This is a genomic window from Shewanella olleyana, assembly GCF_023283825.1.
GTDB lineage: Bacteria > Pseudomonadota > Gammaproteobacteria > Enterobacterales > Shewanellaceae > Shewanella > Shewanella olleyana.
Genome location: NZ_JAKILD010000015.1, coordinates 1 through 57,671 on the forward strand (window position 1 = coordinate 1; position 57,671 = coordinate 57,671).

At 40.9% G+C, this 57,671-nt stretch carries 45 protein-coding genes and 4 tRNA genes (1 of these 49 running past the window's edge); 16 read left to right on the top strand and 33 right to left on the bottom strand.

The features are described from left to right. Positions 1-545 (top strand): IS630 family transposase (locus L2735_RS11810; RefSeq protein WP_248984908.1); only part of this gene is annotated, 545 nt, incomplete at its 5' end. Positions 546-621: 76 nt separating this feature from the next. Here L2735_RS11810 and L2735_RS11815 read toward each other — a convergent pair. From L2735_RS11815 to L2735_RS11830, 4 genes are all read right to left on the bottom strand, one after another. Next, positions 622-698, bottom strand: a tRNA-Pro gene (locus L2735_RS11815). A 162-nt stretch (positions 699-860) separates the two neighbouring features. Continuing rightward, positions 861-937 (bottom strand) — tRNA-Pro (locus L2735_RS11820). A 30-nt stretch (positions 938-967) separates the two neighbouring features. Beyond that, a tRNA-His gene (locus L2735_RS11825) sits at positions 968-1,043 on the bottom strand. A 36-nt stretch (positions 1,044-1,079) separates the two neighbouring features. After that, positions 1,080-1,156: transfer RNA gene (locus L2735_RS11830), tRNA-Arg, on the bottom strand. Positions 1,157-1,363: 207 nt separating this feature from the next. Here L2735_RS11830 and L2735_RS11835 point away from each other — a divergent pair. After that, positions 1,364-4,015 carry a sensor domain-containing phosphodiesterase gene (locus tag L2735_RS11835; RefSeq protein WP_248984909.1) on the top strand — a complete coding sequence of 884 codons (2,652 nt, stop codon included), beginning with the start codon at positions 1,364-1,366 and terminating at the stop codon, positions 4,013-4,015. A gap of 19 nt (positions 4,016-4,034) precedes the next feature. Here the strand turns inward: L2735_RS11835 and rep are convergent, their stop codons facing one another. Then, complete coding sequence (gene rep / locus L2735_RS11840) at positions 4,035-6,047, bottom strand: DNA helicase Rep (RefSeq protein WP_248984910.1); 2,013 nt, start codon at positions 6,045-6,047, stop codon at positions 4,035-4,037. A 253-nt stretch (positions 6,048-6,300) separates the two neighbouring features. On the opposite strand from rep, the gene ubiK reads away from it, so the two are divergent. Beyond that, entirely contained in the window at positions 6,301-6,564 is a 264-nt protein-coding gene (gene ubiK / locus L2735_RS11845) for a ubiquinone biosynthesis accessory factor UbiK (protein ID WP_153916339.1), read from the top strand. A gap of 90 nt (positions 6,565-6,654) precedes the next feature. On the opposite strand, the gene L2735_RS11850 is transcribed toward ubiK, so the two are convergent. The 7 genes from L2735_RS11850 to ilvC form a co-directional block, all read right to left on the bottom strand. Further along, the gene (locus L2735_RS11850) at positions 6,655-7,809 is read right to left on the bottom strand and encodes a pyridoxal-phosphate-dependent aminotransferase family protein (protein ID WP_248984911.1); all 1,155 of its coding nucleotides are present in this window, start codon (positions 7,807-7,809) and stop codon (positions 6,655-6,657) included. Positions 7,810-8,088: 279 nt separating this feature from the next. Then, positions 8,089-9,627: a threonine ammonia-lyase, biosynthetic gene (gene ilvA, locus L2735_RS11855; protein ID WP_248984912.1), complete on the bottom strand. Its 1,539-nt coding sequence runs from the start codon at positions 9,625-9,627 to the stop codon at positions 8,089-8,091. Positions 9,628-9,693: 66 nt separating this feature from the next. Further along, positions 9,694-11,553: a dihydroxy-acid dehydratase gene (gene ilvD / locus L2735_RS11860; RefSeq protein WP_248984913.1), complete on the bottom strand. Its 1,860-nt coding sequence runs from the start codon at positions 11,551-11,553 to the stop codon at positions 9,694-9,696. A 117-nt stretch (positions 11,554-11,670) separates the two neighbouring features. After that, on the bottom strand, positions 11,671-12,606 hold the full coding sequence (locus tag L2735_RS11865) for a branched-chain amino acid transaminase (RefSeq protein ID WP_248984914.1): 936 nt from the start codon (positions 12,604-12,606) through the stop codon (positions 11,671-11,673). A gap of 30 nt (positions 12,607-12,636) precedes the next feature. Further along, positions 12,637-12,912: an acetolactate synthase 2 small subunit gene (gene ilvM / locus L2735_RS11870; protein ID WP_248984915.1), complete on the bottom strand. Its 276-nt coding sequence runs from the start codon at positions 12,910-12,912 to the stop codon at positions 12,637-12,639. Further along, positions 12,909-14,597, bottom strand: coding sequence for an acetolactate synthase 2 catalytic subunit (gene ilvG, locus L2735_RS11875; RefSeq protein WP_248984999.1), 1,689 nt, complete (start codon positions 14,595-14,597; stop codon positions 12,909-12,911). The genes ilvM and ilvG overlap by 4 nt, the downstream gene beginning before the upstream one ends. Positions 14,598-15,202: 605 nt before the next feature. Continuing rightward, the gene (gene ilvC, locus L2735_RS11880; protein ID WP_248984916.1) at positions 15,203-16,684 is read right to left on the bottom strand and encodes a ketol-acid reductoisomerase; all 1,482 of its coding nucleotides are present in this window, start codon (positions 16,682-16,684) and stop codon (positions 15,203-15,205) included. A 201-nt stretch (positions 16,685-16,885) separates the two neighbouring features. On the opposite strand from ilvC, the gene ilvY reads away from it, so the two are divergent. The 5 genes from ilvY to L2735_RS11910 all read left to right on the top strand — a co-directional run bounded on the left by ilvY (position 16,886) and on the right by L2735_RS11910 (position 26,807). Beyond that, entirely contained in the window at positions 16,886-17,758 is an 873-nt protein-coding gene (ilvY, locus tag L2735_RS11885; protein WP_248984917.1) for an HTH-type transcriptional activator IlvY, read from the top strand. 357 nt (positions 17,759-18,115) lie between these two features. Next, complete coding sequence (locus L2735_RS11890; RefSeq protein WP_248984918.1) at positions 18,116-19,636, top strand: YifB family Mg chelatase-like AAA ATPase; 1,521 nt, start codon at positions 18,116-18,118, stop codon at positions 19,634-19,636. A gap of 187 nt (positions 19,637-19,823) precedes the next feature. Then, complete coding sequence (gene yihG / locus L2735_RS11895; protein ID WP_248984919.1) at positions 19,824-20,711, top strand: 1-acylglycerol-3-phosphate O-acyltransferase, YihG family; 888 nt, start codon at positions 19,824-19,826, stop codon at positions 20,709-20,711. Positions 20,712-20,725: 14 nt separating this feature from the next. After that, positions 20,726-21,658 carry a 1-acylglycerol-3-phosphate O-acyltransferase, YihG family gene (gene yihG / locus L2735_RS11900; RefSeq protein WP_248984920.1) on the top strand — a complete coding sequence of 311 codons (933 nt, stop codon included), beginning with the start codon at positions 20,726-20,728 and terminating at the stop codon, positions 21,656-21,658. Between the two features lie 652 nt (positions 21,659-22,310). Further along, the gene (locus L2735_RS11910) at positions 22,311-26,807 is read left to right on the top strand and encodes an EAL domain-containing protein (RefSeq protein ID WP_248984921.1); all 4,497 of its coding nucleotides are present in this window, start codon (positions 22,311-22,313) and stop codon (positions 26,805-26,807) included. A gap of 137 nt (positions 26,808-26,944) precedes the next feature. Here the strand turns inward: L2735_RS11910 and L2735_RS11915 are convergent, their stop codons facing one another. Further along, entirely contained in the window at positions 26,945-28,030 is a 1,086-nt protein-coding gene (locus L2735_RS11915) for a branched-chain amino acid aminotransferase (RefSeq protein WP_248984922.1), read from the bottom strand. Between the two features lie 360 nt (positions 28,031-28,390). On the opposite strand from L2735_RS11915, the gene zapB reads away from it, so the two are divergent. Continuing rightward, positions 28,391-28,591: a cell division protein ZapB gene (zapB, locus tag L2735_RS11920; protein WP_144211472.1), complete on the top strand. Its 201-nt coding sequence runs from the start codon at positions 28,391-28,393 to the stop codon at positions 28,589-28,591. Here zapB and L2735_RS11925 read toward each other — a convergent pair. From L2735_RS11925 to L2735_RS11955, 7 genes are all read right to left on the bottom strand, one after another. Then, positions 28,588-28,800, bottom strand: a complete 213-nt coding sequence (locus L2735_RS11925; RefSeq protein ID WP_153916356.1) for a DUF1107 family protein — start codon at positions 28,798-28,800, stop codon at positions 28,588-28,590. The two genes, zapB and L2735_RS11925, sit on opposite strands and share 4 nt — an antisense overlap. 392 nt (positions 28,801-29,192) lie before the next feature. Continuing rightward, positions 29,193-29,807, bottom strand: a complete 615-nt coding sequence (locus L2735_RS11930; protein ID WP_248984923.1) for a thiol:disulfide interchange protein DsbA/DsbL — start codon at positions 29,805-29,807, stop codon at positions 29,193-29,195. 187 nt (positions 29,808-29,994) lie between these two features. Continuing rightward, positions 29,995-31,035 (bottom strand): serine/threonine protein kinase, encoded by a 1,041-nt coding sequence (locus L2735_RS11935; RefSeq protein WP_248984924.1) that lies wholly within the window; start codon positions 31,033-31,035, stop codon positions 29,995-29,997. Further along, positions 31,028-31,381 (bottom strand): DUF3630 family protein, encoded by a 354-nt coding sequence (locus L2735_RS11940; RefSeq protein ID WP_248984925.1) that lies wholly within the window; start codon positions 31,379-31,381, stop codon positions 31,028-31,030. Before L2735_RS11940 ends, L2735_RS11935 begins: the two co-directional genes overlap by 8 nt. Before the next feature lie 30 nt (positions 31,382-31,411). Next, positions 31,412-32,875: a protein adenylyltransferase SelO gene (locus tag L2735_RS11945; RefSeq protein ID WP_248984926.1), complete on the bottom strand. Its 1,464-nt coding sequence runs from the start codon at positions 32,873-32,875 to the stop codon at positions 31,412-31,414. A gap of 20 nt (positions 32,876-32,895) precedes the next feature. Beyond that, the gene (locus tag L2735_RS11950; RefSeq protein WP_248984927.1) at positions 32,896-33,234 is read right to left on the bottom strand and encodes a hypothetical protein; all 339 of its coding nucleotides are present in this window, start codon (positions 33,232-33,234) and stop codon (positions 32,896-32,898) included. Positions 33,235-33,506: 272 nt separating this feature from the next. Next, on the bottom strand, positions 33,507-34,322 hold the full coding sequence (locus L2735_RS11955) for a hypothetical protein (RefSeq protein WP_248984928.1): 816 nt from the start codon (positions 34,320-34,322) through the stop codon (positions 33,507-33,509). Positions 34,323-34,630: 308 nt separating this feature from the next. Between L2735_RS11955 and L2735_RS11960 the strand changes: the two genes are divergently transcribed. The 3 genes from L2735_RS11960 to L2735_RS11970 all read left to right on the top strand — a co-directional run bounded on the left by L2735_RS11960 (position 34,631) and on the right by L2735_RS11970 (position 37,053). After that, on the top strand, positions 34,631-35,023 hold the full coding sequence (locus L2735_RS11960; protein ID WP_248984929.1) for a nitrous oxide-stimulated promoter family protein: 393 nt from the start codon (positions 34,631-34,633) through the stop codon (positions 35,021-35,023). Between the two features lie 72 nt (positions 35,024-35,095). Continuing rightward, on the top strand, positions 35,096-35,992 hold the full coding sequence (locus tag L2735_RS11965) for a hypothetical protein (RefSeq protein WP_248984930.1): 897 nt from the start codon (positions 35,096-35,098) through the stop codon (positions 35,990-35,992). A gap of 488 nt (positions 35,993-36,480) precedes the next feature. Continuing rightward, the gene (locus L2735_RS11970; RefSeq protein WP_248984931.1) at positions 36,481-37,053 is read left to right on the top strand and encodes a YSC84-related protein; all 573 of its coding nucleotides are present in this window, start codon (positions 36,481-36,483) and stop codon (positions 37,051-37,053) included. A 321-nt stretch (positions 37,054-37,374) separates the two neighbouring features. Here the strand turns inward: L2735_RS11970 and L2735_RS11975 are convergent, their stop codons facing one another. Next, positions 37,375-37,884, bottom strand: a complete 510-nt coding sequence (locus L2735_RS11975) for a hypothetical protein (protein WP_248984932.1) — start codon at positions 37,882-37,884, stop codon at positions 37,375-37,377. Positions 37,885-37,918: 34 nt separating this feature from the next. After that, on the bottom strand, positions 37,919-38,155 hold the full coding sequence (locus L2735_RS11980; RefSeq protein WP_248984933.1) for a hypothetical protein: 237 nt from the start codon (positions 38,153-38,155) through the stop codon (positions 37,919-37,921). A 531-nt stretch (positions 38,156-38,686) separates the two neighbouring features. Between L2735_RS11980 and L2735_RS11985 the strand changes: the two genes are divergently transcribed. Continuing rightward, positions 38,687-39,103, top strand: coding sequence for a hypothetical protein (locus L2735_RS11985; RefSeq protein WP_248984934.1), 417 nt, complete (start codon positions 38,687-38,689; stop codon positions 39,101-39,103). A gap of 155 nt (positions 39,104-39,258) precedes the next feature. On the opposite strand, the gene L2735_RS11990 is transcribed toward L2735_RS11985, so the two are convergent. The 6 genes from L2735_RS11990 to L2735_RS12015 all read right to left on the bottom strand — a co-directional run bounded on the left by L2735_RS11990 (position 39,259) and on the right by L2735_RS12015 (position 43,392). Beyond that, positions 39,259-40,173 (bottom strand): mechanosensitive ion channel family protein, encoded by a 915-nt coding sequence (locus tag L2735_RS11990; RefSeq protein ID WP_248984935.1) that lies wholly within the window; start codon positions 40,171-40,173, stop codon positions 39,259-39,261. 39 nt (positions 40,174-40,212) lie between these two features. Further along, positions 40,213-41,826, bottom strand: a complete 1,614-nt coding sequence (locus L2735_RS11995; protein WP_248984936.1) for a diacylglycerol kinase family protein — start codon at positions 41,824-41,826, stop codon at positions 40,213-40,215. Positions 41,827-41,923: 97 nt separating this feature from the next. Continuing rightward, the gene (locus tag L2735_RS12000; RefSeq protein WP_248984937.1) at positions 41,924-42,352 is read right to left on the bottom strand and encodes a hemerythrin domain-containing protein; all 429 of its coding nucleotides are present in this window, start codon (positions 42,350-42,352) and stop codon (positions 41,924-41,926) included. Between the two features lie 71 nt (positions 42,353-42,423). Beyond that, a complete protein-coding gene (locus L2735_RS12005; protein ID WP_248984938.1) occupies positions 42,424-42,621 on the bottom strand; it encodes a hypothetical protein in 198 nt (65 codons plus the stop codon). A gap of 8 nt (positions 42,622-42,629) precedes the next feature. Then, on the bottom strand, positions 42,630-42,800 hold the full coding sequence (locus L2735_RS12010; protein ID WP_248984939.1) for a DUF1328 domain-containing protein: 171 nt from the start codon (positions 42,798-42,800) through the stop codon (positions 42,630-42,632). A gap of 43 nt (positions 42,801-42,843) precedes the next feature. Then, the gene (locus tag L2735_RS12015) at positions 42,844-43,392 is read right to left on the bottom strand and encodes a BON domain-containing protein (protein WP_248984940.1); all 549 of its coding nucleotides are present in this window, start codon (positions 43,390-43,392) and stop codon (positions 42,844-42,846) included. A gap of 477 nt (positions 43,393-43,869) precedes the next feature. Between L2735_RS12015 and L2735_RS12020 the strand changes: the two genes are divergently transcribed. Then, positions 43,870-45,210: a sigma-54 interaction domain-containing protein gene (locus tag L2735_RS12020; protein ID WP_248984941.1), complete on the top strand. Its 1,341-nt coding sequence runs from the start codon at positions 43,870-43,872 to the stop codon at positions 45,208-45,210. Between the two features lie 456 nt (positions 45,211-45,666). Here the strand turns inward: L2735_RS12020 and L2735_RS12025 are convergent, their stop codons facing one another. The 3 genes from L2735_RS12025 to L2735_RS12035 all read right to left on the bottom strand — a co-directional run bounded on the left by L2735_RS12025 (position 45,667) and on the right by L2735_RS12035 (position 49,954). After that, on the bottom strand, positions 45,667-46,215 hold the full coding sequence (locus L2735_RS12025) for a hypothetical protein (protein WP_248985000.1): 549 nt from the start codon (positions 46,213-46,215) through the stop codon (positions 45,667-45,669). A 756-nt stretch (positions 46,216-46,971) separates the two neighbouring features. Further along, complete coding sequence (locus tag L2735_RS12030) at positions 46,972-49,344, bottom strand: YgiQ family radical SAM protein (protein ID WP_248984942.1); 2,373 nt, start codon at positions 49,342-49,344, stop codon at positions 46,972-46,974. Between the two features lie 214 nt (positions 49,345-49,558). Beyond that, positions 49,559-49,954, bottom strand: a complete 396-nt coding sequence (locus L2735_RS12035) for an MAPEG family protein (protein ID WP_248984943.1) — start codon at positions 49,952-49,954, stop codon at positions 49,559-49,561. A gap of 206 nt (positions 49,955-50,160) precedes the next feature. On the opposite strand from L2735_RS12035, the gene L2735_RS12040 reads away from it, so the two are divergent. Then, positions 50,161-51,384 (top strand): threonine/serine exporter family protein, encoded by a 1,224-nt coding sequence (locus tag L2735_RS12040; RefSeq protein ID WP_248984944.1) that lies wholly within the window; start codon positions 50,161-50,163, stop codon positions 51,382-51,384. Positions 51,385-51,654: 270 nt separating this feature from the next. Next, positions 51,655-53,340 (top strand): ShlB/FhaC/HecB family hemolysin secretion/activation protein, encoded by a 1,686-nt coding sequence (locus tag L2735_RS12045; protein WP_428848310.1) that lies wholly within the window; start codon positions 51,655-51,657, stop codon positions 53,338-53,340. Positions 53,341-53,374: 34 nt separating this feature from the next. Here the strand turns inward: L2735_RS12045 and L2735_RS12050 are convergent, their stop codons facing one another. Together L2735_RS12050 and L2735_RS12055 are read right to left on the bottom strand one after the other, a co-directional pair. Then, entirely contained in the window at positions 53,375-53,806 is a 432-nt protein-coding gene (locus tag L2735_RS12050) for a DUF6491 family protein (protein ID WP_248984945.1), read from the bottom strand. A 222-nt stretch (positions 53,807-54,028) separates the two neighbouring features. Further along, a protein-coding gene (locus L2735_RS12055; protein WP_248984946.1) for a S8 family serine peptidase crosses the window boundary here: on the bottom strand, positions 54,029-57,671 show its 3' portion. It continues 275 nt past the right edge of the window; 3,643 of the gene's 3,918 nt are visible here — the last part of the coding sequence; its start codon lies off the right edge, out of view — the gene reads right to left on this strand; its stop codon occupies positions 54,029-54,031.

The following is a 57,671-nucleotide window of genomic DNA, read 5'->3' on the forward strand; positions in this document are numbered from 1 at the left end:
CAGTGTATATCCCTTTAGACACTGTCGATATTTGGTTTCAAGATGAAGCTCGATTTGGACAACAAAATACAACAACCAAACTTTGGGCTCCAAAAGGCTCTCGACCCAGAGCCGTAAAACAACAGCAATTTGAATATGCTTATTTGTTTGGTGCTGTCTGCCCCGCAACTGGGGCAACAGAAGCCTTGGTCACCCCTTTTGTTAATAGGGAAGCTATGTGGCAACACTTGAATCAAATTTCAGAAGCAACGCACTCAGATAGATATGCTCTTGTTATTATGGATGGCGCAGGGTGGCATACGGATGATATAGCCAAAGACTTTAATAATTTATCAGTCCTCAAATTGCCACCTTATTCTCCAGAGCTAAACCCAATAGAGCAAGTATGGCAATGGTTAAGACAGCACTGTTTGGCAAATCGGTGTTTTGAAGGCTATAACGATATTGTTGAGCAGTGTTGTAAAGCCTGGAATATATTTATTCAGTGCAAAGATAGGGTAAAAAGTTTATGTACACGAGACTGGGCTAATATGGGCAAAGTCTAATGCGGATTGGTATTAAATAGAAATGATAAATTTCAGACACAAAAAAGCCACTCATTGAGTGGCTTTTTTGTTTATGTGGTCGGTGATAGAGGATTCGAACCTCTGACCCTCTCGTCCCAAACGAGATGCGCTACCGGGCTGCGCTAATCACCGAAAATCTATTTTGATATATGAGTCTTAAGAGGAAAACCTCAGCTCCACTCTTAAAGAGTGAGTGAAACGTTATCAAACGACGTTATTCACTAAATGTAACTTTTTATACGGTAGGCCAATTTGATAGGATCAAAATAAATCACTAATTGGAATACTAAAATTTGGTCGGTGATAGAGGATTCGAACCTCTGACCCTCTCGTCCCAAACGAGATGCGCTACCGGGCTGCGCTAATCACCGAGATATTCTATAAATAGAATCTAGATTGAATGGGGTGACTGATGGGGCTCGAACCCACGACAACCGGAATCACAATCCGGGGCTCTACCAACTGAGCTACAATCACCACTGACTTTCAATCTTGCTAACAAACGTTACCGAATGGTGCGCCCAGAAGGATTCGAACCTTCGGCCTTACCCTCCGGAGGGGTACGCTCTATCCAGCTGAGCTATGGGCGCTCGCCTTGGTTAGCGACGCACATAATAGGGATAAATCACCTTCACGTCCACCTTTGTTTATAACTTTTTTGTTCGTTTGCTCAAGTTTTGATTAATTTGTGATATTTTTAAGCATTTTTGATTTTAAACTGTTGATAGTTCCATTTATCAGCAAACTTTCATATACTCAAAGATGGATATTTACCTCAAAGGGATTAAGGGAGCGTCATGGAAAAGGGAAAACTCCCTTCTAATAGTTCTAATAATATCGAGCACCTTCAAAGAAGGGTATCGAGACTTAGGCGATTAGCGACAAAATATAAGCGCGCTGAAATAATCCAGAATGCTTTATTAGAAATTTCCAACATAGCTACTCATGCGATTTCACTCGATGTCTTCTATAAAGGTGTTCACACACACCTACAAAGCCTGATCCACGCTGACAACTTTTTCATTGCCTCAATCGATAACCAAACCGGTAACATTACACTGCCCTTTTTTGCAGATGAAAAAGACACTCACCCATCAGAACTCTACCCAGATGAAGAAATATCCTCTTTACTTGAGCGCGGTATTACCGGTTACGTACTAAAAACAGGTGAGCCACTATTTTGTGACACCAAGCGATTTGAAGAACTTGTGGCATTAGGCGAAATTGATGACCTTGGTTCTCCATGCCTGCAATGGCTTGGCGTTCCGATTAAACATAATAATGCCGTCTCTGGCGTATTAGTGGTTCAAACCTACAGTGACGATATTAGTTACGGAGAATTAGAGCTCGAACTGATGGGCTTTATTTGCCACCATATTTCTGGGGTAATGGAAAGGCTTCGTCACAATGAAGAGTTAGAAATCGCCATCGTTCAGCGCACCAAAGAGTTAAGCCAAGCCTACGATAAGCTTAAGCTTGAAGTCGCTGAGCGAGTAAAAGCCGAAGAATTGCAAAAATCATTATTCCAAATTGCCGATTTATCAGCTTCCGATGTTAGCGAAGCTGATTTTTATCCTAAGATTCATCAGGTCATCAGCCAGTTGCTGCCTGCCGAGAACTGTTTTATTTCATTAGTGCATAAAGCGTCGAACACATTATCATTTCCATTTTACGTATCACAAATGGGTGGTGAGCGCCCCAAGCCACGTTCAATGCAAGATGGCTTAACAGAGTTTATTCTCAAACATCAACAACCTATACTACTAAGCCAACAAGACATTCAGGATATGGTTAAAGCCGGTGAAATTTATGGCACCAACCCAACCCTTAACCATACCCAAACCATGAAACAATGGATTGGCATTCCTTTATTTATTCACGGGGAAATTGCAGGCGGTTTAACGATATATAGCCTTACCGATCAAAATTCATATGAAGCTAAAGATTTAGAACTACTGACTTTTGTTTCACAACACATTGCTAACGCCATTGAACGTAAGTTCGCCGTTGAGGAATTAAGACGAAGTCACGAGTTACTGGAAGATAAAGTAGAAAAGCGCACCAAAGCAATCGCAGAAATGAATGACAATTTGCAACGTCAAATTATGCAGCGAAAAAAAATGGAAGCGCAGCTAGTTTATGATGCAAAACACGACAACCTGACAGGTTTACCGAATCGCAGCTTTTTTATGGAGCGATTATCGCAAGCGATAAAACATATTCGCCGTCACCCTAATGAGCAGTTTTCATTACTATTTATCGATTTGGATGGTTTTAAACAAATCAATGACACATTAGGCCATTTAGAAGGTGACCGATTTTTAATTGAAACCTCAACTCGGCTTAAGCTGTGTATTCGAGAAAACGATACCTTAGCCCGCTTAGGTGGTGATGAGTTTGTCATTTTATTAGACTCAATACACCAACACAAAGATGCAGAAGATGTTTGTGAGCGCATATTACAAACGATTTCAGAACCCTACACGTTAGCTCAGCAGCAAGTTATTTCAGGTGCCAGTATTGGTGTCGCATTCAGTTGTGCGAACTCTTCTGACAATAGTGAGTCTATTTTAAGAAATGCCGATACTGCTATGTATCAAGCCAAATCAAAAGGCAAAGGCTGCTACGTTATTTTTGATAGACAAACTGAATACCACTTTAATCAACGGATTGAATTAGAACAGGACTTTTTAAATGCTTTAGAGCTAGGCGACATAGTGGTTGAGTTAACCCCTGTCGTCTCTTTTAATGATACAGATATTTTAGCTTACGAACCCACCAGTTATTGGCAGCATCCTTCTCAAGGCCTCATAGATAATGAGCAGTTAACCTCACTCGCTCACCAAACTCAAACTATGACGATGTTAGATGATTATATTTTCAAATATATCGATCAACATTATCAGGCTCTCGCCAACGGGATGGGAGAAAATATTCAAATTCATATCCCACTTTCAAGCCAGCATATAAAACACAAATATGGTCTACGTAGCTTAAGAAACACCATTAAGCGCAGCAAAATGTGTGCTTCAAAGTTATGGGTATTTTTTCATGAAAAATCGTTTGTTAAAGACAGCACCCATCATATTAGTGCATTTGAATCACTCTCAGAACTGGGAATTAACATTGGTATAAATGGCTTTGGAACAGGATATAGCTCGCTAAGCAGTTTAAGCTTTTTACCGATAAAAGCCCTGAAGCTAGACGCCGATGTCAGTCAGCACTTACTCAATGAAAAACAGCTACAACTAGCAAAAGCCTATCAGCTGATTGCAACGACACTAGGGTTTGAAATTTACGCAGAAGGTGTGAATACTCTCGAGCAAAAGAAAACGCTAGCATCGCTAGGCTATTATCAAGGACAAGGGCAAGCATTTTCACTGGCGAACCTCGTCTTAACCCAGCATGTCGAACAAATCGACATGCATGAGTTAAAGCTAACGAGCTAAATTGTATTAATAATGGACATTACTTCTTAAACATATCGCGGATATTAGCGATGTTAGCCTTCGCTGACTGAACTTTTTCTTGTTCTGTTTGTTTAGGCTTACGGTTTTCCCAAATCAAATCATCTTGTGGTAATTCCATCAAGAAACGACTTGGCTCACAGCGCATGGTTTCGCCAAACTGACGTCGCTCACGACACATAGTAAACCACAACTCTTTTTGCGCACGAGTAATGCCTACATATGCAAGCCTGCGTTCTTCATCGACGTTGTCTTCATCAATGCTCGACTGATGGGGTAATATACGTTCCTCAGTCCCCACCATAAACACGTAAGGGTACTCTAAGCCTTTTGATGCATGTAGGGTCATCAGTTGCACCTGATCGCCACCTTCATCTTCTTGGTTACGCTCCATCATGTCACGGAGCGTTAAACGGGTAACGACCTCTGGCAGCGTCATAGGCTCATCTAGCTCATCACCCTCAAGCATTTCCGTCACCCAGCGATATAACTCTGAAATATTCTTCATTCGCATCTCAGCAGCTTTCGCGCTGGTGCTGGTTTCATAAAGGTAATCTTCGTAATTAATTTTACGAATAAGCTGCTTAATCGCATCTACAGGTTCACCGCGTGTCGCAATCTCACCAGTATCGACAATAAACTTGCCAAACTGATACAAAGACGCCATCGCAGCGGGTGCTAAATGATGATTAAGCTCTGCTTGGAATATCGCTTCAAACATCGAGATATGCTTTTGATTAGCATAATTGCCTAACCGCTCTAACGTCGCAGGGCCAATGCCACGCTTAGGCAAGTTCACCACACGTAAAAAGGCATTATCATCATCAGGATTAACCACTAAGCGCAAGTAGGCCATGATGTCTTTGATTTCAGCTCGAGCGAAGAAAGAGGTTCCACCAGACAACTTATAAGGAATTCGGTTGGTCATCAAAGCACGTTCTAATAGCCTTGATTGATGGTTACCTCGATACAAGATGGCATAATCACCAAATTTGGTTTTACCGACAAACTTATGTCTGACGATTTCAGCTACGACTCTTTCAGCTTCTTGCTCTTCATTGGCAGCAAAAAGTACTCTCAATGGCTCGCCATAAGCCAACTCGCTAAATAGCCTTTTATCGTAAACATGGGGGTTGTTAGCAATCAAAATATTGGCTGCGCGAAGAATACGTTGGCTAGAACGATAATTCTGCTCTAATTTGATGAGTTTTAATTTAGGAAAGTCTTTACCCAGTAAGACTAAGTTTTGTGGTTTTGCGCCACGCCATGAATAAATTGATTGGTCATCATCACCTACCACCGTAAATCGAGCACGGTCACCAACCAAGAGTTTCACTAACTCATATTGGCTGGTATTGGTATCTTGATATTCATCCACCAACAAGTATTGAAAGCGAGTCTGCCAGCGCGTTCTTACCTCTTCGTTATTACGAAGTAGTAGAGTGGGCAATAAAATCAGATCATCAAAGTCTAGCGCATTATAGGCTTTCATATGCTGTGCGTAGCGCTGATATAATTTGGCAAACAACTGAGTTTGCTCGTCGCCTCCACGCTTTAACGCTTGATCAGGAATGACCAAATCACCTTTCCAATTCGATATCGCACTGGCAAGGGCTTTAATTAAATCTTTATCTTCTTCAAGCTCATCTTCTGTCAGCTCTTTTAACAGCGCAAAAGTGTCTTGATCGTCAAACAGTGAAAAGCCGGCTTTTAAGCCAACCACTTTATGCTCGCGTTTGATAATTTCTAAGCCAAGAGTATGGAAAGTCGAGATCCATAAACCGCGGGCTTCTTTGCGGCCCATAGACTGCGAAACACGCTCTTTCATTTCACGCGCTGCTTTATTGGTAAAGGTTACCGCGGCAATATTGCGCGCCTTATAACCACACTTTTCAACCAAGTATGCAATTTTGTTAATAATTACCCGAGTTTTACCACTGCCTGCCCCTGCTAATACTAAACAAGGTCCAGAAACATAGTGAACTGCATCATTTTGCCCAGGATTTAACTTCATGCTGCGACTTTACCAATATCGAAAATAAACGGATCGCGATCATACCAGAAAGCAGCGATCGACAATGATTAAATTCAAGCTAATCTAGTTTCGATCGAAAGTGGCATTCTTATCGTATTCATATATCAGCTCCTACTTACAAGGATATCAACGTTAGCAACTGCACACACCTAGATGATAATTTTGGACATGTTAGTTTGCTCAGGTACAATTAACTCATATATTAGACACCTAATTGAATATGGAATTGACGATGATTAATCCAAAGAAACTTGAAGAAGTTGCTAAGCAACTGAGCGAAAACCTACCAAGTGGCGTTAAGCAATTTGCAGGTGAATTTGAAGAGCGTTCAAAGCAAGTACTGCAAAGCCAATTAATGAAATTAGATGTGGTTTCTCGCGAAGAATTTGAAGTACAGCAACACGTGTTATTAAAAACTCGTGAAAAACTTGAAGCATTACAAGCTCAAGTCGATGAACTAGAAAAGAAGTTTTCATCTGAAGATTGCTGTAAATAGTTAATCATTCTGACAGCAAAAAATAAAACAAAAATGGCATCATAGGATGCCATTTTTTATTAAACAAATTCACAGAAATAGCGGCTAGTTCTAGTTAAGTACTTCATCTAAGGCGCGCAAACATAGAGCCACGTTTTCACGGCGAGCTGCATATCCCATCAAACCAATACGCCACGCTTTACCTGCCAATGCACCAAGACCTGCTCCAATTTCAAGGTTGTAGCTTTCCAGTAATTGCTTTCTGACTAGTGCATCATCTGCACCTTCAGGAATATAAACCGCATTCAGTTGTGGTAAACGACATGATTCATCAACCACAAAGTTCAAACCGAGCTGTTCAAGCCCGCTGCGAAGCAGCTGATGCATATCAGCATGACGCTGCCATGCATTTTCTAATCCTTCATTTGCCAGTATTCTTAAAGACTCGTGCAATGCATACAAGGCATTCACTGGCGCAGTATGATGGTAACTACGCTTAGCACCGCTATCTTTACTGCCCCAATAGCCCATCACTAAGGTTTGATCTAAAAACCAACTTTGAACAGGTGTCGTGCGTGATTTGATCTTCTCAACGGCTTTGGCTGAAAATGACACTGGTGATATACCAGGCACACATGACAAACATTTTTGACTGCCTGAGTAAATTGCATCAATCCCCCACTCGTCAACGCGCAGCTCTACACCACCCAGTGACGTGACAGCATCAACAATAGATAAACAGTCGTGCTGCTGAGCTAAGGCGCATAAACGTTTAGCATCAGATAAAGCACCTGTTGAGGTTTCAGCATGTACAAAGGCTAAGAATTTGGCATCAGGGTTAGCGTTTAAAGCAGCTTCAACCGCCTCAACAGAAACGGGCTCGCCCCACTCATTGTCAACCACTACAGCGGTAGCACCAACGCGCTCGACATTTTGACGCATACGTTCGCCAAATACGCCATTACGACACACGATAACTTTTTCACCCGCTTCAACCAAATTAACAAAACAAGTTTCCATACCCGCGCTTCCGGGAGCAGACACGGCTAAGGTCATTTCATTTTCAGTTTGAAACGCATATTGAATTAGGGATTTTAGCTCATCCATCATGGCGACAAATAATGGATCTAAATGACCGATGGTCGGTTTAGCTTGTGCAGCAAGTACTTCTGGATAAACATCAGAAGGACCAGGTCCCATTAGCGTTCGGCGTGGTGGGTTAAAAGCAGTAATACTTGGTGCTGAAATTGTTGGTACAGATAACATCAAAGTCTCCTTGGCTCGAGGTCAGTGTGTAATAGCTCAATGAAACCTACATTTTTAATTTTATTTATCGCCACCGAATATTATTTCGTTTGTGGCTATCTCACCTCTGTGGGCTGAAATGACAATAACACACAGACAAGCTAAAAGGCGCTATCTGTATGAAATTTATTAGCTAAAACCTCAATTTTTTATAAGGTAATGCCGTGTAACGCTGAAACAAAAATAGCTTCCTTAGGAAGCTATTTGCTATCACGTTTGATTAGTTTACCGCACGATTAACTATTTCGAACCCGAGCTCAAAAACAACTGATAAGCCGGGCTTTGAGTTTCTTCTTGATATACAAAACCTAAATCCGTTAAGAACTGCCCAAAAGCCGCTTCATCAGTCGCTGGCACTTCAAAACCTGCCAGCACCCTGCCAAAAGCTGCGCCATGGTTTCGGTAATGAAACAAACTAATATTCCACTGACTTTGCAAAGTCGTTAAAAACTTAAGCAGCGCACCTGGATGCTCAGGAAACTCAAAGCTATAAAGACGTTCATCTAATGGCTCAGGCGGCCTACCACCGACCATATAACGCACATGCAGTTTTGCTGTTTCATCTTCGGATAAATCTTGTACTTGAAAATCTTCAGCTTCCAAATTAGCAATAATTTCATCTAACTCAGCTTGGCCTTGGCTAATGCGAATGCCCGCAAATACCACTGCGCTATCACGGCTGCTAAAACGGTAGTTAAATTCTGTCATGGCGCGCTTATTTAAGAGCTGGCAAAAACGTAAAAAGCTACCTGGTTTTTCAGGCACTTTAACCGCTAATACCGCTTCTTTTTGCTCGCCTAATTCACAGCGCTCTGACACATAACGTAGGCTATGAAAGTTGACATTAGCGCCACTTAAAATAGCTGCCACTCTCTCACCTTTACCCGCTTCTTTTGGATGCTGTTGAATGTACTTTTTAAGTCCAGCCACTGACAAGGCACCTGCAGGTTCTGAAATCGCTCGCGTATCTTCAAAAATATCTTTTACCGCAGCGCAAATCTCATCGGAAGTCACCGTGACGACTTCATCAACGTAATCTTTTGCTACACGAAATGGCTCCTCACCAATACACTTCACTGCAACTCCATCTGCAAATAAGCCCACTTGCGATAATGTCACTGGCTCGCCAGCTTCCATTGCCGCTTTTAAGCAAGCCGCATCTTCGGGTTCGACTCCAACAATCTTCACTTGTGGCATCACAGCTTTGTAATAAGCGGCTATTCCAGCAATCAACCCACCGCCGCCAACAGGCACAAACACAGTGTCGATATCGCGTTGTTGCTGCAGCATTTCTTGAGCAATCGTCCCTTGACCCGCAATGACCGCTTCGTCATCAAAAGGAGCGATGTAAGTACGATTGTCCGTTTTAGCTAACTGCTTTGCATGTTCGTTCGCTTGATCGAAAGCTTCGCCGAACAACACCACATTGCCACCAAGACGTTTAACCGCATCGATTTTAATTTCCGGTGTGGTACCAGGCATTACAATAACAGCATCAATTCCACGACTAGCAGCTGACATCGCCACACCTTGGGCATGGTTACCCGCAGATGCGCACACGACACCGTCTTTACATTGCTGTGGTGTCAGCTGCGCCATGCGGTTATAGGCACCGCGTAATTTAAACGAATGCACCGGCTGCATGTCTTCACGCTTTAAATAAACCTGACAGCCTAAACGGGCAGACAGTTTATTTAAGCTCGACAACGGGGTTACTTTTGCCACGTCGTACACTGATGACAGCAGGGTTTTCTGTAAATACTCTTGTGCTATCGACATATGCTAAATTCCATCAGTATCTTTACTTCTTAAATGCTTATCGTCATTTATAAATTGAAAATAAACTTAACCTTCTAACTTACTGCGATCGCGAATTGCGCCTTTATCGGCACTTGTCGCAAGCAAAGCGTATGCTTTTAGCGCTAACGAAACATAACGTTCACGAGCCACTGGTTTCCAAGCTTGTAACCCTTTGGCTTCCATTGCTGCTTTACGCGCTTCAAGTTCTTCATCAGAAATGGCTAACTTGATGCTACGAGAAGGAATATCAATTTCAATTTGATCGCCATTTTCAACTAAAGCAATGGTGCCACCAGCTGCCGCTTCAGGAGAAATATGACCGATAGATAACCCAGATGTACCACCAGAGAAACGTCCATCTGTAATGAGCGCACAGGCTTTACCTAAGCCGCGAGATTTAAGGTAAGTGGTTGGATACAACATCTCTTGCATCCCTGGGCCGCCTTTAGGGCCTTCATAACGAATAACCACCACATCACCAGCAACGACTTCGCCACCTAAAATACCGTCAACGGCATCATCTTGGCTTTCGTATATACGGGCACTACCCGTAAAGGTTAGGTTTTCTTCATCAACACCGGCGGTTTTCACGATACAACCATTGGTAGCCACATTGCCCGATAACACAGCTAAACCGCCTTCTTGGCTAAAGGCATTTTCGCGAGTACGAATACAGCCTTCTTGGCGATCATCATCGACACTGTCCCAGTAGCAATCTTGGCTAAAGGCTGTTTGGGTAGGAATACCTGCTGGCCCCGCACTATAAAAACGACGTACGCTTTCATCTTGGGTTTGTGCGATATCGTATTTAGCGAGAACCGACTTTAAATTACCGCCATTGTCTGCTGCCACATGTGGCACATCAGTATGCAACAACCCAGCTCTATCAAGCTCACCTAAAATCCCCATCACGCCACCAGCACGATGCACGTCTTCCATATGGTATTTAGGTGTAGAAGGTGCCACTTTACATAAATGCGGCACTAGGCGTGACATTCTATCGATGTCATCCATAGTGAAGTCGACTTCACCTTCTTGAGCTGCGGCAATTAAATGTAAAACCGTATTTGATGAACCGCCCATAGCGATATCAAGTGCCATGGCGTTTTCGAATGACTTAAATGAAGCAACATTACGTGGAAGTACACTGTCATCATCATCACGATAATAACGGGTAGTGATATCCATAATGCGGCGACCGGCTTCTAAAAACAGGTTACGACGTGCAGCATGGGTTGCGAGTAACGAGCCATTACCAGGCAGTGATAAACCTAATGCTTCTGTTAAACAGTTCATCGAGTTCGCGGTGAACATGCCTGAACACGAACCACATGTTGGACATGCACTGCGTTCAATTTGCTTACTGTCTTCATCACTGACATTGGTATCAGCACCAGCCACCATCGCATCGACTAAATCAAGTTTAATGATCTTATCTGAAAGCTTAGTTTTACCCGCTTCCATTGGCCCGCCAGAAACAAATATCACTGGGATATTAAGGCGCAGCGCCGCCATCAACATGCCCGGCGTAATTTTGTCACAGTTAGAGATACACACTAATGCATCAGCACAATGGGCATTGACCATGTACTCAACACTGTCCGCAATCAGTTCACGTGATGGTAAGCTGTAAAGCATACCGCCATGACCCATTGCGATACCATCGTCCACTGCGATGGTGTTGAATTCTTTCGCGATACCGCCTGCTTCTTCAATAGCGCCTGCCACTAATTGGCCCATGTCTTTTAAATGCACATGGCCTGGAACAAACTGAGTAAACGAGTTTGAAACCGCGATAATTGGCTTACCAAAATCCTTTTCTTTTACACCAGTTGCACGCCATAGAGCACGGGCACCCGCCATATTGCGACCTTCAGTACTGGTTGCTGAGCGTAATTTAGGCATTGTCTTTTCCTTCCTTAATCATTCCATTCATCAGTAATGGAATAGGCAAATAGGGTTAATTTATTTGAGTCATTTCTTCCGACTCACAAAAATTTTGATTATTATTTTCAGCCAGTTTTAACCTGACTTTTTTAGCGGCTCTAGCCAGCCCCATTTATCTTCGGTTTCACCGTTAAACAGGCCAAAAAAGCTGCTTTGAACTTGTTTAGTCACTGGGCCACGCTTACCTGCGCCAACCTCGATGCGATCGACGCTTCTTACAGGCACAATTTCAGCAGCGGTGCCTGTCATAAAGATTTCATCTGCAACATATAAAAATTCGCGCGCCATGGCTTCTTCTATTACTTCGTAGCCTAGGTCTTTCGCAAGTACCATGATGGTATCGCGAGTGATCCCCTTTAAAATTGCGGCCGTAGCTGGCGGGGTATAAATCTTATTGTTTTTCACCACAAATAAGTTGGCGCCAGCGCCTTCACTCACTAAGCCATTAGTATCCAGTGCAATACCTTCATCAAAACCATTGCGCTTTGCTTCTGTGGATATTTGTAATGAAGATAAGTAATTACCACCTGCTTTGGCGCCTGTTGGAATGGTGTTTGGAGCAAGACGTTGCCAAGAGGTTACAGCCACATCAACACCAGCATCCATACTGTCTTCACCAAGGTACGCGCCCCAAGCAAAAGCAGCTACGACCATATCACATTGTGCGTCAATTGGCGGGGTGATCCCCATGCCAACATCCCCTAAAAATATTAACGGACGGATATAGGCGCTAGGTAAGTTGTTACTCATCACTGAGTCATTACACGCTTGCATAACTTGCTCAAAACTATAAGGCACATTCATTCGGTAAATTTTGGCTGAATCAAATAAACGTTGTACATGATCGGTTAACCGGAAACCTGCAGGGCCAAGATGGGTATCGTAAATACGAATACCTTCAAATACTGAGGTGCCGTAATGCATCGCGTGTGTCATTACGTGTACTTTGGCGTTCTGCCAAGGCATGATTTCACCATTAAACCATATGAGTTCTGATTGTGTTGCAGCCATAGTCTTTCCCTCTTGAAATTGATGAATTTATTAAGCACTTGCCATGGCCGATATTTCGGCCTCTGCTTGCGCTGCAGAGCTTGTAATCACTTGGCAATCAAGCACATCAAATAATTTAGTTAATTGATGGGTTAATAGCTCAATCACTCGCTCACTTTGGACATCAAAATTCACTTTCAATGTACTGTCTTGACTTACGGTCATGGTTAACTCCGTGATAGTAAAACCACGATGACGGGTGACGCGTAATACCCGCTCTAGCACTTCAGGTTGCTGCTTTAGGGTTAATTCAACTGAATGCATCATGTTTGCTTCTCCATTTGATCCATCATGTCACTATTACACGCCCCTGGTGGGACTAACGGCCATACATTAAATGCATCATCGATGGCGACATGAAGCATAAAGGGACCAGGTGTTGATAACATTTCATCTAGCGCAGCTTCCACCTCTTCAGCGCGATGAATAGTGCGACCAGGAATATCAAACGCTGACGCCATTAAAACAAAGTCTGGGTTATCTGATAAATCGGTTTCACTGTATCTTTGCTCAAAAAACAATTGCTGCCACTGCTTTACCATGCCTAATTTTTGATTATCGATAAGCAAAATTTTAACGGGTAATTTGCGACGTTTGATGGTGGTAAGCTCTTGCACGTTCATCATGAATGAACCATCACCCGACACTGTCACGACAGTTGCGTCAGGACGCGCAACTTGAGCACCAATTGCCGCAGGTAAACCAAAGCCCATAGTGCCTAAGCCCGCACTCGATAAGTGATCTTCAGGGCGACGGAACCACATATGTTGCGCCACCCACATTTGGTGCTGGCCAACATCACAGCTGACAACACTGTCTTCAGGCAATTTGTTGGCTAATCGACGTAACATCGCAGGGGCATAAATCAGATCCCCAGGGTGTTGGTAGTCCCATTGATGCTCACGATATAACTCTTCTACTTCCAGTTGCCACTGCCCTAATTCAAGTGATTTAGACTCAAGTGAAGCTGACAAGGCTGGTAACACTTGACGTAGATCCGCTGAAATCGCAACGTCGGCTTGGCGTAATTTATTGATCTCAGCAATATCGATATCAAGGTGTAACACCTTGGCATTTCCTGCAAATGTCGCTAAACGCCCTGTCACCCGATCATCAAAACGTGCGCCAACAACAATCAATAAATCACAGGCTTGTACCGCCAAGTTTGCCGCTTTACCACCGTGCATGCCTAACATGCCCAAGTAGCCTTTAGTGCCGTGCTCAATAGCTCCTAAGCCTTTTAATGTGGCTACCGAAGGCATGCCGGTTTTATCAATAAACTGGCGTAAATGATCGACCGCGCCAGCCATACCTACACCACCACCCACATACAGGATTGGTTTTTTAGCTTGCTGTAATAATTCACCAGCAGCTTCAATCGCACTGACTTCTGGCTCTGGTTCTTCATTTACTGTAAGTAGCGGCGTTTTATATTCAAGTTCTGCAATTTGTATGTCTTTGGGAATATCGACTAATACTGGGCCTGGACGCCCTGACGCTGCAATTTCAAACGCTTTATAAAGCGTAGGAATTAACTCATTAATATCGGTCACCATGAAGCTGTGTTTGGTACACGACAACGACATACCTAATACATCTATCTCTTGGAATGCATCTGTGCCAATCACTGCTGTCGACACTTGGCCAGTAATAGCCACCACAGGAACTGAATCTAGCAGCGCATCAGACAATGACGTAATAAGGTTAGTTGCGCCTGGACCTGAAGTCGCAAAACATACTCCAGTTTTACCACTGGCTCTGGCATAACCAACAGCTGCAAATGCAGCGCCTTGCTCATGGCGACTTAAAAGATGCTCAACGGGATGACCATACAAAGCATCATATATCGGCATAATTGCACCGCCAGGGTAACCAAAAACAGTCGTGACCCCATGTGCGGCCAATACTTTGATTACTGCGTCTGCGCCTCGCATTTTCTGCCCTGTTTCCATAGTCATATTCTCGTCATTCGTCAGCAATTACTGGTTTTAAAAAAGTGTTCTGTGATAAATCATTATTGAAGCGTTAGATTAATTAGGCCTAGAAAACAAAAAACCCCCGGTCCTTTCGGAGCGGGGGTTTTTGCAAATTCTGACTATTAACTCAGTCTCGTTGCCAAACGCCACCCCCGCGGTGACTTAATAATCACGACGGTAATAATCACAATAATGAGTTGGGCAGCTTGGTTTAACATGTCTATCTGAGTCCTAAAAAATATTTGTTAAGTCTTCTGTCAAATCCGGCTCCTTGCCAGACTTGTTTATAATTTATTCTCTATAGGAATACCATAAAGTGATTTATAAACACAACAAAAAATCCTGTGTTGCAAAAAAATTCAGCTTCCCTGCCGAGACAATGCAAACAACAACAAAATCTAAAGCTATAATGAGAAAGATTAGTCCTGAGTATTAGCATGAGTATTAACACGTAATATTCTGGCTTACTTTTCCACCCTAAAATTCTATAGATTGTTTCTACTCTCCCATCTAGAAAAGTAGATTTGATGCCTGCTCGATAGCCTAGCTGAACAGGTACTTCACAACACAATCAACAAATATTAGCTAGCTTCAACAATACCTTTCATATCAGTCATGTAACCGCGTAATTCTGCTCCGATAAACTCAACATCCGTATGACGAATCGCTTCATTCACTTCAATTAAACGCTTGTTATCAACACTGTTTGAACCTTCTTTAAGGCCAGCACCCAATAACTCTGGTGACATAGCTTTAACGTAATCAGTGAGTAATGGCACTGCAGCGTGGTTGAATAAGTAACAACCGTATTCAGCAGTATCAGAAATTACGACGTTCATTTCATATAAACGCTTACGTGCAATGGTGTTGGCAATTAATGGCGTTTCATGTAAAGACTCATAGTACGCAGACTCTTCGATGATGCCCGCTGCAACCATAGTATCGAACGCAAGCTCAACACCTGCTTTGATCATGGCCACTAAGAAAATGCCTTTATCAAAGTAAGTTTGCTCATCAATATGTTCATCAGAAACTGGTGAGTTTTCAAAAGCAGTTTCGTTAGTTTCTGCTCTCCAACGAAGTAGATTTGCATCATCATTAGCCCAATCAGCCATCATAGTGCGAGAGAACTCACCACTGATAATGTCATCCATGTGCTTTTCAAATAGTGGCTTAAGAATCACTTTTAATTCTTCAGCAACTTCAAATGCTTTTACTTTTCCAGGGTTTGATAAACGGTCCATCATGTTAGTGATGCCGCCATGTTTAAGCGCCTCAGTAACCGTTTCCCAACCTTGTTGAATTAACTTACCTGCGTAACCTGGCTCAACACCGTCAGCGACCATTTTCTCGTAACCTAAGATGGCGCCAGTTTGCAACATGCCGCAAAGAATCGTTTGCTCGCCCATTAAGTCAGACTTAACTTCAGCCACAAAAGATGACAATAAAACACCTGCTCTGTCGCCACCTGTTGCACTTGCATAAGCTTTAGCAATGGCAAGACCGTCACCTTTAGGGTCGTTCTCAGGGTGAACAGCGATCAGAGTTGGTACACCAAAACCACGCTTATATTCTTCACGTACTTCGGTACCTGGACACTTTGGAGCAACCATCACAACTGTGATATCTGAGCGAACCTGCATGCCTTCTTCAACAATGTTAAAACCGTGAGAGTAAGACAAGGTAGACCCTTGCTTCATCAATGGCATAACAGCATTAACCACGTTTGAATGTTGCTTATCAGGAGTAAGGTTTAATACTAAATCTGCGTCAGGAATAAGTTCTTCAAACGTTCCTACTTTGAAACCATTGTCGGTAGCTTGCTTCCAAGAAGCGCGCTTTTCAGCAATAGCTTGAGGACGTAGTGCAAAAGAAATATTTAAACCTGAGTCACGCATATTCAGACCTTGGTTTAGGCCTTGTGCCCCACAACCTAAGATCACGATGTTCCAATCTTTAATAAAATTACAACCGTCACTAAACTCAGTACGGTCCATAAAGCGGCATTGTGCCAATTGAGCTAATTGTTGACGTAAATTCAGAGAGTTAAAATAGTTAGCCATCTGAGATACCACCTTTAATTCAGAAATTTGAGACACAACATTTTGGCAGTCTGATTGCTCAAAAGTTGTGATTGAAATCACTATAGCGCAAGCTAGTCATTGCTTAAAATGATATATTCGGGATGTTATGTTTCATTTTATGCAATAATAAGGGTTCGCTAAAATAGACTTAAATACAGCTGATTTAAATAAGGTAAGAACATGGACATTCGTGCGTTAAAACTCTATTTACACCTATGTGATAGTCTGCATTTTGGTAAAACAGCAGAACAAACTCACGTGAGCCCATCGACCTTGAGTAGAGCTTTGCAGCGACTTGAAGAAGAAGTGGGTTGTAAATTATTTGAGCGTGATAACCGCAGTGTCAGCATCACTCATGCAGGCAACGAGTTTAAACGCTTTGCTGAGCAAACTTTATCTGAATGGCTTAACTTAAAAGGTCGCATTGACCCCGATCAGCCCTTACTTCACGGACGTATCAATTTATATTGCTCAGTGACCGCGGCCTATAGCCACTTACCGGCGTTACTTGACCGCTTTAGGCGTGAGCACCCCATGGTAGAAATCACCCTGAACACTGGCGACGCCGCCAATGCTGTTGATGAAATTCAGCACAATCGGGCCGACTTTGCCATTATTGCTCTGCCTGATGCGCTGCCATCTAGTCTTCACTTTGAAGAGATTGATCAAGTCCCTCTTCATGTTTACGCGCCAACAATACATTGCATCGCCCAGCAGATGACCTCAGAAACACCCATCAACTGGGCAAAACTGCCTTATATCGTGCCCGATCATGGTCCAGGGCGCCGCCGTGCGGATAACTGGTTCAAAGCAATGGGATTTAAACCCAATATTTATGCACAAGTATCAGGACAAGAAGCAATAACCTCGATGGTCGCATTAGGATGTGGCGTGAGCATCAGCCCAGAAGTTGTTGTAGAAAATAGCCCTGTAAGAGGTCGACTAAAAAAACTTGAGTCCCCCCAAGCTATTTCTCCTTTCAAACTAGGTTGCTGCTGTAAAGAAAAGCGCATACAAGAACCTATTTTAAAAGCTTTTTTAGATGTAATTTAATGCGCTTTTACTAGGTTCTATTTATCTTTCAAGGTTGTTTTTGCAGCGAATGATTGGCGATTTATACAAGGCAGAGACTTTGCGGTGCAGTTATTCTACTTAGAGAGTCGATAACGCTGTAAAAATAGCCAACAAACGTTGCCCGAAGGGTTCGATTAAAACGCCTTTAACTCGAATAAAATTTAACCAACAAAGAACATCAGCCACTAATTGTAGAACTTGTAGAACTTGTAGAACAATTATTAATTTAATCTTTTGGTTTTATCGTCAATTCCTGTGCCTTCTTATTAAGCTGCTACACTTAATCCCAATTAATGGATTGCTTTAGTTAACATTAGCAAACAAAAGGATTTGTTTATGGCAATAGCCTGCGTAATGACCCGCGCCTGTTGTGGTGTGGAAGCCCCCAAAGTCACTGTTGAAGTGCATTTAAGTAACGGACTACCTGCCTTTAATCTTGTTGGTTTACCCGAAACCTCTGTCAAAGAAGCCCGTGAGCGAGTCAGAAGTGCGTTAATTAATGCCGGTTTTGAATTTCCTATGCAGCGAATAACGGTGAATCTCGCCCCTGCAGATCTGCCTAAGCAAGGTGGTCGATATGACCTTCCAATCGCTATCGGAATTTTAGCCGCTTCTGGTCAAGTACCGATAGATAAACTCCCCCACAGTGAGTTTATCGGTGAGCTCGCTCTGTCTGGTGAAGTTCGCCCCTGCATTGGCATTTTACCGGCCATTATTGCCGCTAAAAATCAGCAGCATCAGCTATTCATTCCCCTTGATAATCGTCATGAAGCTGAGCTCGTTGGTTTTGAAAAAACTCATTTTGTTGCGCATTTGCAGCACCTTGCGGCTTTTATGCACGGGCAAGCTCAACTACCACTAGTGGATCAACAGCCGCAATGGTTTGAAGAGATAACCACTGGACCTGAATTGTGTTTAAGTGAAGTCATTGGTCAATATCAAGCTAAACAAGGATTGGAAATCGCTGCAGCAGGTGGCCACAACACTCTATTTTTAGGGCCTCCAGGCACCGGCAAGAGTATGCTGGCCAACCGTATTATCCCTTTACTACCTAAGCTCAGTTATGAAGAAGCTATTGATGTCGCTGCGATTCATTCTGTAGCAGGGCTAAATATCAAGCCAAATGCATTTCTTGAACGCCCTTTTCGCGCGCCGCATCATACTTGCTCTTCGATTTCTCTAGTGGGTGGAGGCAGTATTCCAAAACCTGGAGAAATTTCACTGGCTCATCGTGGAGTATTGTTTTTAGATGAAATAGCCGAGTTTCCGCGTAAAGTGCTGGATTGCCTACGAGAACCGATGGAGTCTGGTGAAGTCGTCATTTCCCGCGCAGCAGCTAAGGTAAAATTTTCTAGTCGTTTCCAATTGATTGCAGCAATGAACCCTAGCCCTTGTGGAGATATTGATAATACCCGCTCAACACCCGATCAAATCCAGCGATATTTATCACGACTGTCAGGACCATTTCTCGATAGGTTTGATCTCACTATTGAAGTCCCTAAATTACCCGCTGGTACACTTACTCAACCACAAAAAGTAGCTGAAAGTAGTGACAGCATTGCTAAACGAGTCAATCTTGCCCGTGAGCGCCAACTTTCTCGTGCAGGCGTACTGAATAGTGAGTTATCTCCTTCAATGCTTAAACAACATTTACACATGACTCAAGCAGATTTAGAGTTTCTTGATAAAAGCGTTCAACAACTCGGCCTATCTGTACGCAGCTTTCACCGTATTCAACGCGTTGCACGCACTATTGCAGATTTACAACAATCTAAGACAACTGAGCGACGTCATATTGCCCAAGCGCTTGGTTATCGTGCTATGGACAGATTGATGAATCGGTTAGCGCAACAATGATGCTCTCATAACTCCAAAGCAAACCGTGATCAAATGAGCAGTCTTTTATCTATTGCATCAGCTATCCTGCCGCGATACAAACAGATGACTCTGTAATTTTTAGGTAAAAATTGCGATATTATTGTCCTTCGGATTGAGCGAAAGCTTGTCACGGAGTAACATAAGCCTCCATTCACAGGAGAGCTAGATGCCGCTGTTCGCAAAAATTAAAGGATCTATAGCATTTATTTGCTATGTAATTAATACTGTTTTTTGGGTAATCCCTATACTTATATTTAGTATATTCAAGGTTTTACCAATTAACATAATTAGAAAAATATGCAGTTATATTTTAGATAATTGTGCCACTGCTTGGATTTCGGTAAACGGAATAATAGAAGCTATTTTTCACCCAACGACTATAACCATTAGTGGTAACCATCAATTTTCAGAAAAAGAATGGTACATGGTCATTGCGAATCACCAGTCTTGGGTAGATATTTTAATTTTGCAGCGAGTATTTAATCGAAAAATTCCGTTCTTGAAGTTTTTCTTAAAACAACAGCTAATTTATGTGCCTGTATTAGGGTTAGCATGGTGGGCGTTAGACTTTCCATTTATGCGTCGTTACTCCACTGCGCAATTAAAGAAGAATCCAAAACTTAAGGGTAAAGATATCGAAATTACCCGTAAGTCATGTGAAAAATTTAAGCATAAACCCGTGAGTGTGATGAACTTTGTTGAAGGAACTCGTTTCCATCCAGGCAAGCATAAAAAACAAAACTCGCCATTTAAGCACTTATTAAAGCCTAAAGCAGGCGGAATGGCCTTTGCGCTTGATGCGATGGGCAGCCAAATAAATAAATTGGTTAATGTCACCATCTACTACCCTGACAAAATACCTTCCTATTGGGAGTATATTTGCAATGGACTAGATGAAGTATTAGTTGATATTGAAATTACCGATATCCCTGACTCAATGCGTGGCGATTACAGTAAAGATCGCGAGTTTAAAATAGAATTTCAAAGTCAGTTAAATCAACTTTGGCTTGATAAAGACAACAAAATCAGCCAAATGGCTGATAACTATAAATAGAGGTTTTTAGCTACATGCTAAGTTTTTTACCAGGTCCTGTACTCTTTTTTATTAGCACCTTATTACTGATTATCAATACTGTTTTATGGGCAGGTTTAATCAGTATTGGCGGCATCATTAAAGTCTTTATTCCATTTGCTTCGGGTCAAAATGGGTTAACAAAATTAATGAACCGCTTTATGTGGGCTTGGGCATCGTGCAATGGCGGCATTTTATACTTAATCGCTAAAATTGAATGGGATATTCAAGGCCTAGAAGATTTAGATGAAAAAGGTTGGTATTTGCTGATCAGCAATCATGTCAGTGGTTTTGATATTGCAGCGCAAACCTACATTTTGCGTAATAACATTCCAATGCTGAAGTTTTTCTTAAAGCGAGAACTCATCTTTGTACCATTTTTAGGCTTAGGTTGTTGGGCACTAGGTATGCCATTTATGAATCGTACCAGCCCTGCAAAATTAAAAAAGAATCCTAAATTAAAAGGCAAAGATTTAGAAACGACCCGTAAAGCTTGCGAAAAGTTTAAACATAGCCCGACTTCAATTATTAACTATGTTGAGGGAAGTCGTTTTACCTTAGATAAACACAAACGTCAGCAGTCGCCTTATCGCCATTTACTGCGACCTAAAGCGGGTGGAATTGCCTTTACATTATCGGCAATGGGTGAACAATTTACCGGTTTGCTTAATATGACACTGGCATACCCAGACGCGGATTTGACGTCAAAAGAAGGGATACTTTACCAAGTGATGTCAGGGAGAGTAAAAAGAATCGTTGTCAGAGTTGAGAAAATGCCAGTCCCCACTGTCGATTCAAAAGTGTATTTTTCACAAGCAGAAACCCGTGTTGAGTTCCAACGTTGGCTTAATCAAATTTGGGTTGAAAAAGACCAACAACTTGATGAAATTTTCAAAAAATATATTGCTGAAAAAACTGAAGACAAATAGTTGAATAGCTCATTTAAAAACACGCTTTTTAGCGTGTTTTTTTGTTTTAGCCCATCTCACCCCTACAAATGTTAACAACTAAGCAGTTTTACAACATTCAACAAAGCGTAAAACTAAAATCTAATTTGAAATAAAACACATAGCTACGTAATATGGATAATATCGAAGTTAACATTGCTACGGTTTATTGAGAAATAATAGCTAAACAACAAGCCACTTTACTCATAATTTACTATTATTGTTACAATATTGCTTACAAATTAGGGCGTGTTGATCTTTGCTGGTTGAATTTTGTTCGAGATAAAAGTGTTTTAATTGAGGCGGATGGATTGATGCCTAGTCATCTAAGCGAAATTCATCCAACAAAGAGTAAAACACTTTTAGTCGAACCCTTTGGGCAGCGTTTGTTGGCCATTTTTACAGCGTTATCGACTTTTTATGTAGAATAACTACACCACAAAGTCTCTGCCTTGTATAAATGGCCAACAATTCGCTGCAAAAACAACCTTAAAAGATCAACACGCCCTAACAATACGCAACCCAGCATGACTTTTTTACACCTGCTCATACTCATAAAAATAGGTGCAGATTGAATTTACCTTTATCCACAAAATTGAGAACATGCTTGTTCATTTGGGTACTTTGTATCTCAATGTCTAATTCTGTTTTCGCCATCACTCCCCAGAATGATAACCATCTACTGTCTTTTGAACAATTTGAGGCATCAAATGAGTTAAACCAAAACTCAGTCACCAAACTCTTCATGGATAAAGCGGGGATGTTATGGGTTGGCACACAAGATGGTTTACATAGTTACAACGGTATTCAGTTTGATGTCTTTCTCAATGACAGCAATGACCCGAAAAGCATCGCGGGCAACTACATCATCGATATTCTCCAATCAGATAATGACTTATGGGTTGCCACCCATTCTCAAGGCTTAAGCCGTTTAGATCTCACAACCGGCGAATTTACTAATTATGGAGCCAAGCAAGGTCTTCATGATTTACACCTCTCTAAATTAAGCGTCATTGGGGATTCGCTATGGATAGGTACCCAAACAGGGTTATATACCTTATCGCTTAAATCTAACAAAATAACCAAAATCAGTCTGAGTAATAATCTCAATCCACATGTCACAAGTGTGGCGAATGTGGATGATAAATACATTTTTGTTGGCACAGAGAAAAGTGGAACATTCGCAATTGATAGCAATACAATTATCCGATTGGATATTCCCTCAGGCTTGAGAGTCAACAGTATACAAACCAATAAAATTGATAGCTCTGTTTGGCTCGCAATTGAGAATAAACTGATTCGATATGATTTAGAAAACCATACGCAAAAGATCATCTGGGTTAATGAGCAACCAACCATTTTTAACGAAATAAAAGATTTTGTTATCAACAGTAGTGACCAAGTTTGGGCTATTGGGGCAAATTCTGGGTTAATTCAGCTAGATAAAATTGACGGAGAATGGCGCAGTAGAGTCCATAAATATGACCCTAATAGCCGTAAATCAATTAGCGAGAATAACCTCCAAAGCATCATGCTAGCCCATGACGGTACCTTATGGCTTGGCACCCGTTATTCTGGCATCAACAAGCTTAATCTGAATCAAATTTACTTTAACCATATATTTGAAATGCATCCATCGAAACCTAAAATGGCTAATATGATCCGCGCTATTTTTCGTGATAAGCAGCAACGCTTGTGGATCGGCACAGAAAACGCAGGGCTGAAATCTTTTGATGAACAGCAAGGGCAGTTTTATTACTACAACGATTTATTTGCCAAAGCGTTAAACCTTAATGAAAATGAGTTAAGTCTGACCATTCATGCGATAAAGCAAACTGAAGATGGTAATTTATGGTTTGCAACAGACCAAGGTTTAGCCAAACTGAGCTCTGAACAGCAACTCACTTTTTTACCCGCACTCGATCACTTATTACCACATAACCTGACCATTCGAGCTCTAACTATTGATGACAAGCAGCGCCTCTGGGTAGGCAGCAGTAATGGCTTATATTTTGTCTTACCCGGTGAAGAGATATTACGCCCCTATCACTTTGATTTCGAGACTGAATACTCACCTAAAAAACAAACAACACTGTCGCTTAAATATCATAATGACAGTTTATGGATAGGGACTATGGCTGGCCTTGTGCGCCTAAAGCCAGATCAGCAAACATTAACATTAAAGTCACGCCAACCCGCTGATGAATCAACATTAAGTGATAACCGGATTAGAGACTTTATTGTCACTAGTGATAATCAATTTCTCATGGCAACTCACAGTGGTGTGGATAAAATCATTGAATTAGACAATGGTAACATTCAGTTTGAAGCCCTTAATGAACAAATAAAAAAGCATACCATTTATGCCATTCTTGAAGATAATAGCCAAAATCTATGGTTAAGCTCTAATTCAGGGCTTATTCGATTAAATTTAAAACCTGAACTTGATTCGGATCCAAATACAACGGTGAATTTGACCACCTTTAATAAATTTGATGGCGTGCAAGCCAATGAGTTTAATGGTGGGGTTAAATTTAAGGATCCGGACGGCGAACTTTGGTTTGGTGGCATTAATGGTTTAAATCAATTCATGCCTGAAAATGTCCCCGCTGTGAGACCTGATGTGAAATTGGCTCTCACCAGCTATACATTTGGAGAAGAGCGTCATCAACTCCATGACCTTATGGCACCGCCTGAATTATTGATGCCTTATGAAAATAAAATTATCCGCTTTGATGTCAGTGCCTTAGAGTTTAATTATCCAGGCCTTCACCAACTAAGCTACAAGCTCATAGGTCACGATGATAGATGGGTAAATTTGCACCAAACCAATGAAATAACCTTTACCAGCCTTGCACCTAAAAACTATGAATTATTAGTTCGCTTTACCCTTACCGATAACAGTTATCAACAAGATCCCTTAAGCATCAAGTTTACTGTGGTGCCGCCTTTTTATCTAAGTAAAGGCGCCTATGTCATTTATGGCATAGTTATCATGTTGATATTGACCATGATTATTTACCTAAAACAAATCAAGCGCGAGAAACAGCGTGAGTTTGAAATAAGTATTCGTGCATCCGAAGAACGCCTTAAACTGGCACTTTGGGCTTCTGGTGACGGTATGTGGGATTGGAATATTCGTGAGAATAAAGTGTATCGTACCGACATGGTTCCACCACTGATGTTAGGGAATGAAACCCAAGCATTGATTAATAGTATTCACCCAGAAGATAAAAACCGAGTATCTAAAATCCTCAATAAGCATTTAGATGGTGAAATTGATTTTTTTGAAGCTGAATACCGTGTTGAAAAACAACCTGGTAAGTGGATATGGCTTATTGATCGCGGCAAAGTGGTCGAGTGGGACCAACAAGACAGACCTGTACGAATGGCGGGGACTCATAAAGATATTACCGTAAGAAAAGAGACAGAGAACGAACTTAAACTCTCAACTCAAGTACTTCACAGTATGAATGAGGCTGTTGTTGTCGGTGAATTAGACTATCGTGTGCGCTCGGTAAACCCTGCTTTTAGCCGTATAACAGGCTTCGACCCAGATGCGATTGCCGGTAAACACTTTTTGTATTTAGCTCACGGTAAACGTTCTCGCGAGTTTTATCACAATGTTGAATTACAATTGCTGCGTAAAAAGCACTGGGCTGGTGAAATTAACATCCGCACTAAAGATAAAAAAGGTATTTTAGCTTGGCTTGAAATTAACCAAGTTATCGATACCAAAGGCGAAACCAGCCACTTTGTTGCAGTATTTACTGATATTACATCGCGTAAAAAAGCCGAAGAAGATTTACGTATTTTAGCGAATTTTGATCCATTAACTGGCCTGCCTAACCGCACCCTTTTCCAAGACCGATTAAACCAAGCTATCACTAAGGCTCACCGTTCAAAATCAATCGTGGCATTGCTATTCCTTGATTTGGACCGTTTTAAACACATCAACGACTCAATGGGCCACCATGTGGGTGATTTACTACTAAAAGCGGTGGCATCAAGACTGCAAAATGCTGTCCGCGATGGTGATACCGTTGCCAGATTAGGCGGTGATGAATTTACCATTATTCTTGAAGGCGTCGCTAAACTTAAAGCGGCAACCATTATTGCTGAAAAAGTGCTAAAAGCTTTTAATGCAGCTTTCTTATTGGAAGGGAAAAACATCACTGTCTCGCCTTCCATTGGGATTAGTTTATTTCCAAATGATGCAGATGATTCAACCTCATTGATTAAGTACGCTGATACCGCGATGTATCACGCTAAATCATTAGGTCGTAATAACTTCCAGTTCTACACCGAAGAATTAAACCAATACGCCACTCGCCACGTTGAATTGGAAGCAGGCCTGAAAGAAGCGATTCAAAATAATGAATTGTATTTGGTTTATCAGCCTAAATACGATATCAAAACCAAACGTATTTTAGGTGTAGAGGCACTGCTGCGCTGGAACAGTACTGCACTTGGGTTTATCTCTCCGGTTGAATTTATTCCGCTCGCTGAAGAAACAGGCATGATTAATGAGATTGGTCACTGGGCCATTGATGAAGCCTGTAACCAACTGGCAAGTTGGCATCAACTCGGTTTTAATGATATTTCAATTGCTGTTAACTTGTCAGCAAGGCAGTTAAAGGCTGATATTATTTCAACCATTGAGGTTGCATTAGCTGTTTCAGGCCTGCCTGCCAGCGCTTTAGAGCTCGAACTGACTGAATCGATGATCATGGGCAACCCACAAGATTCAGTACAAGTATTATCGCAATTAAAAGCATTAGGGCTAACCATTGCGATTGATGACTTTGGAACAGGCTATTCGAGCTTAAGTTATTTAAAACGTTTCCCTATCGATACGCTTAAAGTCGACAGAGAATTCGTTCGAGATATTATTGAAGACCCTGATGATGCCGCCATCACTAGCGCCATTATCACCCTCGCGCACAGTTTAGACTTAAACGTGGTAGCCGAAGGGGTAGAAACCCAAGAGCAACTCGATTTCTTAAAATATGAAGGTTGTGACCAAGTACAGGGCTTCTTACTCAGTAAGCCATTAACTGCTGATGATTGCTTAGAAAAACTGACAAAAGATAAATTAGATAAAAAGAATGATATTGTTTTCAAACAATAAATCATTTTTCTATGATTCAGCTCCTCAGTAGTTAAATTATTAGATTAAAAAAGGCGACAGCTCTTAAGAGTTGTCGCCTTTCTATTTATCTATTTATCTATTTATCTATTTAACTATTTAACTCATTTTTTATTTCACTATGGCGCAACACGCTCAACGCGTTTAACCCAACCTTCTGGGCCTTCAAGGTGGCCATTTTGTAGCTCGGTGAAGATTTGATAAATACGCTTGATACTTGGGCCAACTTCTCCATCACCAACTGTCACAATGCGCCCGTCTTCAAAAATATATGAACCTACTGGTGATACAACCGCAGCAGTACCAAAACCACCCGCCTCAACAATTTCACCCGCCTCAATATCAGCAATAAACTTATCAAGCATGATTGTTTCTTGGCGCACTTCGCAGCCCAATATATGCCCTAGTTCTAGCATTGATTGCGATGTAATTGATTTCAAAATAGTGTCAGTGAACGTTGGGATCACCACAGTGCCATCTTTAAGCACATGGAAATGGTTCATCGCACCCACTTCTTCAATTTGCTGGTTATTAGCATCAAGGTAAAGCACTTGCGCAGCGCCGTATTCAGCAGCGGCTTGGCCAGCACGTAAAGAAGCAGCATAGTTACCTGCAGCTTTTGATGCACCAGTGCCACCCGATACCGCACGATGGAACTTTTTACTGATAAGTAATCGAATCGCTTTGCTCACGCCATCAGCATAGTAAGCGCCACTTGGGCTCAAGATAACGCAAAAGGTGAAATTCAAGCTTGGGCTAACTGATAAACGGTCTTCAGTTGCAAAAATAAACGGGCGAATATACAAACATGCACCATCTTGCATTGGGAACCATAAACGATCGACATCAATCAATGCGTTAATCGCTTCCAGTTGCTTCTCTTCAGCAAGGTTAGGAATACACAGGATGTCTGCAGACGTATTTAACCGTTCAGCATTCTTGTTTAATCTAAATGTATAAATTTCACCATCATCATGCATAAAGGCTTTTGCACCTTCAAAGATTGATTGCCCGTAATGCAGAGAAATCGCACCTGGTGCAATTTCAAAAGGAGCATAAGGTTCGATGCGAGGATCGCACCATTGGCCATCTCGATAATCCATTAAAAACATATGATCAGTTCTGAGATTACCAAAGCCAACATTACCTTCAGGTTGAAATTGCTCAGTACGGCGTGACGATTTTAAATTATATTTGATGTCCATTTGATACCACCTTGAAAACAGAGATTGCAGACTATGAATCATCAGTTGCAATGTCAAGCAAATGGGCAATGTGAACTAAATTTAACCGTCGATTACAGTGCCCATGAATATATACCGTAACAGCGACGCCTGAAAAATAGGGGAAACTTAAAAATGTTTCACTAGAAAATGAACTCAAATAAGCAAATGACTTTTGTAATTTCACTCAAAACAGAGGAAATAAACCTAATGGGAGCTAAAGCTTAGAAAATAGTAGTAAAAGTGGTACTTTTTTTAACCACTTAACAGATTTGTCTATTCCTTAAACCCCAGTCACTGCTAGAATCAGCATTCCATCCAGAAACTATTAGGACTCCCGATATGAGCCTTGAATTATTGTCCCAACTGGAAGCCAAAATCCAGGCTACTCTTGAAAATGCTGAGCTACTAAAAATGGAGCTTGAAGAAGAGAAGCAAAAGAATGCTCAGTTGACTGAGTCTAATCAACAACTGCAACAAGACCTAAACTCGTGGAATGACAAAGTAAATGGTCTTGTTGGATTGCTTAACAGCGAAAGCTAAACGGCACTTGCTTCAAGATGCTGAGCAGCAAGTAGCTCATTAAGTTCTGAAACAGCCTGCTTAACTTTTGGCAGGCTTTTTTTCGGCACTAAAAAACGCCCTCGGTTAAATTCAATACAACCTAAATCTTTAACCCAAATAACCCCAGTCACAAAAATTCTAGCGTGTTTTACAATTAGCTTTGGTGCATAAACAGGGAAGCGTCTCATAAAAACTCCTAAGCGTGTTGTTATATTGTTGACTCAGTTTTGACATATAAAAGCCCTAAAGAGTTTCATTAAATTAAACATTATTGATGTAAATTTCTGCGAAATTGCGCACATTTCAAAACACCATAAAAATGACACTTGCCATTTTTTTGACGCGCTGGTAAAGTAACCACGTTACTCAGGGTAAATAAAGAGCCAGTTGGCTCGTCACCGTATCGTTTTAAAATGTTAAATTTTAAAACCTACGGTTTTTTTTTGGCTTTTTTCGGTGATTTACACAAAAAATATAATGCTAAGGCCACAAAAAAGGAGCCAATATAGGCTCCTTTTACATTATTCAATTTTTGGCGCTCAAAATTTAGCTCTCGGCGCTTAAAGCGCCAATAAGTAGACTACTTATCTACAGTCGTTAAGTAGTAAGCAATATCGAGTAATTCATCGTAAGACTTGATTGAACCTGTCTCAACACGGTATTTACCATTAACGACTAATGCTGGAACACCAGATAGTTTAGCGTTTTCAGTATCACGCTTCATTTTAGACATTTGCGCATTCACCATAAATGAGTTTGCAGCTGCGTCGAAGTCTTTACCGTCAACACCATTGGCAATAAACAACATGCGAATGTCATTTTGGCTGGTGAAACGTTGCTTAGAGTCATGGATAGCAGTGAAGATCGCGTGTTCAATTTTCTTTTCGACATTTAGCTGATGCGCAATAGCAAAAGCGCGAGACATTTCTGTGCCCATTTCACGGCCAATAAACTCAACGTGAGCTTGGTTGAACGTTACGCCTTCTGGCAAGGTTTTCTCAATTTTTGGTACAACCGTTTTCGAAAAGTTATAACAGTGACCACAAAAGAAAGAGAAAAACTCAGTGATTTCAGGCTTAGATGTCGCTGGCCCTTCGTTAATCACGGTGTAATGCACACCTTCTTTATAATCTGCAGCAGTTGCAGCCATTGGGGCTAGTAGTAGTGCTGCTGCCATTAATAGTGCTTTTTTCATTTTGCTTCCTTTAGTGTGCAATCTTAAAATATATTTAAACTTGCCATCTGTATATGCCATCAATTAAGTGGGTTAATACACATAGCTAAATGAGTCATACCCTAAACGCTATCATAATTTAGGTTATCTTCGTATCTCAAGAACTTATCAAGATCATTTGTAACAAGCTACGTAATCTTAAAGCCAGTTAATAGCCCATCAAACTCAATGGTGCTTCATCAAGCGCTGCAAGTTGTTCTTTAAAGGCTAAAGTCTGTTGTTCCCAGTATTTGATATCACCAAACCATGGAAAGTTCATTGGAAATGCAGGATCTTGCCATCTTTTACTTAACCAAGCATTGTAGTGCAGCATTCTTAAAGCTCGCAAAGGCTCTACTAGCTTAAGTTCGCGCTGATCAAAGTCATAAAATTCTTGATAGCCTTCAAGTAAAACATCTAGCTGTAAAAGTCGCTGTTGCCTATCTCCGGTGAGCATCATCCAAATATCTTGTACTGCAGGACCTTGGCGAGCATCATCTAAATCAACAAAACCTGGGCCATTTGGCGTCCATAAGATATTACTTGCGTGCAAATCGCCATGCAGACGAATCGTAGGAAACGTGTGCTCAGAGATGATACTTTTCGCTTTATCTAAAACTTGCTCGGCAACGGTAAAAAACTGATTACTAATACCGTCTGCAACTTGTCCTGATTGGTGTAAAAAAGCTAACGCATCGTCGCCAAGTATTTGAGTGGATAGAGGCTCTCGGTATTGAAATGGTTGCTTGCTCGCATATTGATGAATGCGGCCAACAAACCGACCCACTGATTCAAGCTGATCTAAATTATCCACTTCAAATGCGCGACCGCCAATAGAAGGGAACAAAGTGAATTTATAGCCTTGATAATGATGCAAGGTTTTACCGTTAATGATAGATGGCACCGCAATAGGAATATCTTCAGCCGCCAGTGCAAGCGCATAGTCATGCTCTTCTTGGATCTGCGCTTCACTCCAGCGATGGGGGCGATAGAACTTCACTACATAGCGATTACCGCGATCACATCTAAATTGGTATACGCGGTTTTCATAACTATTGAGTGCTAGCAAGCCTGTTTCTGGATAAACCCCGAGGCTTTCAATCGCATCGAGAATTAAGTCTGGCGTTAATGCTTGATAATGAAAAGAGGCATCATCTTCACTTGGCGTTTTTACACCTTCAGCATCATTATCTTCTATACGATTACTCATAAGATCCCTTTGCCGTTAACAATGGCCGAATTAATTTCACCAAATAAGCTAATACTTCAATATCCGCTTTAGTTTCTGTCGCTATCCAGCAAATATCGCCATAAAACTCATAATTAAGCCACAACGGGCTTCCTTCGAAGTTCAGTAACCATTGATGACGATCTGCGCCCCATTGACGCTCACGCACTTCACAATCTAATGCTCTGACTAAAGGCTCTGCAAATTCTTCAAAACGTTCAAAATCTATGTCAGCAACAATCAAAATACTTAAGGCTTCGCTATCTAACCTTGCTTCCTTGATGCTTATTGTATTTGGCATGCTTTTCTCTAATGAACCTGAGTTCATAAAATTCCTTACAATCTAATCGAGTGAACGCTAGCTGCTACAAGACATAATGAGCCCCTGTCCCCATTGAGGTGGGCGTTCTGCATAATGGGCTTTATCTGCTTGCTCAGCATAAGGGTTTCTCAGCAATTGATGCAATTCAACCAGTTTACTATTATCGCCCTCTTCTGCAGCGACAATCGCTTCTTGGGCTAAGTAATTTCGTAATATATATTTGGGGTTAACGCTGTTTCTCGCTGCTTGCCATTGCTCGATATCTTCAACCTTGTCCACTCGTTGTTGGTAATCTGTAAACCAAGTATCGAAAGTAGGCCGGTCGATAATTTCATCTGATAAGCTCGCTTTACCACTGCTCATATCTAGCTGACCAAAGGCGCGGAAAGTATTGGTGTAATCCAACATGTTCTTTTGCATTACAGCGCAAAAACGACCAATTAAATCTAAATCCTGCTTATCTTGTTCAGCTTGTTGAGCTGCGCTCTCAGTTAGCGGCACCCCCATTTTGGCGCGCATCAACAACAAATATTGCTGCACTAACTCTGCTTGATAAGTATTTAACGCTGCCACTAAATCATCAGACTCAATCACAGGTGCCAGCGCTTGAGCTAATCGCTGCAAGTTCCACAGTCCAATACCAGGTTGCTGGCCAAAAGCATATCGCCCTTCAGGATCAGAATGATTACAGATAAAGTCTTCTTTAAAGGTATCTAAAAAAGCAAAAGGCCCAAAATCGAAACTGTCACCTAAAATCGACATGTTATCGGTATTGAGCACCCCATGAGCAAAACCCACAGCTTGCCAATGACCAATAAGCACAGCAGTGTCTTTAACTACTTGAGTGAACCAGGCTTTATAGCCTTGAGCATCTTGAGTTAAGTGAGGGTAATGCTGGGCAATAGTAAAATTGAGCAGTAGAATAAGCTTATCTTTACTGCCTTCATGGCTATGACAAAAATACTCAAAGTGGCCAAAGCGAATATGACTTTTGGCTAACCGAACAGTAATCGCTGCCGTTTCTTGAGATTCGCGCCATACGGGTAAATCAGAGCCAATTACCGCGAGTGCTCGGGTTGTAGGAACCGATAATGCAGCTAAAGCCTCTGAAGCTAAAAACTCTCTAACCGCCGAGCGCATAACAGCGCGGCCATCCCCGTGACGGGAGTATGGCGTTGGACCAGCACCTTTTAATGCTACATCCCACGCTTGATGGCTTTTACTAACGGCTTCTCCAAGAATAATTGAACGACCATCACCTAATCGAGGTGAATAGCCACCAAACTGATGACCACTATAAACCTGGGCGTAATAACTCGCTCCAGGCACAGCATGGTTGGCCGACAACTGCATTAGCAGCTCATCATTAGGCGCTGAAAGCCCTATGAGTTTTGCAGCATCATCACTCCATGCAAGCCAATGTGGATTACTGATTGGCAAAGGGTAAACCTGCGAATAAAACCCTTCAAGTTGTTCAAAAAAATCTTGTTTAAACTGCATTAAATCTTCCCTAGGACAGCCTATTGGCAGATGATGACATTGTCGTCATTCACTTCACATAGCTGCTCACATTGATATCCTTTGTTAATCGCGACAGGAATGGCGGTAGCGTTTTCAAGGGCTTTATTACCGATTTCAACAGTACTTTTTCCGCTCAAGCGTAACATTCCATCCCCTTTTAACTGGCATTGTTCAAGGGTGTCGTAGTAACCCGCGATATAATCTGCACTAATTGGGTTTTGAGGCTTTTTAGCTTCATCAGCATAGTAAAAAAGAGTCCATTCAGGTGTGCGCAAGCACCCTGTCAAACTGACCAAGCCCAATAGAAAAACTACTTTAATCAGTACATTGGAATTCATAAAAACCTCTTGTTATTTCTTTAAATACACTGTCATTTCTTTAAATACACTGTCATTTCTTTACATACACTGTCGACTTACATTTAAACGTTCACCATTAGGGTAAGGATCACCTTGGCTCATTTAAACGCGCCCTATAATGGCAACATAGTCTGGTTTGTCTATATAAATCACAATAAAAAAGCGAACCTGAGTCCGCTTTATTTCAATCTATGGTGAATATATGAATTTACTCACTCAAGCTCTAACGCGTAGGCTAGATGAGTTATAACTTAATCACCTGCTTTAGACTTCGCTTTTTCAATACGTTTAATTCGACCTTCGAATCCAGTAACAGTTCCATCACTCAGTTGATAAGCCAATGCTTTCTGACATAGCGATATCGCTTGATCAAATTGTTTAGTGTCGTTAAGCATAGTTGAAAGCTGCATGAAGCCTGGGCCTTTTTCATCAGCCACAACCTTATTATCTTGCTGATACTGCTCATATACCGATAAATAAATCTCGGTCAATTGAGCGCCATATTGACAATATTCAGCTTGCTTACGTAATTTGTAACTGTGTCCGATGATATTCAATAAGCTTTGATGTTGAGTGGTTGCATCAGCTTGCGAGTCGTATTTAGCCACCAAATCAGCAAACACTTCACCCGCCCATAAACCCGTAATAGGTAAAGGGATGTTTTGGCTATTATCGGCTGCCGCAGTTTCTTCAACGACTTCAGGCTCTTTTTCTAACTCAACGTCAGGCTCTTTGGTCACTTCAGGTTCAGAGACTGCTTCTGCTACTTTCTCTGGTGCCTTGTCAACAATGACGTCTTCAGCGACTGCTGGCTCTGGCTCTGCATCGACTTTTTCAGCTTCAACGACTGTATCTTCTACTTTCTCTTCTTCTGCTTTCTCGTTTTCTACGACAATCTCAGCTTCACTTTCAATGACATTATCATCGCCACTTTCATGATTACTATCTGACTCTTTTGCTTCCTGATCCGAGTCAGGTTTTTCTAACTCTTGCTGGGCAACATTTTGGGTACGGCGATATAAATAAACACCAAGCAAGACTAATAAAACAATTACAATAATTTTCATTGATAACACCATGTCCGTGTCATTAATTATGAATTTAAAATAGCTTTTGAAAAAAGGTCAAAGCGTATTCAAGAGGAATAATTTTTACGCTGCATTTTTAAGCAGCTATATAGGTATTAATAAGCTATTGTGCGGTAATAAATCAAGTGTTTATCCCTCTTTTGTGCCTTTAAACGTGATAACTGGGGATAAATTCAAGTTTTTACATTTTTGTGCTTTAGCTCAAGCTTATTATGACCTAAATTGAACTCCTATTATGTTGCTCGTTACACTCACCATACCCGAGTAAATTACTAAGGTATTTATCTATGTCATCCACCCCGCTTCTTTCTGGCCAATTATTGTTTGAACTGAATACGATGACTGCTATGGCAAAAATTTATTGCCGCGCTCACCATCAACCAGAACATAACCAAACCTTATGTACAGAATGCACTGAGTTACTGCAATATGCAGAAACGAGGCTGGACCGTTGCCCTTACGGTCAAGATAAACCCACATGTAACAAATGCCCTGTTCATTGCTATAAACCGCATATGAAACAGAGAGTGAGAGAGATCATGCTCTACTCTGGCCCTCGAATGTTGATACCTCATCCCATCATGTCGATTAAACATTTACTCGCCGAGAGAAAACCCGCACCAGGCAAACCACCTGAGGGAGTTTCTAATCGTCATATCAGAAAGCAAAAAAATTCTTAGGATACTGGTTGAAAGGGTCGCTTACAGGTATTATCACTTAGCTTAAATAAGGGGTACCTAATCGAACTCGGATTGTTTTTCTCTCAAGCCTATATCTGGCTATCTTTACTCGGCGGCATTCATTGCTTAGGGGTAGGGTTATATGTGCGTTATATCTACGCTAATAACGACTCGGAAACCACTCAGAGTAGTCGCCTTCTAGGCTCACTTTTCATCCTCATTGCTTTATTTTTTGCCACTGGTGCAATCACCCGAGAAAACGCTCCAATTCAAATTCACTTTATCTTGACCTTGATGGTGCCTTTTTACTTTTTGCTCATGCCTCTGCTGTATTCATACTGCAAATCTAGCCTGAAAATTAAAGTTTCTGATCTCAATATCATTAAGCATTTATTGCCGACACTGATCTCCATGATCGCCATTGTGATCGCCATATCATTTAATATCGGCCTTGACCCAGATGCTTCTCACCAATCAGTTAACACTGTGAGTGAGTTGAGCCACATCAATAAGTTAGCCTTGATTGCGCCAGGTTTTCTCATCGCACAAAGTCTTTTGTACTCTGTGCTGATTATCAAAACCTTAAAAAAACATAAAAAGCGTTTTAAACTGACAAACCAACAAAGCTTAAAAGACATTCGATTCCGTTGGTTGTTAGTTCTTACTAGCGGTATTTTATTAAACTGGGCACTGCGTTTAGTTATGGTACTAGTGCCATTTTACTTTGGGGACACGGTGTCAGAGTTAGCCCATACCATTGCCAGATTGTCCTTACTACTCACTGTCTATGGTTTTGCGTTATACGGTTTGCATCAAATAACCCGCGCTGCATACTTACGTGGAAATGTTAAAACCAACATCAGTGATAAACCACAAAAAGCCAGTGCTCAACTGCTTAACTCAGAAGAATTAAATTACTTACAATCCATCCTTAATGAAGAGAACGCCACAGAAAAGCGACTCCATTGATAATGGAGTAAGGGTAAAGTGCTCTATAGCAAGTTCGACAGTAACAGTTGGTCATGCTCAAGGTTATATCGCGCCTTGAGGCATAACTTAAACGTACCAGCCGAATTGATTGTCTTTCTAGGGGAAGCGCAGGTCGAAATCACTATCAACATCTTAAAGCCAAAATGGAATGGGATAAAAGTGGTTCGACTATTATGTACTTGGCATTCAAGACTAAAAATAAAGACACCTACTGACTTAAATAATTGCTTAGCAATTTGGGTTATGACAAATCTCGAATTATCAATGACAATTTCCAATCCCTAATGACACTTGCCTAATGACACGTGCTTATGAAATGACAAATGCTGAACCGTTGCTGTCACTAGGCGATTTAGTTTTGTGCTACCATCATAGGCTTTGTTATGCTGCCAATGGTTACACTTAAACAGCAAACTGAACCAAGATAAAAACCACACTGACTTATTTATCTATCTGCAGGAGTTATTATGAGAAACATATTATCATTACTGTCCATCGCCTTCGTCTTATTGGGACTGTCTTTTTCAAGCTCTGCGCATGCAGACAAATATGCTAAAACCCTAGAAGACTTTAAAAAAGCCCCTGAAGTACAAAGTTTTTTCCAAAATGCTTACGGTTATGCTATTTACCCAACAGTGGGTAAAGGCGGTATCGGTATTGGTGCTGCATATGGTTCAGGTCGCGTGTTTAAAGGCGGCGTACACACCGGAGACTCAAAACTGTCACAACTTTCAATTGGGTTTCAGCTTGGTGGACAAGCTTATAGCGAACTAATTTTCTTCGAAAATAAAGCAGCTTATGATGACTTTACTAGCGGCACCTTTGAGTTTAGTGCACAAGCTTCTGCAGTGGCCATTACAGTTGGAGCAAACGCACAAGTCGGCTCAACAGGTAATTCTGCAGCAGCGGGAAATGCGGGTAACCGCACAGCTGCAAAAGCAGCTTACATGAATGGCATGGCGATTTTTACCGCAGCAAAAGGTGGACTGATGTACGAAGCCGCGGTTGCAGGACAAGCATTTAGCTTTGATGCGAAGTAATAAGTAGAATTAAAAATTAAATATGCCTAATCGGTGACAATCAGATTAGGCATATTTTCTTATGAGCTTACTCAATAACGCTATATGACTTTGAGCGTTTAAATTTACTCGCGTATGTATTAAGAGTCGTAAGTATGTTGTAATTTTTTGAATAAATTTATTAAAAGTGAAACATGCCTAAAGCGAGTCATTGGAGTATTTATTCGTGATACATGGCTAAGGATCATAAAGCCAAGCACCGAAATTCCTAATACATGAAGTGGTCGGTTTTCTACAAAATCATTTCCCTTGTAACAGACTAAGCCTAAACAAAGTGACGCTTCACGAGCTCGCCTTTTGCCTTCTAGCCTCTTCATTTGAATTTGCTTTTTTCGTTTGTTGAGTGCAAACATCTAAACCTTCCTTCAATTGTTGCTTGGTATGATGAAAACCTACAAATTGCATAATGTATTTTTGTTGAACTAGCAGACCCAACATAATAATTGCGAAAGTCAGTATAAATGTGCCGAAACCCGCAACTAGATTCAAAGTAAAATAATAATTAACCACTCCAGCACCGACCGCTAAACTGAACAGAAACATCGGTAACAACATAACCAACAAGAGCTGACAGACTATTAGCTTTTTAAAAGCAGCGACACTATTCGAAAACTCTAACAAAAACAGCTCCAAAGTAGCCTTAGACCACCCTTGGGTATGAGCTTGTAGTTGAAGCCACCCTTTCCATAAGCTGTTTAGTTCAGAAGCAGAGAGCCTAAGATCATTCATCACTTCCTTGTTCAGTTTAGTATCAGCGAATGTTGAACTACCACTTTGTTGCTCTCTCTTCATGACTTTACTCTCTCGGCAATGTTATAAGGCAAGGCTATTTAATTAGCTTCGAAATGGCCCACCCAGCAAGAAATGCGCAACCAACACTCAACAATGGTCGTTCTTTAATAATATTTTCAGCTTTTTCAGTGCTATCTTTAACCTTTTCAGAACCCGTCTCTAATGTTTCATGCACTACCTCTTTTATACTCTCAACAACTTGTTCTGCTTTTTCCTGTGTATCTTCAATTTGGCTTTTAGCTTCTTCAGTTTTAGTATTTGACCTTGGCATGGTTACTCTCCTTCTTAATTAATACCCGTTGTAATTAATAACTACAAGTAGGTTTTAATGGATTAATTCAGCTAATTTAATTAGCTGAATTAATATAAGCCAAGTTCATGCCAAGTGTTAAAAACACCTCTAACACCTCATATCCCAATCTAAATAAATCCCATAGCATGGAATTCTGGTGTAACAATTTCACAATAAAGTATTCATTAATGTATTTTTTACAAAACAACTGAGTCTAAGCAACTATCACCAGCATAATTTAATGGCATAAATAATGCTTCATCAATTAAAACAAATTATTAATAGATAACAATGGTTAAAATAAAAACGATAGAAAGAGGACTTTATCTCAACACAGAAAATCTCATTACAGAAAGTCTCATTACAGAAAATAAGTGGGAATAACTAAAAACGTCATCCCTAAAAATAGATCAGTAAGTTAATAACACGAACACTCAAAGGAAATTGCATTCACTTTGTGAATATAAAATATCAAAATAAATAATACTAACGACATTTAGGAGTTATAAGATGTTATTGATAAAAAATAACTCAGTTGAGACCATACAATACAAAGGTGTTGATAAACTCATATCTAGCCTGAAAAAGCATTACCTTGCCTGTTTATATTTAATTAATAAAAAAGACCATGAAAACATATCAAGAGCCGCTAAGCGCTTTGTAAAAATTGAGCATTCTATGATTAATGAAGTCAATCGAAAGTTTAATATTGAAGAGCCGATTCAAAACCACTTAAACGTTGCCCAGCCGCTAGCTACGATCAGTAATTACCATGAAATGTACCATAGCAACGTAAAGTTAATAGCCTTTCTAAAAAGTACTATTAGGCAGTTTAACAATTGCCATATGGCATCTTTTCTTTCCTACTGGGTTGCCGCCTTACAGCTTGAAAATGATGAAATGGAAAAACATTTAAAGACTAAATAGAGTAAATTCACTGCTAAAATAACCTTAAAGAATACTAGGCTCTATGCTTCATTTATTTGCTCCCTGTGTATGAACGGAGTAAGCACAAAAAAAGCGTTAAGACTTATCGTCTTAACGCTTTTTTTAGTGAAAACAATATAACATCTTACAGCTCTTTAAGAGTCTTGATGCTGCTCAGCCAATACACTAGATAAATGTTTACCGCCTTTTGCATCAAAATCAAGCGTTCTGATGGGGAATGGGATCATAATTCCAGCATCAGCTAACGTCTCTTTAATCGTTATTATCCCGTCATTTTTCACATCCATATAGTCAAAATGACCAGGGTAATCTATCCAAAACCATACGAGTAAGTTAACACTGCTGTCAGCAAAGCTTGATGCATGAACTGCCGTTTTTTCGGTATTAGCAACATAAGGTTTTTGGTTAATCGCATCTGTAATCACTTGGGCAGCGGTTTTCGGACAATCACCGTAAGAAATACCCACGGGGATTTCTATTCGTCTCAACCCTTTTCTACTGTAGTTAGTTAAAATACTGCGAAAAACCATCTTATTTGGGATCATGACATGCTGACCAGAAAACGTTTCAACCAATGTATTACGTAAATTGATCTTTACAATTCTTCCCATCACATCATTGGAACTAATAATATCTCCAATTTTAAATGGCTTACGAACACTCATGGTGATGCCTGAAATCAAATTCTCAGTCATATCTTGAAACGCAAAACCAATAGCGAGACCAAGAATACCCGCACCAGCAAGCAAGGAGGTAACAGTCCCTTGTAAACCCACAAAGTCTAACGCCACAAAAAAACCGATGGTGGTGATAGTTACTTTAATTATCGATGCTAATAAATTGATAACTTCTTGAGAATCTACAACTTTATTACTTAAATTCTTGAAAATTTTGCCACCAATATTGGCAATAAAAATAAATACCAGAAGCGTTATGAAAGCAACAATCAGGTTAGGAATGAGTTTAATGGCTTCTACTAGCCAATCCTCTAATTTCCCTTCAATCAAATTCCAAAACTTTTGCAGACTAAAAGAGAGACTTGTTTCCATGATTTTTCCCTTTATTCTTTAATTATAGACATTTGGCAATTATGGGACACAAACGGTAAGCGCTTTCTTTTTGATGCTAATGTCGAGTGAATCAGTTGAATAGTTTTCTCCGTCAATGACATATTCGATAGGAGAATTAGATTCAATTTCAACATTCTGAGCTGACTCGTAATTGAAATGACTTGATTGTTCTTTTACTCCCAAGCCTGAAAGCATGACATCAGAAACAGCCAGAAATCTTTTCGCCAGTGACTCCGTGTTCTCTAAATAAGTGACATGCAATTGGCCGTCATCTGGTTGTGGCATTGCCCCTCCTTGAGCAAGTAAAGTACTAAAAGGAGAAGCATTCGCGACGACTAAGCTTTCTAGGGTCATTTCTCGTGGCTTTTTACCATCTATTGTTACCTTAAACTGCTGATGCTTTCCCGCGACAACGGCATTGAAAAAACCGGCTAAATAGGCAACCTGGCCCCTGTCATTTTTTTGCTCTCGCTGAGCGTAATCAATCATCTGTTCTTCAAAACCAATCCCCAAGATCAATAGCATTGGTTGACCGTTACAAAATGCCAAATCAATTTTCTTAGTATTGCCTGAAAGAATAGCCTCACAGGCTTTTTCAACTGGTGACACCTTAGTCTCAACACCATAGAGTACGTGACACAATGCATTTGCAGTCCCTAAAGGCATAACGCCCAATACAGTGTTCGTTTCCATTATTTCATTCGCAACTTCACTTACCGTTCCGTCTCCACCAGAAACAATAACCTGAGCATAATTTTGGGCGCAGGCTTGCTTTGCTAAAGCTTGTGCCGAGACCTCTTTGCTAGTAGTTAATATCACTAAGCTATATTTACGAGTGAGCTCACGAATTACTTGTTGTTGGTTTAATTTCCACTTCCCGCCTCCAGCAACAGGATTGACGATAAGGCAGCATTTATCTTCCACAGTCAGCAAGCCATTTTCACTAATCGCATATAAGGTTTTCAGCTGCTGAGTGTTTAACCTTGCGGTACTTCGCACATCGTTAATGTTTTTCAAAACCTGCTCAACCGATAAAGAAGAATCTTTGGCTAACAGGTATGCAGCAACAACGAATACCGAACGACCACGGCCTAATGCGCAGTGAACTACTACGGATCTCGACTGGTTAATTTGAGTATCAATCCAATTAATTGCATGCTTAATTTTATGCAGTTTGGGCGCTTTATGATCAAGAACAGGAGTATTTAGATAGTGAAATGACTCGTCTAACATTGCACTTTCCAAACCAGAGAATTCGGCCGTGACATCAACAATGCAGTTTATATCTTTAGACTCTAGGTAAGATAAATCTGCAGGAAACAAGCGGCGAGATACAAATAAGTGATGGCCAACTTTTTGTATTGGCTCTACTTTGTCCCTCTTAATCGCCCAAGCATTATATGCACGAGCACCTAGTAGAAATGGAATAAACGCCCAGCGGATCCACCAAACTATTTTACCGTCGCGATTTTTTCTAAATATTGAAGGCATATCGAAAATGTATGCCCCACTAACGATGAAAAATGACAAGAAGCACCACGCAAAAAAAACACTGATGTAGAAATTTGAAACAACAATAGAAGCAATAAAACAAGCCATTGCGATTAATATGTAATATTTAACAATAAACATAATGCGGCCTTCCTTATCCCATCAATTCATTAAAAAGGGCTCAATGTATGAGCCCTTAGTTCATCCGATTTAGCGAGATTAGTGTTTAGCGATAAAGTTAGGCCATTTCTTTTTCATATTGTCTAGCCAATGTTTGTTTTTGCTCAGTATCTAAAACTCGTCCTGCACTCTGAAAAAATCGCTGTTCTTCCTCTTCTAAGTGATGAATCACTTTATGTTTCAGTGTCTTCATTAACTTAAGCCAAGCAGCTGAGGACATATCAGTGCAGTCAAGTTGTTCTAAAACTTTATCAATATCATGGTGCTCGGCAATTCCGTGCCTACTCATGTCAATTGCTTGATCACTCTCAATAAGTGGTGCATAAAAGTGGCGTTCTTCAGCCCTTGCATGCTTAGTCAATTCATCTTTGAGTGAAGCATAGAATTCTTGCCTTGCTTGGGTATCGCCAGAGGTTTGGAGCAAGGCATCCAATAAAATACGTTGTTTTTCGTGGCTATCTTTGAGTACGTCAAATATATTTTTCATGTCTAATTCCTATTCAATAGTTTTATTTTTAATCAGGATTCAAGCATCTCATTGCACTCTACATAACCGGTTTAACAATCTTCATCTTCAGCGCCTAACTCCTCTTTTACTTTTTCACAGCTATCTTCTATTGCGTTTCGAGTATCCTCAGCAGCTTCATCAATTTTTTCTCCCGCCTGCTCCATTGGTCCATCGTCACTACAAGCAGTTAACGCTAATGCGACGCCGACAATACTTAAAAAACGATAAGTTATTTTTCTTAATTTCATATAAACTCCTAGTGTTTATTTTTATTTATAAACATCATCAATATTGAGACAATAAATGAGATAACAAATAAATAAAATATTATTTTAGCGACTGTAGTAGCAGCTCCAGCAATACCGCCAAAACCAAATAGACCAGCGACAATAGCAATAACAAAAAATATTAATGCCCAGCGAATCATTATCCACCCACTTATTTAAAATTGAATTTATATAAATTTAAAACTAATTAATCACAGTTAGTTCATCAATCACTTTATCAACATCAGAAGTATTTTTGGCAATCGACAATGCTAAGTCATGCTCACTAATTGAGCCAACAGAACCTGTCAATAACACAATATTATCTTGTGTTTCAATTTCAATATCGCTACCACTAACACCTTCACTCATTAATAGGCGTGTTTTTACAATCGTTGTTATTTTAGTGTCAGTTAATACCTGTACTAATTCTGGGTCTTGGTCATTCTCTGTCCCAATTATAGTTAGCTTGTTCTCTACAGATTTTACATTATCTAAACTTAACACTAATTCTTCAGCTAGTGCTTTCTCTGTTTTATTCTCAACAGAACCGGTTAATGTAACAACTTGCCCTTTCACATAGGTATTAATATCGAAGGAGTTTAAATTTGAATTTAATAATAAAGTTGTCTCGGCTTTACCATCCAACCATGCATCGAGGGTTTCTTTTTCCCACATACTGTCTGCAACTGCCGCAGATGAAGAAGTAGCGATAAAAATAGATAATAATATTTTACTTGTCATGTTTTTCATTTTTTATCCTCTTTTTAAAAATACATCAATACATATACAACCATCATGCCAAAAAATACAAGGCGCTGTTTTATATAGGTTTAATTTAAAATGATTATAATTAATTAACCACAGGATAAAAAACAATGTATTAATTACACTCGAGTTTTGTAAAAATTATCACTTATTTATATTTAACCCATTAAATTAAAATATTCATATATTAATAATTTAAGAAATACCTATCGACATATCCTCATCAATATTGAGAAATTATTTCATTTGGTTTAAGGCGAAGATATAGATGGTTATACCTGTTCCCATAAATTCTATTGGGGTCAACTGAATAATTAGCCGACGTAATAACTTGGGTTTAAGATTTCTTTGAGTCGCTTAGCGAACTGTTAAGGGATACCTTAGAGTTCAGCTTGATATAGGTAACAACGTTGCAACGTGCTATCCTCGCTTTAATTTAATGTCGTATAAAGAGATTTAATCATGTCGTTACCGACACTATTTATAGAGCTAAAAGATGAGTTATTGAAGTCTAAGATCAACTCACTCAATGAATTATCAAATTTTGAAGTTTCTCAAAGTGATAACAATGTCCATTGGATAGACAAGTTGCAGCAACTCCAACCTGATAGCGCTATAGTAGAAGTATCTAAGTTTACTAACGAAGATTTTAATACTTTATCTAATGCCACAGAGTTAGATGACCTAGACTTGATCATCATTAGCTCCGGAGCACCGAATAAATATTTAGATATGATGATAAATAATGGTGCTATCTTTCATTACAGACAACCCGTAGATTTGATGATTTTGGAAGATACTTTGGCTGACTTTAATCAGTTATTCCAGCAAAAACTGGAGCAAGGTCGTAAAGTATCAACCAGCGATCTAGACCAATTTGGCATGCTGATAGGCTCATCAAGACCCATGCATAAATTGTTTAGAACCATAAGAAAAGTCGCTAAAACTGAAGCCAATGTACTCATTGTTGGTGAAAGTGGCGCAGGCAAAGAACTTGTGGCACAAACCATTCACCTCGCTAGTGAAAGAAAGAATCAACCTTTTATTGCCGTTAACTGCGGGGCTATCAGCCCTGAACTGGTGGATAGTGAACTATTCGGCCACGAGAAAGGTGCCTTTACTGGTGCCAACCGAGCGCACCAAGGGGTATTTAGCCAAGCAGAAGGTGGAACGCTGTTTTTAGATGAAATAACCGAAATGCCACTTGAGCATCAAGTTAAGCTACTGCGTGTATTAGAAACTGGTGAATATAAGTCCGTTGGTGGAAGTAAGCTCAATATAGCTAATACTCGAATTGTTGCAGCGACCAACCGTGATCCACAAGTGGCAATTGAAGAGCAGTTTTTAAGAGAAGACTTGTACTTTAGACTAGCGCACTTTCCGATAAATGTTCCTCCCCTTCGAGAACGTTCAGGTGATATTGTCGGTTTGGCTAAACATTTTATTGCCCATCGAAACGCCGCAGAAACCTCAACAAAAACCATTTTAACCTCTGCTTTACAAAAAATCGCGGATCATAACTGGCCTGGTAATGTAAGAGAACTGAAACACTGTATTGAACGTGCATTTATATTGGCAGACGAAACAATTAAAGATGAACATTTAATTTTTGATACTCCACCATTAGAGACAGGAACCAGTGTTGAAGATATGATTCCTGCGGGAGTCTCTCTAGAAAAGATAGAAAAAGCGGCCATCATAAATACGCTCGAAGAAAACGAAGGTAATAAAAAGGAAACAGCGCAGAACTTAGGCATAAGTATAAAAACACTCTATAACAAACTCGATAAATATCAGGATTAAAGCATTTAATAGGTATTATATTTAGTAGTGTTCAAAGTTCTGTGTCATTTCAGAAAAAGAGCCCAAACAGGGATGACACTTTTGAGCTACAAATTAGTAAAGTCAAACATCGATCTCTGATGAATTAAACCAGCAAATCCTCTCTATGTTTAGCATGGGATGAACCCTCGAAATATCAAAAACATGTTGATTGAGGGCATATTGAGGACATTTATGACATCAACGCCTCAAGCAGCACCGTTAACATAGTGACAGATACACTTATCCCAGAGCTAACAGCGCTGTAACCCCATTAAATCAGAAAATATTAAGTATAGTTTTCCGCTTACACTTAACAAAATAGAGCATTAATAAAAAACCTCTCCCCATAAAATGAGAAGAGGCTTTGGTAACTTACAACAGGACTTTTAAAGTTAACTATGGTTATCTTATGTCAATGTATGCTTTCAGCGACACTTACTCGTGACCCCAAGGCGTTGGTGGTAACGCAACAGGTTTAGTTAAGTCAAAGTCGACTCTAAAATCACGGTTTTGCCGAGTTAAACGGTATGTGAATGTCGTTGGCTCAATATACATGTGCCATACGTTCGTTACTGACGCCGTTAAACCATTTTCGTTAAAGTTATCTATCGACTCTTGGTCAACTGGGAATGACTGCTGAGTCGCACTGCCCATATCTGCGGTATCGCCGCCGTACATAGTCACTTTATCTTCAGTGCCGTCTTCATGGCGATGATCATGCTTTAAACGCAAGCCTGTCTCTGTTTTAGTAATCACCCAAGTACGTGAATGGTCATCACCAACGTGAAAAGGAATTTTAAGTTCAGTATCGCTACATTCACGCACATGCATAACTAATGCTTTGTTGCTGAATGCAGAGTCAGCTTCATTACCCGCTGTGACTTCACCAGCAAATGCCTTGCCGCAATATGCTGCTATGGCATCAAAATATTGATGTTGTGGATTTTCTTGAGGGGCATGTGCCATGGCAATGGCTGGCGCCATGCAGCTGATTACACCAGCGACCAATATTTTTTTCATTATTATTCCTTTTGGTATCGATCAATTAACTCTTACTAACAAACCACAGTAACAGTGATTGTTTAATTTAACCTGAAAAAAAACCGCCTTCAAAGGTAGGCTGATAAGTTGCAGGGGATCTACCAATGGTAGATCCCTTTTTTTATTCTTTAATATTCAGTGCCTTAAAAACATTAAACCGCTGGATTATCGTAGGGTGATGTAAATATTCGGAATAAAATCAATAGGATAACTACCAAACTCGAATTTTGGTAATGAGTTAATAGCTCGTCCAATCCGCTCATATTCTCGGATAACCAATGAAATCAATATTTTGCAGTAAAAATTCTTTTAGGGGTAGTTGTTTGTTTTTAACTGAACCAACACCTGAATTTGGCAGAGAACGCGCCGAGGTACGTGGATAACACAGATCTTCCACTAAGAGTATCGAGCAACAGCACCAAAGGAAATAGCAATATTGATTTAGCTGAAGTATGTAAGACAACTTATCTACACTTATAATGAAAATTTTAAGTTGGATGAGTAACGTGCTGATTTAAATTGGTATTTTCACATCATCGTACACTTTTCTTATCAATCGGAAAGGAGTAAGTAATTGAATAAAAAGCAAAAAAATAGCGGGTCTAAAAAATTTAGATCCCCGCTATCTTATCAGCCTACTTCAAAGGCGGTTTTTATTTAAGCGACTCAAATACAGCTTACACTAAAAGTAAGTGGCTATTATTTTGCTTTAGCTGGATGCTTACCTTGCTTATGATTTGAATTGCCTGAGTTTTTAGCGCCAAATGGCTTTTTCTTTTGCGACCAACCTGTTTTAGATTTACCAGAACCATTGTTATTCGACGCTGTACCATTACCTGCAGGTTTACCTTTCCCACCCGTATTACCAGCGCCATTACCTTCAGCAGCGGCTTTAGCTTTGTTGGCCGTGGTCGGTTTCTTACCCGATGATTTTCTATCATCGAACTGGTTACCCGAGAAACGAGTGAAGGCTTTTTTGCTGCCGTCATTTTTGCCACCACTTTTACCACCTCGGTAGCCTTGACGCTCATTGCGAGATTCTGGCGGCACAATGTGCTGTACACCATTACCAATTAAGTGCTCTTTGCCCATAGCCACTAAAGCTTCACGGATTAATGGCCAACCTGCAGGATCATGGTAACGCAGCAGTGCTTTATGTAAGCGGCGCTGACGACCCTTTTTAGGTACGGTAACTTCTTCACTGGTGTGCTTTACGTTTTTCAACGAGTTAAGTTCAGTGTGATAAATCGTGGTCGCATTCGCCATTGGCGAAGGATAGAAGTTTTGCACTTGGTCTAGCTTAAACTTCTCTGATTTTAACCAGAGCGCCAAATTCAGCATGTCTTCATCTGTAGTACCAGGATGCGCCGAAATAAAATACGGGATCAGGTACTGTTTTTTACCCGCTTCTTTGGAGTAAAAATCAAATAACTCTTTGAATTTATGATAACTGCCCATACCCGGCTTCATCATCTTACTGAGTGGGCCATCTTCGGTATGTTCTGGGGCAATTTTTAAATAGCCGCCTACATGGTGTTTAGCTAATTCTTTAACGTAGCGCGGATCTTCTGTGGCTAAGTCATAACGCACACCAGAAGCAATCAATACCTTTTTAATACCCGGTACATCACGGGCGGCACGATATAAATCAATCGTGTGTTTATGGTCAGTCCCCAAATGGCCACAGATACTTGGGTACACGCAAGATAAGCGACGACAAGTGGTTTCAGCTTTGACGCTAGTACAGCCTAAACGATACATGTTGGCTGTTGGACCACCAAGATCCGAAATAACCCCAGTAAAGCCAGGGACTTTCTCTTGAATATCTTTAATTTCTTTGATGATTGACTCTTGCGAACGGCTTTGAATAATTCGCCCTTCATGTTCGGTAATCGAGCAGAACGAACAACCACCAAAACACCCTCGCATAATGTTAATCGAGGTTTTAATCATGTCATAAGCAGGAATAACCGCTTTACCGTAACTTGGGTGCGGCACACGTTGATACGGTAAATCGAATACCGCATCCATTTCATCTGTATTTAATGGCCATGCTGGCGGGTTAACCCATACTGAACGATTTCCTTGAGCTTGGAATAGCGCTCTGGCACAACCAGGGTTTTGCTCTTGGTGCAAAATACGTGAAGCATGAGCATATAAGAATTTATCATCGGCTACTTTTTCATAAGCAGGCAATAATACATAGGTCTTTTCCCATGGCTTTGGTCGTGCTGGCTGCACACTAATGGCTTTAGGCGCATCGTTATCAAAAATCTTTTTATCTGTAGGCCCTGATAACTTTTCACAACCTACATCATCCGCACCATAAGGATTTGGGATCGGGTCAATTTTATGCAGTTGATCGAGCTTACGCGAATCCATGCCTTTCCAGCCCGGCAAAGGTTCATGGCGAATTACAGCAGTACCACGAATGTCGTGTAAATCTGCCACTTTCTCACCGTTAGCGATACGGTGAGCCACTTCCACCAGCGGACGCTCGGCATTACCGTAAATCAAGATATCGGCTTTTGCATCGAAAATGACACTACGGCGCACTTTATCAGACCAATAATCATAATGAGCGATACGGCGTAAGCTTGCCTCAATCCCCCCAATGACGACTGGCACCTCTTTGAAGGCTTCTTTACAGCGCTGGGTGTAAACAGTCACCGCGCGATCGGGGCGTTTACCACCTTCATCATTTGGGGTGTAAGCATCGTCGCTACGAATACGGCGATCTGCGGTATAACGGTTGATCATCGAATCCATGTTGCCCGCAGTAACACCAAAAAATAAATTCGGGCGACCTAGCTTCATAAAGTCGTTTTTATTCGACCAATCTGGCTGACAAATGATACCGACTCTAAAGCCCTGGGCTTCAAGCATGCGACCAATAACGGCCATGCCAAAGCTTGGATGGTCCACATAAGCATCGCCACTGACAATAATAATATCGCAGCTATCCCAGCCCAATTGATCCATCTCTTTTCGAGACATAGGAAGAAACGGTGCTGTGCCGTAGCATTCAGCCCAGTATCTTGGGTAATTAAATAACGTAGATTCAACTTGCATGGGATTTGCCTACAATAAACATCATCATTCTAGTGAATTGGACTACTTCAAGTTTAGTCCAACTCACCCAACTTTTTTCTGGAGGCGGAGTATAGCAGTTACGCCACACTAAGTGTGACTAAAAAAACAGCAAAATAAGTTTTTTGAGCTTTTTATTTGCTGGTATAACCTTATTAAAAACAATGACTTTTAAATAATTCGAGCAACATTCAAGTTAAAGGCCGATAAAAAAGCCAATATTTACAATCGCTAAGCCAATAGTCACAACCCAAGTGAGTAGCACACCCCATTTGCGGCCAAAATGAATTCCTCCTTTACCCGCAGTTAAGCCAATAGCATGTAATAATCTCGCCACAATCCAAATAGTACCAAAACAATGCAATATTGCAGGCGACAAACCATTGAACTCTGCCAGCATGAATAAAATCAGCACCATGGGCGCATTTTCAAGTAAATTTTCATGAACTCGTTTAGCGAGGGCTAAATCAGAATTTCCCCCAGTCCCGATACCAATTTTATTGGTTCGACGTTGCTTTATGACTCGAATTGATAAACCAATGGCAAGTAGCGCTGTTAAGCTGGCGTAAAAGCCTGAAATCATCAATGACATGTGTTGCATTTCCTTATCGTTAATTTGCTGCAGTAGGCCATAAATTGACTACAATGGAGTATTCATTCTATACACATTGCGACAAAATGTAATTATCACATTTTTAACATAAATATGATGAATTGAAGGTATTCAGCCAACCCCATTTCGGTTACTATTCGCGCCAACGAACCGCTACCCAAATAGACTAGAGTGATGCACGGCTAATGAACGATTCCAGCTTCATTGAAAAACGCAGATTTATCATAAAATTAGGTAAAGAACTGCATAAATATGGCACCCCAGCGTATCGCCTTGAATCACACCTGCAAACGGTATCTTCCACACTGGGTATTGAGGGCTATTTTTTAATATCGCCAACCTCAATGACATTCGTACTTCAGCACGATACTGAGCAAGAATATAATCATGTTGCCCGTGTGAAACCTGGCGATTTAGATTTAGGCTCTCTTGCCCGTACCTTTGATTTGGTTGAAGAACTCAGTACGGGCCAACGAACCCTAGCAGAATCATTAGAGCGATTAGAAGAAATTGCTAATAAGCCTAATCCTTATGGGCATGGTTTAACCTTAATGTCATTTGGTATTAGTGCTGGCGCGTTTGCCATGCTAATGGATACCAGTTGGAACGATGTTTTTTGGTCTGGCATGCTGGGGTTATTAGTTTATGGCTTAGTGTTTTGGGCTGAAAAATCCAAACGCGTGGCTGAAATGCTCGAGCCCTTAGCCGCTGTGGTATGCGCTATTTTAACTTGTGGTATTGCGGCAGGCATTGACCCCAGTATTAATATCCCCGTGGTTATTTTGTCGGGCATTATTATCTTCGTCCCCGGTTTAGCACTGACATTGGGGCTAGCAGAGTTAGCCGCCCGAGATTTGATATCAGGTACTGCCCGTATCATGGATGCGATAATGCTGCTGTTTAAGCTGTATTTTGGCGCGGTGCTTGGGATGACTCTGGGTAAAGTGATGTTTGGTGAATCAGTGTATATTGAGCCAGATGCTCTACCTCGTTACGCTTCATGGGCTGCGGTGCCGCTACTTTCAGTAGCGCTGGTTATCATCTTTAAAGCGCGTATTAAAGATTCACCATGGGGAATTTGCGCAGGAATCGTGGCTTATTTTTCTGCCATGTTAGGCGGCCTTTATTTAGGTGAGTCTATTGGTATTTTTGTCGGTGCATTGGCAGTGGGGATATACTCAAACTTGTATGCCCGTTGGATGAAAGCGCCCGTTTCGATTGCCCTACTTCAAGGTATTGTTATTCTGGTGCCGGGCAGTAAAACCTATATTGGCTTAAATGCGATGATTTCAGGCGAAACCATGCTCAATCAAGAATATTTAGGTACCCAAGTATTCTTGATTTTCATGTCACTGATTGCGGGACTGATTTTTGCCAACGTTATCGTTCCGCCAAGAAGAAGCTTGTAAGCCACATACGTAGCATTGAATTGTAAAGCACACATTAAAAAGGAGCCCACGGCTCCTTTTTAATATCCTAAAGCAACATTGTTAAGTTTTTAATAAAATATCCTGTCGAAATTTCAAATACCCACCATACTTAATTCAGCAAAATGACATTGAGTATCACAAGATAAATTACCTTTTACTCAATCACTTAAAAACAGCTTAGACTAATATAGTCAATGTAAGCAGTAATGCCTATTACTAATATACCTAATAAAAATAGGAACGATGAACATGACCATTTGCGCTATGGTATTCATTTTCGTCGCCGCAGTAATATTTCCTTCGACTGCCTTTGCTGATAAGCCCAGTAAAGGACAAACGTCATCAAATAAGGTGGCAGTTCAACCAGTCGAATCACCTGAAATATTAACGACGACCACCAAGAATCAAGGTCCTATGACCGTTGATAATATTGTGGTGGTCAGTCATGCTATTTTTGATGAAACCGACCCCGATGCATTTTTCATCCACCACTGGGCTAATTGGCTTCATATCAATACCACCGAACCCACAATTCTCGACAAACTCACTTTTGCAGAGGGTGATGTTGTCACCCAGAAAACGTTTGCCGAGTCACAACGATTATTACGAACTGAGCCTTACCTTAGAGATGCAAAAATATATCGCCCGCAATTAGCGCCAGATGCCGACTCAAACGAACAAACGGTTGTGGTCGAAACTTGGGATAACTGGTCGCTATTGCCGACTTTCAGTCTAAGTTCCAGTGGCGGCGAGACTAAATACTCGGTGGGAATAAAAGAAGATAATTTGATGGGGCTGGGAATTAAAACTCGCCTTAAATATCAATCAAATGCTGACAGAACTGGATATAAGTTTGGCATAACAGCGCCCCTTAAAATCATTCAACATGCCACGGTGTCTGCCAATATTTACGACAACAGTGACGGCCAAGCTACTCACTTATATTTCAATAAACCGTTTTATTCCTTGGATACTGAATATCAATATTTTGCTGAATACTTAACAGATCAGCGCATTGATACCAACAGGCAAAATGGTGAAGACGTCAATGAGTTTGAACATAACGTCGATTACGCAGCACTGTCGTTTGGCTGGTTACTCAATAAAACTGATGCTGATTTATCAAGGATCACCTTAGGTGTTACCCACGACAAACATCAATTTGATTACAGTGAGACTTTTCTTGATGGCCCATTACCGCAAGATCGCGACTTTATTTACCCTTGGGTAGGCTTTGAATACCTACAAGATGACTATCAAGTGTTCACCAATATTCACCTAATTAATAATAATGAGGATTTCAACTTAGGCTGGCGCCACTTCGCTCGAATCGGTTTTGAAACCAATGATGTCGCTCTGGGCAGTGAATTAGGGTATCACCTCAATTTAAGTACCAGCCGAGGGTATCAGCAAGGTAACAACTTAATGTTATTTAACCTTACTGGCCAAGCAAGCTTTAATACCACCCAAAAGGATTTTTATAACGTCAGTGCTCAAGCGGAATACTTTTATAAAATTCACCCTAAGTGGGCTGCTTATGCCAAAACAAAATTGGCCACCTCAAAGAATAACTATTTAGATAAGCCCTTTGCCTTAGGCGATGATACAGGCGTTCGCGGTTATCCAAATGACTATCAATACGGTGATAATCAATGGTTGGTGACAGGTGAAGTACGTTATTACCCTAATATCAATTTATACCAATTAGCAGAATTAGGCTGGGCGACCTTTGTGGATATAGGCCAAGCATTTGGCGGGCCTGACGATAATAATGAGGTCGATAGCCCAATCGGTAGTGTTGGTATTGGCGCACGTATATATTCGTCTAAATCAAGCTATGGCAGTGTCGGCCATATTGATTTTGCCGTGCCTTTTACTAATGGAAAAAATGTCGATGATTGGGAGTGGCGATTCCAGGTAAGAAATCGCTTTTAAGGTTTTAGCGGCTTATCTGGGCATCAAAAAACAGCTACTCTTTGCCTGAAAACGATTCAATTTTCTGACGAACTTGCTGTTCTTGCTCTTTACTCTCGATACGATAAATCTTCTTTATCTGAGTTCTAAATTTAGGATCGGTTCCTGTCGCCACAGTATCAAACCCTACGGTCACTTTTCCCATTCTTGAAGACACCAATAACGCCTGAGCAAACTTTAAATTACTATCAACGCCACTGAGCACTAGCAGGTAAGTCTCACGGGGACGGCTATCAACAAATACGGTGCGATTATCCATCGTTCGCCAACCATCCATTCGGAAATTATCAATAGTGTTCACTTCAGTTAATTCATCAAATTGATAAAGCGCTGCTTTTTGCTTGGCAGCTTCTGATGCACTGCAACCCGCAAGTAATAAGATGAAACCAGCCATAATCACTGTCTTTACTGCGTTATTCAGGAACATATTATTCACCTTCTAATGGCGTTAAATGAAACAATTACATTGAGTCATGATTAACTTAATCTAACAATTTGGTTAATAATAACTATAACCATCAAAGGGATAAATTAACTAATTAATTTTTAAAGACATAAATTATAGATATAAATTATAGATATAAATTAAAAATATAAAAAAGCCGCATCAGGGAAGTGATGCGGCGATTGGGAACACTCTTTTTAAATATTACTTACGGCGTCTAAATCCAAGCAAACCAGCTAGTAAGACTAAAGTGCCCATTGCCCCACCACTTGAATCAGACTTAGGCTCAGTTACTGGTTCTTCGACTTCTGGCTCAGTTACTGGTTCTTCGACTTCTGGCTCAGTTACTGGTTCTTCGACTTCTGGATCGGTTCCTGGCTCTGGCGTAACAACTTCTGCAACCATTGCAATCGTTGCAGTAGCTGCAACTGCCATTTTAGTACCATTGCTAACCGTCAATTCAACCACTGCGGTAGCATCAGCATCCACGGCTGGTAAAGTCACCTCAGTGCTTTGTGCTGTTGCATCAGCAAATGTCACTACAGGACCTGAAACTTGTGACCAAGCATAGGTCAGTTCATCATCCATATTAGGTGCTGTACTTTGTTCAGCGGATAAAGTCACCGTTGTTGACGCATCAGCTGTAAGTGCAACTGCCTCTTCACCGTTAATCAAGGCGACTGGAATACCTTCAAGCATCACTGGCGCTAAGGTTTCAGTGTTACTGATATCACCCATGGTATGCGAGACAGTGAAATCAAGTTCTTGAGACATCACTAGACTTGCAGTATCCATCGCTAGCACTATAGTTTGCCCTGCTTCATTTGCTGCCTGAACCACTTCCCATGCAATCATATCACCAGTCACTTCACCTTCATGGCTATCGCTATTAATGCTTAACCCTGTCGGCAATTGTGTTGATACAGAAATGGTTCTTTCCATATCAGTATCGTTATCTGCAAGTACGATAGACAATGTCACCATATCACCCGTATCAGCAGTTTCCACATCGATACTGCTTTGGACATAACTTGCATTACGGTACAACTCAATTGGCATTAATCCTACGTTATCGGGAACATCTACACCTGTGCCGATTTCAAGCACAGTCGTATATAAAGTGTCTGACTTAAGTTGTTTATTCCAGTTAAGCACTAAGCCAATATCTTCATCTCCAGCAACGGCGGGCTTAAAGTCAACAGTTACGCTTTCGTCATCTTTGCCAATAATCGCTATCTCAATAGTCACATCATCTTCAACATTAGAAGGTGCAGATGTGTCACCAAAATTATGTACAGCAACATAATATGAACCAGCCTCCGGGTCATTTATTTCACATGACTCAAAAGCTGTTTCGGTGGCGCTCATACATGTCAGAGGGTCCATTTCTCTAGCATTATCAGGCTTACCGTTATAGTTATCATCACGGCCAATATACAAATCCAGATCCGGTGACGTCGTATCTTTGATGCGCACCATAATTCGTTTAGTACTAGGCGTTATGTTAATCAACCTTGAGTAGAACTTATTACTGTCGTTATAGACATTGGTAGGCCAGTTAGCCGTATCAAAATCATCACGTGGAATACTGGTTTCAATCACTTCCACTTCAGCAAGTTCAAATACTCCTACCTGAATAGCGCTAGAACCAACAGTGACAACACCATTAATGTCAGCGCTGCCCTTATCTTGCCCAGTGGTTAGCATGACATCATCAGGGAAACTGCCCGCAACAAAAGTTCCTACTACTGGCATTTTTGATGTTGTCAGCGCAGCGTTCTCTGGCGTTAGCACTAAGTAGCCCATGCCATACTCAGAACCAAAGCCTTCCCCAATAGATGCAGTAACATCTAAAGTAATACTCTCACCCGCATCTAATGTAAAACTAGATGGTGAAGCTGTTATTGAAAGGCCTGCAGTGTCGGTCATATCACTGACTGACCAAGTTGACGCCGCAGTAGCGGTAAACGTTCGTGTCCAAGTACATTCCATCATGCACTCATTCATCAGTGCTGAAGGTAGATTTAAGTTTTCAGGTGTTCCCTCTAGAAATGGATCTGCGTTTACATATTCATCATATGTCACGTCCATAACTAAACCAGCGTTAAGCGCACTGGCAATACGTACACTACCTGCACCACCAGTAAACAAACTAGATGGCGTAATACCATCTTCCATTCGTGTATCGGTTTCTGCACTCAGCATTAACGCAGACTGCGCCTGTGCAGGGGTCCATTCAGGTTTTAACGCTGCTATTAACGTATAAGCACCTGCAATATGTGGGCTGGCCATTGACGTGCCGCTCATAAAGGCTGTTGGTGATTCAGTCCTATCAGCCAATTCTCGCCATGGCTGATATTCACTATTAGCAGCATAAATATCTACACCAGGCGCAGAAATATGCGGAGTTAGCCAGCGGTTCATTATCGACTCGGGGCCTCGAGACGTAAATGAAGCAGCAATATCCGCTTTTGATGCATCACTTTCAAGTTCAGATGTATTAAAGCTAGCAGTATGATCTGAACCTGAAGCTAACCAGTCGGTGAGTAGTGCACCTTGAGTCACATCTAGATGCACCGCAGGTAGTACATGTAAATCAGCAATTGTTTCACTTTCACTATCGACATCGATTAGCACAAGTCCTGCAGCGCCACCAGCAAGTACGTTACTGCCTTTAGCAACGCGGGCAATATCGCCGCGCTCACATACAACAATTTTTCCAGTCAGAGTATCCGCTTCAAACGGTTCTAAACAGCCAGCTTGACCGAAATTGGCTGCACTGACGATCGTACCTGAGACACCAGTCGTAGCGCCTTTACCAGTTAGATTTTCAAGTTGATAATCGCCGCCAGTAAAAGTGACTTCCTTGTCTGTGAAACCGCGATCATGAGTATAAGCAGCAACGGTCGTTAACCAGGGTGCGTTAGCTGGTGAACCAATTGTTTCAGCACCTGGGCCATCATTACCTGCAGCAACGGCCACGTGAATACCAGCCTCACGAGCCGCTAAAAATGCCAGTGCATCTGTGTCTCCCCAAGGATCGCTAGGTGCACCACCAACCGAGTAGTTGAGAACTTGTACACCGTTGGCAATGGCATGTTCGACAGCCAGTGCCGCCACATCTGGCCAACAGCCTGCATCAGCAACACATACTTGATAAGACACAATATTAGCGTGTGGTGCAACACCACTAATTTGACCAAAACTAAATTCGGCTTCATCACCTATAGCGTTATAAACCGCCACATCTTTAACGATATTACCCGCGGTGGTTGACGCAACATGCGAGCCATGACCGTTATGGTCAATACCAATAAGATCATCACCTTCAGGAGTATAATCTTCTAGCAGGATTTCACTAGCCCAAATACCAATCAGTTTGTCGTTACAATAATGAGCTAATTCAGAATCACTACAATGACCTAAATAATTGCCTTCACCTAATGGGTTCACGTGGTCATAACCATCACCACCAATATCAGCAAAAGATGCACTGGTATGGTTGATTCCTGTATCCAAAATCCCAACAATCACACCCTCACCCATGCTGCCCACACCCGTTGCTGAGCCATCCCAAACACTTGGTGCTTGAATATGTGCTGGTCCTGAATCGGTATTAAGGTGACGCAATTCAACTTTTTGAACACGCTTTACACCAGGGACACTTGCTAAGGTCTGCGCTTCTTTTTCACTGAGCTCAGTGCTGAAACCATTTAATGCTATTTGATAATCAGCATGTAGGGTTAACTGGCGGTTTAAACGCGACTTAGCTTGAGCAAGGGTTTTACTACGCTGACTATTCAAATATTGAATATATTGCTGACTCACAGCACTGGTGACATCTAAG

What these genes read in the sequence shown, in the direction of transcription:
- L2735_RS11835 (WP_248984909.1), top strand. Translation starts at nt 1,364, where the DNA reads ATGGAAAAGGGAAAACTCCCTTCTAATAGTTCTAATAATATCGAGCAC.
- rep (WP_248984910.1), bottom strand. Translation starts at nt 6,047, where the DNA reads ATGAAGTTAAATCCTGGGCAAAATGATGCAGTTCACTATGTTTCTGGA.
- ubiK (WP_153916339.1), top strand. Translation starts at nt 6,301, where the DNA reads ATGATTAATCCAAAGAAACTTGAAGAAGTTGCTAAGCAACTGAGCGAA.
- L2735_RS11850 (WP_248984911.1), bottom strand. Translation starts at nt 7,809, where the DNA reads ATGTTATCTGTACCAACAATTTCAGCACCAAGTATTACTGCTTTTAAC.
- ilvA (WP_248984912.1), bottom strand. Translation starts at nt 9,627, where the DNA reads ATGTCGATAGCACAAGAGTATTTACAGAAAACCCTGCTGTCATCAGTG.
- ilvD (WP_248984913.1), bottom strand. Translation starts at nt 11,553, where the DNA reads ATGCCTAAATTACGCTCAGCAACCAGTACTGAAGGTCGCAATATGGCG.
- L2735_RS11865 (WP_248984914.1), bottom strand. Translation starts at nt 12,606, where the DNA reads ATGGCTGCAACACAATCAGAACTCATATGGTTTAATGGTGAAATCATG.
- ilvM (WP_248984915.1), bottom strand. Translation starts at nt 12,912, where the DNA reads ATGATGCATTCAGTTGAATTAACCCTAAAGCAGCAACCTGAAGTGCTA.
- ilvG (WP_248984999.1), bottom strand. Translation starts at nt 14,597, where the DNA reads ATGGAAACAGGGCAGAAAATGCGAGGCGCAGACGCAGTAATCAAAGTA.
- ilvC (WP_248984916.1), bottom strand. Translation starts at nt 16,684, where the DNA reads ATGGCTAACTATTTTAACTCTCTGAATTTACGTCAACAATTAGCTCAA.
- ilvY (WP_248984917.1), top strand. Translation starts at nt 16,886, where the DNA reads ATGGACATTCGTGCGTTAAAACTCTATTTACACCTATGTGATAGTCTG.
- L2735_RS11890 (WP_248984918.1), top strand. Translation starts at nt 18,116, where the DNA reads ATGGCAATAGCCTGCGTAATGACCCGCGCCTGTTGTGGTGTGGAAGCC.
- yihG (WP_248984919.1), top strand. Translation starts at nt 19,824, where the DNA reads ATGCCGCTGTTCGCAAAAATTAAAGGATCTATAGCATTTATTTGCTAT.
- yihG (WP_248984920.1), top strand. Translation starts at nt 20,726, where the DNA reads ATGCTAAGTTTTTTACCAGGTCCTGTACTCTTTTTTATTAGCACCTTA.
- L2735_RS11910 (WP_248984921.1), top strand. Translation starts at nt 22,311, where the DNA reads ATGTCTAATTCTGTTTTCGCCATCACTCCCCAGAATGATAACCATCTA.
- L2735_RS11915 (WP_248984922.1), bottom strand. Translation starts at nt 28,030, where the DNA reads ATGGACATCAAATATAATTTAAAATCGTCACGCCGTACTGAGCAATTT.
- zapB (WP_144211472.1), top strand. Translation starts at nt 28,391, where the DNA reads ATGAGCCTTGAATTATTGTCCCAACTGGAAGCCAAAATCCAGGCTACT.
- L2735_RS11925 (WP_153916356.1), bottom strand. Translation starts at nt 28,800, where the DNA reads ATGAGACGCTTCCCTGTTTATGCACCAAAGCTAATTGTAAAACACGCT.
- L2735_RS11930 (WP_248984923.1), bottom strand. Translation starts at nt 29,807, where the DNA reads ATGAAAAAAGCACTATTAATGGCAGCAGCACTACTACTAGCCCCAATG.
- L2735_RS11935 (WP_248984924.1), bottom strand. Translation starts at nt 31,035, where the DNA reads ATGAGTAATCGTATAGAAGATAATGATGCTGAAGGTGTAAAAACGCCA.
- L2735_RS11940 (WP_248984925.1), bottom strand. Translation starts at nt 31,381, where the DNA reads ATGAACTCAGGTTCATTAGAGAAAAGCATGCCAAATACAATAAGCATC.
- L2735_RS11945 (WP_248984926.1), bottom strand. Translation starts at nt 32,875, where the DNA reads ATGCAGTTTAAACAAGATTTTTTTGAACAACTTGAAGGGTTTTATTCG.
- L2735_RS11950 (WP_248984927.1), bottom strand. Translation starts at nt 33,234, where the DNA reads ATGAATTCCAATGTACTGATTAAAGTAGTTTTTCTATTGGGCTTGGTC.
- L2735_RS11955 (WP_248984928.1), bottom strand. Translation starts at nt 34,322, where the DNA reads ATGAAAATTATTGTAATTGTTTTATTAGTCTTGCTTGGTGTTTATTTA.
- L2735_RS11960 (WP_248984929.1), top strand. Translation starts at nt 34,631, where the DNA reads ATGTCATCCACCCCGCTTCTTTCTGGCCAATTATTGTTTGAACTGAAT.
- L2735_RS11970 (WP_248984931.1), top strand. Translation starts at nt 36,481, where the DNA reads ATGAGAAACATATTATCATTACTGTCCATCGCCTTCGTCTTATTGGGA.
- L2735_RS11975 (WP_248984932.1), bottom strand. Translation starts at nt 37,884, where the DNA reads ATGAAGAGAGAGCAACAAAGTGGTAGTTCAACATTCGCTGATACTAAA.
- L2735_RS11980 (WP_248984933.1), bottom strand. Translation starts at nt 38,155, where the DNA reads ATGCCAAGGTCAAATACTAAAACTGAAGAAGCTAAAAGCCAAATTGAA.
- L2735_RS11985 (WP_248984934.1), top strand. Translation starts at nt 38,687, where the DNA reads ATGTTATTGATAAAAAATAACTCAGTTGAGACCATACAATACAAAGGT.
- L2735_RS11990 (WP_248984935.1), bottom strand. Translation starts at nt 40,173, where the DNA reads ATGGAAACAAGTCTCTCTTTTAGTCTGCAAAAGTTTTGGAATTTGATT.
- L2735_RS11995 (WP_248984936.1), bottom strand. Translation starts at nt 41,826, where the DNA reads ATGTTTATTGTTAAATATTACATATTAATCGCAATGGCTTGTTTTATT.
- L2735_RS12000 (WP_248984937.1), bottom strand. Translation starts at nt 42,352, where the DNA reads ATGAAAAATATATTTGACGTACTCAAAGATAGCCACGAAAAACAACGT.
- L2735_RS12005 (WP_248984938.1), bottom strand. Translation starts at nt 42,621, where the DNA reads ATGAAATTAAGAAAAATAACTTATCGTTTTTTAAGTATTGTCGGCGTC.
- L2735_RS12010 (WP_248984939.1), bottom strand. Translation starts at nt 42,800, where the DNA reads ATGATTCGCTGGGCATTAATATTTTTTGTTATTGCTATTGTCGCTGGT.
- L2735_RS12015 (WP_248984940.1), bottom strand. Translation starts at nt 43,392, where the DNA reads ATGAAAAACATGACAAGTAAAATATTATTATCTATTTTTATCGCTACT.
- L2735_RS12020 (WP_248984941.1), top strand. Translation starts at nt 43,870, where the DNA reads ATGTCGTTACCGACACTATTTATAGAGCTAAAAGATGAGTTATTGAAG.
- L2735_RS12025 (WP_248985000.1), bottom strand. Translation starts at nt 46,215, where the DNA reads ATGGCGCCAGCCATTGCCATGGCACATGCCCCTCAAGAAAATCCACAA.
- L2735_RS12030 (WP_248984942.1), bottom strand. Translation starts at nt 49,344, where the DNA reads ATGCAAGTTGAATCTACGTTATTTAATTACCCAAGATACTGGGCTGAA.
- L2735_RS12035 (WP_248984943.1), bottom strand. Translation starts at nt 49,954, where the DNA reads ATGTCATTGATGATTTCAGGCTTTTACGCCAGCTTAACAGCGCTACTT.
- L2735_RS12040 (WP_248984944.1), top strand. Translation starts at nt 50,161, where the DNA reads ATGAACGATTCCAGCTTCATTGAAAAACGCAGATTTATCATAAAATTA.
- L2735_RS12045 (WP_428848310.1), top strand. Translation starts at nt 51,655, where the DNA reads ATGACCATTTGCGCTATGGTATTCATTTTCGTCGCCGCAGTAATATTT.
- L2735_RS12050 (WP_248984945.1), bottom strand. Translation starts at nt 53,806, where the DNA reads ATGTTCCTGAATAACGCAGTAAAGACAGTGATTATGGCTGGTTTCATC.